Consider the following 45,985-nt stretch of genomic DNA (forward strand, 5'->3'; position numbering starts at 1 on the left):
CAACGGCCAGGACAGTCCGGCCTCTTTCGCGCGATACAGATACTCCCGCAATGTCGTGCCACCTATCGACAGACTAGCAGCGGCCTGACGGGTTGACATACCCTCACAAGACAGGCGGAGAGCTTCTCTAATTTTTCGCATTGGCAATCTCTTCATTGGGCAACCTTCCAGTCCATAAAAACGGAAAGGTAGCCTGCTGCTGATTGCCTCGCAGCATTACATCAGGGGGTGCGCGGATGCCCCGGAATCACTGCGCGGATCCGATCGGAATCGGTGCGCGGATAAAATTGGAATCCATGCGCGGATGTGCCCGGAATGCGCAGAACCCACCCTCGCAGGAACGATGAGATTGCTGTAAGAGATGCCCGTTCCCGGCGCTCCGACAGTTGCGCGGATGCCCTGTCGCCCGATGTTTACGGATGCTCCTGGAATACCAATGCTTGTGCTGATGCCTGCCTTGCTGATATTTATCCGAACACCCGGGAAAAGAGTGAAGGTTTGCCTAAAACGAAGTGCCATGAGATATATTCCGAGATCCACCCGCCTCAACTTAAGCGAGTTTTTTTGTTTTAGCTATCCCTTTTATTAGGAATCTTGGGTTTGGCTCGGAAGCGTTAAGAGTGGCTCATTACGAAAGCCCGCTTTCCCAACCATAATTTGCTTAAAATGCTGCACTTCATTCGAACGGCAGGTATGGGGAAGCACCATTGTGACACTGATCGGCCGGCGAGAGTCCGGTTAGGGCCGCCATTGCGAATAAAGGCCTTAGAAGAGTGCTTTCACATGATGATGCGCTGCATCAGGCTGGTTCGAGCCAATATCGTTGAAAAACTCGCCTTTTCTAGTCGGTTTTCAGGTATTCGAAGAATAGACAAATGAGATTGCCTCACGCCGTTTGCGGCTTTGGTCCGCCTGGGAAGAGCTTTGCAAGTTTTCTGAGGTTCTGGGCGGTTGCTGCGATGAGGAATTCGTCATTGGCTCCATTTGGACCTCGTAACCTGAGCCGCCTGAGACCCAAGATGCGCTTGAGATGGGCAAACAGCATCTCGACCTTCTTTCGCAGCTTGCATGAGATGGCATAATCTTCGGTTTTGGCTATGTCGCGGGCCATCTGGCGCGCTCCTTCATATTTTGAACGCAGAAGCCTGCGCGGAGCTCCCTTTGGACAGCATTGTTGCCTGAGGGCACAGGCTTCACAGTCTGCTTTTGCTGCTCCATATTTGACAAAATCAAGGTCACTTTGATCCGCACGAATGGTCTGGAACTTTCTGCGATTTCTGAGCAGTTGCTTGCCTGCCGGACAGACATAGGAATCCGTCTCTCGCTCATAAGCGAAGTCTTCCCGCGAGAATGTCCCATCATCGCGTTTCGATTTGTCGATCACCGGAATATGCGGTTCAATTCCCCAATCATAGACCAGCCATGCCAGCATCTCTGCCGACCCATAGGCAGTATCAGCTATCAAGCGCTCCGGCCAAAGACCAAACCTCTCATGTGCGCGTTCAATCATGGTCCGCGTGGCATAGGTCTCGCCAGTTCGCACTGAGCGGCTGGCTTGAACATCAACGATAATCGCGTGATCCGTATCGATAAGATAATTGTTTGAATAGGCAAAGAAAGCTGGTCCATGACGGGCCGCTGTCCATTGACTTGATGGATCAGAGTGTGAAGTGAATTTGGGAACGACATCTGTCGCCGCACCGAAAGCTTCGTCATCCAGGGAAAAGAGATAGTCTTTGACCGCGCGGGAGGCGATCTCTGGATTGATCTTGTCAGGATCCCAATCTTCCTTGGCAGTAGAATTCTGTTTGTTGGCATCGGCTTCGATGAGACTGGCATCGCTCGCAAAGTGCTCTCCACCAACGACACCCTCTTCAATGCAACGGGCAACCACTGCCTCGAATACCATCCGTAGCAGATTGCTTTCACGGAAACGACCATGTCGGTTCTTAGAGAAAGTCGAATGGTCTGGCACGGGATCGGTCAGATCCAGTCGACAAAACCACCGATAAGCCAAGTTGAGATGAACCTCTTCGCAAAGGCGCCGCTCGGAGCGGATCCCATTTATATAGCCGACCAGCAGCATCCTGATCATCAGTTCCGGATCAACCGAGGGGCGGCCTGTGTGGCTATAGAATGGTTTGAGATGGTCACGGACAGATGTCAGATCAACGAAGCGATCAATGGACCGCAAAAGATGATCCTGAGGCACATGCCCCTCAAGTGAAAACTCATAAAATAGCTCGGCTTGCTGTTTCTCTCGGTGCCCCATCATCGCTTTCAATCCTCATCCCATGGGAAGATTGAATCAGCATTCTCGCCGCATCGCAACATTAGTTTTTCAACAAAATTAGCCCAATGGTGACATTCATATCGCGGCCCTGCCAGCAATTGCCCAACTCTGGCTACCTTCTCGCCTTGAGCGACTGCGCAATGCCTTCCCCCAATTGAATTTTTCAGTAACCGCGCTGGAGACACCACCTACTCTGTCAAGGGAGATGTTCGATTTGTCTATTTTCTTTGAGGAACCGAATGACAATTCAGATCAGATCGTGTTAGCCCATGACATAATATTTCCCGTCTGCGCACCTAAATTGGCAGAAGGATTCGCGAAGGGTTCAGCTCGATTACTCCATGATCAGGGATGGTCAAGTGGTTGGCGGTTATGGGCCGAGCAGACTGGTGCAGAAATGGACGCTTTAAACGCAGGGGCCCGTTATTCGCTCTATGGCCTTGCGGTAGAGGAAGCGAAAGCAGGGGCCGGTATCTTAATGGGACACGCCTGTCTCATCGACTCTTTGCTCAAAACCGGACAATTGGTTCCAGCCTCACTAAAGCAGGCGAAAACAGGCCGCGCCATGGTACTAAACCTACCGAACAGTCCAACACGCAGACCTGTAGTCGATAATATCGCTGCCCATTTGGTCGGCCAAATAGGGTCGACTAACTAGCCCCACTATTCAGAGCAAACCAACCAGACTAACACCTTGATGGAGGGCTCAGTTTTGGACTTTAGAAATCCTATTAAGCGCTTCCTGCGCCTTCGCGTTGCCAAGGTCTGCAGCTTTCTGATAGAGGCCTTTGGCTTTTTCCAAATCGGTTGGCACGCCTTGCCCCTGCTCATAAAGGGAAGCCAGTCCGACCATACCATCGGATTCAATCAAATCTCCACGCTTTGCTGCCGTTGTGTACCACTTCAATGCGGCTGCGAAATCTTGGGCAACTCCATCTCCGGCCTGATAGGCCCGCCCCAGATAATACTGGCTGGTTATATCGCCCGCCATAGCCCCCTTTTCGAACCAGCTAGCGGCTTCGGCATCCTTACGTCTTTCAAGCGCAATCAGTCCGATGTAGCGAGCAGACTTCATATCCCCAGCTTGGTTCCCCTGACGAAAATATCCCAGCGCCTTGTCTAGATCTTTGCTGACGCCAAGGCCCTCCATCCAGATCTTGCCAAGATACAGCAATCCTCGTGTTTCGCCCGCGTCTGCAGACTTTTGTGCCCATACGCGGGCAGCCACATAGTCAACGGCCACCCCCTTACCGCCATCGAGATAGAGGCGAGCCAATTGCTCAGCAGCATGAGGCTCTTTGTTGGCATAAGCTTTCTTATATAGCTCGACCGCCCTTGCCAGATCCTTTGCATCAGTTGCGGCTTTGGCTTCAGCCATGATTGAACTAGCCGGTGGCATGAGTTGCGCTTCTGCCACGCTAAAAAGCGAAAGCAAAAGGCTAAGGGAAAGAAAAAGACTGCGGATCATTATGCAACTCTCATTATGATTATTAAGGCAGTTAGAAAGGCCGCTTGCCTTAGGTAGCATCGCCGAAAAGCCATGCACGGATCGGCTCAATAGAATAGGCGACACGCCATGTATTGCGATGACCACTTGCCCCTTCCGTGCTTTCGCCCTCGTTGAACACTGAGCCCTTGGCGAATGTCACATAGTTGATGCGGGCTCCCTGCGTATCCAGAGCATCAAAGGCGAAGCGGAATTGCTCGGCGGTCCACTTACCATCCCATTCCGCTCTTGCAATGCGCGCTCCCTCCGCTTCCAAGGCTTCCGTAATGGCGTTCTGGCCGGGAAAGGCCTTGCTATCGTCCTGACTGACCAGAATGAAAAGCCGATTGCCAGCCATGGGAGCAACTAGAGAAGCGTCCCACTGGCAGGCAACCAGGAAAGAGGCCGCAAAGAAATCCGGATATTTGATGTTCATGGCAATCGACATCATGCCTCCGCCAGATTGGCCGGTGGTAAAAAGACGAGAGCTATCGATGGAATATTGTTGTGTCAGCGCTTTGATCAGATTGATGGTTGTATCCAGCATGCTGGAGGTATTGGATTCATCATCTGCAATGATCTCCGCATATTGAGGTGCAAGCACAAAGCAAGGGCGTTCGGCCTGATCCTCGGGGCTCGCCCATACAATTGCTCCAAGACCCTGCTTTAACGTGGTAAGCACATCATTGCTTGTTGCTCCTGCATCATGCATGAAGTTGACAAAAGGATAAGACTTGGAGGGGTCATAATCCTTGGGAACATAGAGATTATAGGCAAGGACATCACCCGTCTCAGGGTCGTGCCATTCAAGTTGGAGAAAGTCATCGACAATCATATTGACGACCGAAGAGGTCTGCACTGAAGCGGTCGCAATGGTGTTTTGGACGTCTAGCTGGATTTCTCTTTGCGACAGGAGACCTTGCGGTTCGGCCCAGGTCGTATCGGAGATACTGGCTTCTCCTGCCTTACCCGGACCGCCCGGCCCACCTGGCCCCTTGCCTTGCTGCTCATCTGGCTCTTTTTCCTCCCTCGGCGCCTTTATCGCAAGGCTGGCGTCGACGTCATCCGCAGACAGGGCAACAATTACAACACGCCCAGTCTCTGATCGATCGTCCGGATCGGGTGATGCTGAAGGATAGACTTCCGTTACTGTTCGCCCAGCAACGCTAAACTGTTCGGCGGATAATACCGACGCTGGAATAGGTGCGGAATAAGTTACAGCAACCGCAACAAACCGGAGGCCGTCGCCATATACCTTCGTAATCGCTTCGGCACTTTCAATCGAAATGGCATTGGCAAAGGAAGGAGCCGAAACTGTCGCCAACGCTCCAGCCATCGTCAGGCCAAGAATAACGGAGCGTCTGTTCATTAGAACGGGTTGGTGTCGAGATGTTGTCATGGTTTGTTTTCCTAGTTCGGCTACACTTCAACCAATATGGTCATGTCCCTAACCAATTTAAAGGTACTAATTCAGTACCCTTATTGTATCAATTCTGAAATTGCTGTTTATACGCGACGCAATGCCCTCATAGAATGCCGCCTTGAGGCTAAGCTCAAAACGGCTCCCATGCTTAAACCTATTGGGCGAAGCGGTATGGCTCAAACAGATCGGATCCTGGCCACTTACGAAGTTTCACAACGACAGCTTTCTTGCCCTTTTCCCAGTTTGACGCATCGGTATAGTTTCCTTCACCCGTGTAACGCGCTGTAAACGGATAAGGATAAACCGGCCGGGTCATGTCTGGCAGCTTTGCAATGCCAAGGTCCAGCTTTTCAGGTCGATGGAATTTGGTGCCACCATCGTCAAAATCAGGCTGGCCGAAAGACGACGTTTCTGAAGTCGTATAGGTCATAACAGCTTCGGGGGCAACACCACTCTCAACCCATTCCACCATTGCGGAAAGCAGATCAATGTTGCTTGGCCCCTGACCTCCCGAGCAATGCCCGACGCCGGGCAACAGATAAAGCCTCTCGAACCCATGAACAGCATCAGCTCCCATGGTCGCAATCATGGCCTCATGCAAAGACAGAGTATTGGCAGGAGAAATATGGGGATCAGTCAAACCATGCCACATAATCAATTTGCCACCAGCCTTTTCAAAGCCATTGAGATCGGCGTTAGTCGCATCAAAAAGCGGATGTTTGGCGCGTAAGGCCTCCAATCGTTCTTCTGTAAAACGCAAATCAGAAAGCTGAATATCGGGATTTGTGTCTTCAAAGGCCAGGTTCCCCCACACAGGTAGCGCCGCGCCAGTGCTCATCAAATCATCATCTTCGGAATCTGCCACATAAACCCCTTGCCATTCCAACTCGGAGCCGTAAAGGGGCTGACCTGCCGTCAATGCCGCCCCGGTATTGGGATCGTGAGGGCCATCATAGAATTTCCGAACAACAGCGGCTTCATCCGCAGTCAGGCAGCTGGCAGTATCTTTCGCTCCCTGCTTACATGTGATGGACGCAACATCAAATGCACACAAGGCAGGTTGGGCAATGAGACCGTCCTTGAGACCGTCTGTTTCATCGCATGCTGCCACGACCGCAGAATGCAAGAGAGGCAGGCGCTTACTAGTTAAGATCACCTTGCCTTCAGCATCAGTGTTCGAAACCGCTTGCCACCCGTGATACAGGGTATTCTGAACCGTAAAAAGCATCGCAGGAGCACCAGCAATTACCCCATCAAAATCGCCAGGAAAGCGTTCTGCCTCCATCAAAGCTTCTCGACCACCATCGGAGCACCCGTTGAAATAGGAAAAAGCCTGTGGTTGACCGTAGAATATGGAGATCAAAGCCTTCACAGCCTGAGCGGTGACATGCTGAGCCCGATAGGCAAAGTCGGCTTGCTTTTGCGGATCAGACGCCCAATCGATGTCGTTGCCAGAATGCCCCATATCTGTCGCGGCCATGACAAACTCTCCGTTGGTCAGCAGTGAGCAGCCAGCAGAAGCGCCAGACCTTAGGGAGATGGTCCCGCACAGGCCGCCACACCCGACCTGCAAATACCGTTGTGTCCATGTTTGCAGCGGTAACAAAGCCTTAAAACCGATTGCAGGCGCTAGGATGCCCTCAACAGAGCAGACGGGAATACCATCGCTGGTGGTTTCAACAGCTTTGGTAATTTTGCTGCCTTCACCTCCAATTGCCGTTATGTCCTCATTTGCCAGATTGGCACAGGCAACGATAGGTTTTACGACCGGAAGAGCACTTTTTGCCTGGCTTCGCTCTGTGATACTCAGCCCTATGCAGATACTCAGGACCAAGACTACCATTACCAAAGGCGTTCGTGAAAACCTTAGGGTCATGCTGATTTATTCCTTTTTGTTGAGCTTTTTCTGCTTTAGGGCACCCCTTGCACCAATAAGGGCGGTAGGCTCCACTATTTCTCTTTTTTCAGTTCTAGCAGTTTGCCGTCATGCCGGAATTCGGCTTTAAACTCGCGGCTATTGGGGCCGTAGCCTTCAATCTCCACCTTGTATCCATCCTTGAAGTCAAGCTTCTGAAAATGGGCTTCCGACGGATATGAGGGGTTCTGCAAAATTTCTGCGGGGATCAACATACGTACAGATTGCTCTGAAAAACCCCGTTTCCGGTGCCCTTCGATTTCATTAATCTGCCCATCGCGATCCAAGTGGACTTCTACCCATGTCCCATCAGGCAAGGCAGCACGGATGTTCTGCCCATAGGAATCGCGATAATCCAGAGACACATCGGTTAACTTGAGCTTTTCGGTCGCAGCGCTGATAGCCTCATCCTGTGTCATCGCCTGGGCAGCAAATGTTGCCAAAGCAAAGCAGGCTCCGGAAAGACACAGGGTTATTTTATTGTTTCTTTTCATTGACACAGAACAGTTTCCTTTGTCTTGTCACAAATAGGAATAGTCGCCCATACATGCGCGTTGACTTTGAACTTTTACGCGCCGGGAATTAATGGTACTAATTTCGTACCATTAATAAGGCCAAATTATGTGCGTAGCAACAATGTTGAGAGATCATGGTAAAATCATCGGGAAACAGGGGCCGTCCTAAGACAATCGATACATCTGTTTTGCGAAATCGAATAATCGACGCAGCCCATGGCTGCTTCGTCCATCACGGCTTTGGGAAAACAACAACTGCCATGATCGCTTCAGAAGCCAAAATTTCGAAACGCGATCTTTATCGGCAGTTTAGCACAAAGACCGAAATCTTTGGCGAAGTCGTTCGCGCGCGCAGGCAAGCTATTCTCGATCTGCCACGGCCTGCTGACGAACAGCTGGCCCCATTGGATGCACTCTGTCGGATATTTCGTCTGGATCTCGATGATCAAGCTGCGGCGGAGCGCGATGCGATGCTCAATTTTGTTGCTAGAGAAAGCCTGCAGTATCCCGAACTCTCAGATCTCATCTACGACACGGGCATTATCCGCTCTCGCGAAGAGCTGATAGAATGGCTCGAGGACCAAAAGCGAGATGGAACCTTACACATCAGCGATACAGTGGATTGTGCAGGCCTGATGATGGATGTGGTCTTTGGAGCCATGCTACCACGGCGCCGTTTAAAGGATCCAGTTGACAGAGAATGGCAAAGCCAGATGATCAGAGGCCGGCTTGCAATCATCCTGAAGGGATTGCAAGCCAAATAATTTGAATCTTTTAGTTCCTTGTCTGCCGAAGCAGCCAATCGCGAGCGGCTTCTATATAGAAAAACTTGCGCGCAGACCCCATATGGTCGATCCCATCAAAAGTCAGGAAAGTAATATTGCCACCCTCCCCGAGATATCCATTCAACATTGATGTCAGCTTTTTCTGATCGCCAGTCGGGAGAAGAAGCGCCTGGCCGCCTGCTTATTGCGGCGCGGCTGAACCAGAATATCGAGAACTTCGCCATCCGCATCAATTGCACGCCAGAGCCAGAATTTCTTAGCCCCAATCGTAATGACGACCTCATCCATGTGCCACTTGTCTTTCGGCTTGGGCCGGTCTCTGCGAATGCAACTGGCAAAATGAACACCAAACCGATTGACCCAGAGCCGGACCGTTTCACGCGAAACGATAACCCCGCGCTCAGCAAGCAGGTCTTCCACATCGGCCGTGCTCAATGCAAACCGATGATAGGCCCACACCGCATAGGCGATAACCTCACGAGGAAAACGAAACCCTTTCAGGCGGGCAAAACTGCTTGGTATTTTCATGCTGCCGGTCTACACAAAACAAAAGCATCAAACAACTTGGCAATGCCCTTCACATCATAAAACCGGTTGGCACCATAACCAAACAGTCTTGGAGCCCATTTCCCGCCAGTATTATGCTTTGCTTGTATCAGCTTTTCCAATTGCCATTAACCAATATCCGCATGCGGTAGAGCCGATCGACAAGCATTATAATCTCCAATCCCGGAGCTCGGGAGGAAAAACCATGCCCAATATTTCTGAGAACTCGATACTACACAGTGTCGACAAGCTATTCGATCATTCATCCTCTTTGTGCCACTTGGAAGATGGCATCAAAGAGCGCATCAAGTCCTGCAACCTGACCGTAACAATCCGCTTCGGTGTCAGACTCCGTGGGCGTGTATACAGCTTTACGGGCTGGCGTTCCGTTCACAGCGAGCATCAGCATCCGGCCAAAGGCGGCATTCGATATGCAATGAACGTTGATCAAGATGAGGTTGAAGGTCTAGCTGCTCTGATGACCTACAAGTGCGCCCTGATCGGTATTCCATTTAGCGGCTCCAAAGGCGCTTTGCAGATCAATCGCAACGACTGGGAACCGCACGAACTGGAGCGCATCACTCGACGCTTCACACAGGAATTAGCCAAACGAAATCTGATCGGCCCTAGCCAGAATGTTCCCGCCCCCGATATGGGTACTAGCGAAGTGGAAATGGCATGGATTGCAGATGAGTACCAACGGCTCAATCGGTTGGACATCAACGCAGCGGCATGCGTGACTGGTAAACCCCTAAGCTCTGGTGGCATTGAAGGACGCATTGAGGCAACCGGGCGCGGCACCCAATACGCCGTTCAAGAGTTCTTCCGCTCTTGGCCAAATCTGAATAAATCAGGCCTGACGCCCGAATTGAAAGGCAAACGCATCATTATTCAGGGATTGGGTAATGTGGGCTACCATGCAGCAAAGTTCCTTTCAGAAGAAGACGGTTGTCTCATTCAGGGTATCATTGAGCGGGACGGAGCAATCTATCGTGAACAAGGGCTTCCTGTCGATGAAGTCCGTGCCCACATGAACCGCACCGGAGGAGTGCGCGGTTTCCCTGATGCCGACTTCATCGAGCACGGTCAGAGCTTGTTGGAAAAGGAATGCGACATCCTTCTGCCAGCAGCTATGGAGAATGTCATCACTTCGGAGAGTGCCCCCCGCATCAAGGCTCCAGTCATCGTGGAAGCCGCCAATGGCCCGACCACCTATGATGCAGACAAGATCCTCAAAGAGCGCGGCGTCGTTATTCTGCCAGACATCTATGTCAACTCCGGCGGCGTCACAGTCAGCTATTTCGAGTGGATTAAGAATCTGGGCCATATGCGTCTGGGGCTTCTCGATCATCAGCGTCAGGAATCCCAAAACCGCCAGATCGCCGAAATGCTCGAATCCATGACAGGCGTCAAGATTCCGGAAGAACAATGGAAAGCTTTTGTTCGCGGAAGTGAAGAAATTGACCTTGTGCGCTCGGGCCTCGAGGAAATGATGCGAAAGGCCTTCGGCCACATGCTGTCCGTTTATCGGGAGCGCAACGGCGTTGATGATCTGCGTACTGCTGCATACGTGCTAGCGATTGAAACTGTTGCCAATGCCTACAAGTCCAGCGGCATCTGAGCAAACTTTGAATATAACCCGAGACGGAAGGAACCCTTTAGCCTCGGGTTAAATGTGTGACCCACCGGGAATCTGAGCGCGCTTAGATTAGCGCTACAGAGGCTAGCAATCCGGCCATTGACGGGGATGAGAAAACCGGCTTTATGTAGAACGAGGATGTCGACCAAATCGCCGTAGATGCCTGAATATGCTCTTCAGAAGAAGCTTACCATCCACACCATTCCCATAACATCAAAATAGTCTGCGTGCGTGTCTTTTCTTGATCAAGTAGAACGGACACGCTCAAGAAAGAGAACTCATGAAATTTTTCGTGGATACCGCTATTGTTAGCGACATCGTTGAGCTGAATGATTATGGTCTGGTAGATGGTGTTACCACTAATCCCAGCCTGATAGCCAAATCAGGACGCGACTTTAAAGAAGTTATTGCAGAAATTTGCAATACTGTTTCTGGCCCGGTTTCAGCAGAGGTCGCTTCCATGGATTTTGATACCATGATGGCGGAAGCAGGTTGCTTGAGCCGAATCGCTCCAAACGTAGTCATCAAACTGCCCCTGACGCTTGATGGTCTAAAAGCTTGCCGAAAACTTAGCGATAAGGGTATCAAGACCAATGTCACCTTGTGCTTTGCAGCCAATCAGGCCCTTCTGGCCGCCAAGGCCGGTGCAACTTACATTTCGCCATTCATCGGTCGTCTGGATGATCTCAATCTGGATGGCATGGATCTTATCCGCGAGATCCGCGCTATCTATGACAGTTACGACTTCAAGACAGAAATTCTTGCCGCGTCCATTCGGACTGCAAACCACGTAAAAGAAGCAGCTAAGGAAGGGGCGGATGTGGCAACCATTCCCCCAGCGGTCATCAAGAGTCTTGCAAACCATACGCTGACAAACAAAGGCCTCGACCAATTTGCAAAAGATTGGGAAGCGACAGGTCAATCCATTCTCTGAAGAGAGCAGCGTCAACTTCGGCTTCTCTTGTCAGCAAAACAGTTCGAGCCACGCCCCCATCCTGAAGACGAAGAGCTTCCAGAAAGAGAAAGCCCCGGACCATATTAGGCCGGGGCTTTGTTGACTTTAACTCAGGGAAGTGTTTTCAGCAACAACCTCAAAGAACCGGAGTTGGCAGAGGTTTCTTGTCAAACTGGGCGGCAAGGTTGTCATAAACAAGCTTACCCATCGCTTTGCGGGTTTCAATTGTGCCGCTGGCGTGATGCGGTTGCAGCAAGACATTATCCAGCGCAAAAAACCGCGGATCGACGTCAGGCTCACTGTCAAACACGTCCAGACAAGCAAAGCCAAGAGCTTTGCTCTCCAGAGCATCCAGTAGAGCCACTTCATCAATATTCGATGCACGGGAAATGTTGATCAACATGCCTTCCGGTCCAAGGGCTTCGATGACTTCCTTGCCCACAATGCCCTTGGTTGCAGGACCACCCGTAAGGGTCACGAAGAGAAAGTCGACTTTCTTGGCCAACTCAACCGGGTTAGCCACAAAGATCCAGTCTTTGGCAAAATCACGCTCTTCAAGGTCGCTATAATGGATTTCCATGTCGAAGGCGGCACAGCGACGCGCAACTTCATAGCCGATGCGCCCCAACCCCAGAACACCAACGTTCTTTCCAAAGACCCTGCTCTTTAATGGATAGAGCCCCTTGTTCTTCCAGCTGCCAGTGCGCACCCACTCTTCAGCTCCGATAACACCTCGTGAAGCCGCCAGCATCATCGCCATTCCAAGATCGGCCACATCTTTTGTCAGCACATCTGGGGTATTGGTGACGCGAACACCGGCAGCTTCGGCTGCCTTCAGATCAACGGCATCATAGCCCACACCATAAACCGAGATGATCTCGAGATTAGGCAAAGCCTCAATCAAGCTCATATCGGCCCCGAGCTCGCCACGTGTTGCAATGCCTCTGATTTGCGGCGCACATTCGGACAGAAATGCGGCTTTGTCTTCCGCTTCGAAATAGCGATGCATGACGAATCGCTGTTCCAGTCGCTCCATGTCCCAGTCCGGATAGGGACCAATTTGCAAAATATGCGGTTTTTCCATGTTTTGTTCCTCCTGAGCCCAGGATTTTCCCTTCACTTTAAAGGTCACAGCCTAAACAGCAGTTCCTTGACCTAACCTACCGTTACACCTCATGGTCAAAGGAAGGGTTGCCTGAGATATGAAATGTCCTGCGAGAAAAAATGGAGCCAGCGACTAGAATAGGGCTGCTAAACTGGCTCCATTTGCAAGTTAGCTATCTCCTAGGACAGCGCGCTACATGCCTTGATAATTCTCTCACACCCGTCACGGATCACGTCTTCGCTGGTGGCAACAGAGATCCGGAAGTAAGGTGACAAGCCGTATGCTGTGCCTGCGATAACAGCGACGCCTTCGCTTTCCAGCAGGTAAAGCACGAAATCTCCATCGTCCTTGATTACCTGACCATCAGGCGTTTTCTTCCCGATAACTCCGGCACAATTTGGATAAACGTAGAATGCCCCATCAGAGCTGCGGCAGCTAAGGCCGGGGGCGGTATTGAGAAGCTCAACAGCCAGTTCGCAACGTTTCCGATAAACCTTCAGCCACTCGCCCACTTCCTTCTGATCACCGGTCAGTGCGGCCACTGCTGCTGCCTGACTTACGGATGACGCACAGGAAGCCATCTGCGACTGCAACGTGTTGATGGCCTTTACAAGTGGGGCAGGACCAACACCGTAACCGATACGCCAGCCAGTCATGGCATAGGTCTTGGACACGCCATTGATCAGGAAGGTGCGATCGATAAGGCCAGGCTCAACAGAAACCGGGCTAGCAATTCTGGCATCAGTGAAGACGATCTCGTCATAGATATCATCGGTCAGAAGCCATACCTGCGGATGACGCATCAGGACGTCGGTTACCGTCTTAAGGTCTTCTGCCGTGTAAACCGCACCGGTCGGATTGCTCGGTGAATTCAGAATGAGCCAGCGTGTGTTGGGCGTAATCGCGGCTTCAAGAGCTTCAGCCGTCAGCTTGAAACCATCCTCCTCAACGCACGGAATGATAATCGGATTACCACCGCAAGCCAGTACCATATCCGGATAGGAAACCCAGAATGGTGCCGGAATAAGCACATCATCACCCTTGCCAACAGTCGCCATCAACGTGTTGAAGATTACCTGTTTGCCCCCATTGCTGACAGTGATCTGGTCCAGTCCATAGTCCACCCCCGTGAACAGCTTCATACGGGCTGCAATAGCTTTGCGCAGCGGCACAGTGCCGGGAACTGCGGTATATTTTGTTTCCCCTGCCATGATGGCAGCACAAGCGGCTTCCTTGATCGACTGTGGGGTGTCGAAATCCGGCTCTCCAACAGTCAGGTTGACGATATCGCGCCCCTCTTCACGCAGCTGACGGGCACGATCTGCTGCGGCCGTGCTGGGGGAGGGTTTAATGCGCTGGATGCGCGCAGCGAGCTTGAGTTCAGACATGATGTCCTCCGATTACTTGGCGTTTCAATCAGCCATACAGGACTGCGGGCAGCCATATGACAAATTCAGGGAAGATGGCGAGAAAGGCGATAAAGGCCAGCATCAAGGCGACGAATGGCAAGGTAACTCGGGTGATATAGCCGATACCATCGCCAGTAACCCCTTGAATAATGAAGAGATTGAATCCAACAGGCGGTGTAATTTGAGCCAGCTCGACTACGATCACGAGGAAAACACCAAACCAGACCTTATCAAACCCTGCAGCTGTTACCAAAGGCAGAACAACCGGCAGCGTGGTTACGATCATGGAGAAGCCCTCAAGAAAACACCCGAGTAGCAGATAGACGCATGTCAGAACAAAGATTAGCATGAAAGGAGAGAGCTGGAGTTCCGACACGAAGCTAGCCATAAAGTTTGGAATGCCCAAGAATGATGTGACATTGCCCAAGATGGTCGCGCCAACGATGATCAGGCCGATCATGCTGCAAGTCTGCATGGAACTGAGCGCAACATCGCGGACAGCTTTCACACTCAAACCGCCCTGGAGTGCTGCGACAAAAACGGCACCGAAGACACCAACAGCAGCAGCCTCGGAAGGGGTAGCCAAGCCACCATACATAGAGCCCAAAACAACCAGAATGAGAAATAGTGCCGGGGCCAATTCCTTCAGAGCGTAGATACGGTCGGCCATGGACACATGACGCAGGCGTTTTTCAGCTTCTGGAATTGCATCCTTATTGATGGTAGTTCTGATCATGATCACAGCCATGAACAACAGCGCAAGCAACATGCCAGGCAGAAAACCTGCGGTGAAAAGCTTCAAAACGGATTCTTCAGCCAACACACCATAAATGATCATCACAGTGCTGGGAGGAATAAGGAAGCCCAGAGTGCCAGCCCCAGCGAGACTACCGATGGCAATGTCACGAGAATATCCGCGGCGTAGTAGTTCCGTTAGGGAGATTCGTCCGACGACTTGGGTTGTCGCTGCAGAAGACCCCGAGATGGCGGCGAAAATTGAACATCCTACAATATTTACATGCAATAATCTTCCGGGAAGCAAGCCCATCCAGGGCGCTAGACCGTTGAAGAGAGAGCGTGACAGCTTCGTGCGAAAGAGGAATTCTCCCATGATGACGAACAGGGGCAGAGCAACCAATTCACTCGTAGTCAGAATGTTGAACACATATTGGGGGAGCAGTTTGTCGATCGGGATATCGCGGAACAGCGAGATTACAGTCACCCCTGTTCCCATCAGGGAAAGGCCCACCCAAATCCCTGAGCCAAGCACGACCAGTAGAGCAAGAAGCAATGTTGTTATGATTACACTCATGTGATCAGTCCTTCGTGATATCAAGATCGTGCGACGAAACCACCTTGAGACCATGGATTTCTAGTTCCAACCCAAAGAGGCAACGGATTAGGCGTTCGATGAGTGCCAACGTCAGGAAAAGGGCGCCTACCGCAATAGCAGTCTGAGGAATCCAGAGCGGTGTGTAGCTGGCAAAGGACACATTTCCGTCTTGGAATGATTTAAACGCTGCAGCTATAAGTGCGTAGGATAGAAAGGCGGAAAATAGCATGCCAATCGTAGTTGTGAAACATTCAACGATGTGCCGCGCCTTTGGCGTCAGAGTTCCGATGAGAGCCGTAACACGCACGTGTCCTCCTGCGCGCATGGTAAGGGACGAGCCCAACATGAAGGCAGCGCCCATCAAATACCCACTATATTCCCAAGCAACCGGAATATCCGCGTGCATAGCCGGAAAAAACTTTGTCCAGGCAGCAAGCAAAACTTCCGTAAAAACTAGGAACGTTAAAATAACAAGACATAGTGTGGCGAGAACCCCACCAACTATGGCGAGCCAATGAACGACCCGCACATAGAAGGTGAATATTCCCGGAATCTTTGTCTCAGTAGAGCAAGTTTCCGGTGCTGACATTCTTAGTCTCTCCCGAGCTCAGCAAGATAGGCATCTACAATCGGCTTTGCAGAAGGAACCCGCTCGAGATATTCGTCCAACAGGGCTTTGGCTTTTGCCTGCATTTCGGCAAACATTTCTGGAGAAATTTCGACTAGATCCATGCCATGCTGCTGCATGGTGACTACACTCTGCATATCTTTGTCACGGGCCACATTCCAAAAATCCGGTTCAAGACTAGTCGCAATATCCTGAACTGTTTTTTGGTCTTCAGGGCTAATCTTATTCCATGCATCCAGATTGATAGAAACGATGTTGCTGCCCCAAGTATGGTTGGTTGGGTAGATGTATTTGAGGAACTCCCAGAATTTGCCATCTACACCTGAAGTTGCGGAAGTAGCAACACCATCGACGCGACCAGAAGCAAGGGCAGGAATCAGCTCTCCCCACGGAATCTGCACTCCAGCCATACCAATTGCTTTCATGGTATCCACTGTAGTTTTGTCAGCACCGCGAATTTTGATACCCTGCAGTTGATCAACCGAAACAGCATCAATTTTCAGATACATATACTGTTTTGGAGACGGTACATAGAAAAGGAATTTCTGATTGTAATTGCTGGCGACCTTTTCGATCTCGGGGCGCCAGAACTTATGCAGCACACGAAGGTCGTCCATAGAAGATACCAGAAACGGAACATTCTCCAAGCCAAACAAGGGCTGATCCCCGATCTGCTGGCTACCAAGAATGTCGGCCATTGGGACTAATCCGTCACGCACTGCACGCAGATGTTCTGGCCCCTTAAAACCTAGTGCACCACCGGCGTGAACCTGAATGTCTACGCGACCATCTGTTGCCTTTTTCACTTCTTCAGCAAACTTTTTGATATTTTGCGTACCAAAATTAGATTCTGGCATCACTTCCGACAAGTCAAACGTCGCGGCATACGATGCCGAAACCGGATTAAACGCGGTAACAGCCAGCATAGCGACTGCACCGTACGCAATATTTCTAAAGGCCTTAAGCATATTTTTTCCCTCGAATTTATGGTGATTGGTTGCGGTTTTGTTTCCCGTCATTGTAGCTCCTCCAGCTTGCTTTCCTCCAAGACCCCGGGACACGATTATCCCGACGTCAACCCGCGTCACTTGGCGGTGTAACGTTCGAATCTCAGGCCTCCTTCAACCTGAAAAGTCGAAAACACTTCGATATAGCTGACGTTCACATGGGATGGCGCATCAACGGCATTTGCTACTGCATCCGAGATGTCCTCCGGCTGCAAAATCTCATATCCATCAACAAAGTCCTTCTGGGTCTGCTCAGGATTGCCATGTACCTTACCGAAGATTTCTGTTGCAACACGTGCAGGGCAAAGCTCCGTTACACGGATACGTTTTCCATAGACATCGTGTCGAAGATTATTCGTCAAAGCGCGCACACCGGCTTTGGTGGCGTGATAAATCGTGTTGCTTGGAAATGAATATGCTGCCGCAATAGATGTGGTATTGATGATATGGCCACGGTCTCGTTCGATCATGCCCGGAAGTGCAGCGGCAATGCCATGAAGCACGGCTCTGAAGTTGATATCAACCTGGGCGTCAATCTGATCAGCACTGAGGGTGTGAATGGTCCCACTGTGGTCGATACCAGCGTTATTGACCATGACATCAACATCCAGAGATGCAATAAGGTCACGATATGCTTGGGTATCTGCAATATCAATTGCGTGAGCAACACAGCCGCAGCGGTCAGCTAGTTCATCGAGCTTCTCTTTGTTGCGGCCGACGGCATGAACTGTCAAACCTTCTTTTGCAAAACGCTCGGCAATAGCCCCTCCGATACCACCCGAAGCTCCGGTAACCAATGCGACCTTGTAATCTGAAAATGCCATTATGACCTCGTATAAAACTAGTGTTTTTTGAGATCGTAGTTCGGACGGCATCATGTGAAAAAGAATATTTCATTCTACCTATAAAAGATTCGGATATATTTCATTTCCAAACAAGCCGTGTATGCTTGCTGCAATTCGACAGTTTGACTAACTTCAAGCCCTGCGCTGGTCCGTATAAGCTTCTCTTTATTGTAAGTTGCATTCACCGACAGAAAGGTATTCCATGGACACCAAAAGGTTGAGCTATTTCATCAAGATTATTGACAAAGGCAGCCTGACCCGCGCGGCCGATGCTCTGAACATTGCTCAGCCCGCACTCAGTCAGCATTTGATCGGCCTTGAAGCGCATTTCAAACAACAGCTTGTTATCCGCAGTCGGCATGGGGTGACGCCAACCGAAGCCGGAAATGCCCTTTACCGGCATGCGCAAATCATCTTGAAGCAGATGGATTTCATGAGCGCAGACGTCTGCGCTGCGGCCAAGATTATTTCTGGTAGTGTTTCTGTCGGTCTGGCTCCCTACAGCACGACATCAACGCTTTCTTTGTCGCTGCTCAAAGAAGTGAAGCGCAAGTATCCCGAGATTACACTGCACATCAATGATAACTTTGGCAGCATATTCAGTGAATTGGTCATGAATGGGCGCATGGATCTTGCCCTCATCTACGATCCGGGCATGATGCGGGGCGTCAATTTTCAGCAGGTGGCCGTGGAAGAGCTGTTCCTGATTTCACGTCGTTCACTCCTGAATGCCAAAGACGGTGCAACGGAGATCTCGTTCAAGTCAATTGAGAATATCCCTCTCTTGCTGCCAAGTAAGATCCATCTGTTACGCGCACTCGTTGATAACGCCTTCGAGAAGGTGCAAGTAACGCCCAATATTGTTGCCGAAATCGAATCCATGGAAACGCTCGGCATGGCGATTTCCGAAGGCATGGGGTCAACCATCCTGCCCTGGTCAGCCGCCAGTCGCATGTCTGACTTCAAGCAACTGATCCTGTTGCCGCTCAAAGAGCCAAAAATCGAGGCTTCTATTTCGATCTGCGTGTCGGATTCCATTCCCCTATCCGAGCCCGCCATGGCCGTTCACGACATCTTGTTCAAACTGGTCCGCGAGTTGATTGCCTCCAATCAATGGCCGGGAGTACGCCCTCCCCAATAGCTTCTATAAGTCGAATTGATCACCCCATTTTCTATTAATGTTGGTCGTGAGGTGATGTTTGGACCTACCCTTTCCGCAAGATTTCTAAAAGGAAAGGACGTCCAAATGGTCCATGTGATTAAGAATATCAAACGCCCTGATGCCGCAGACATTGAGGCAATTTCTCAGTTCACTCCCGCAACTTTGCATGAAGCTCAGGGGCGTAAGGGTGCTTTATCCTCAAAGATCAAACCGATCTACAATGGCATGACTGTTTGCGGTCCGGCTATCACCATTAAATCCCACCCCGGCGACAACATGATGCTTCAGCTAGCGATCAGCATCGCGAAACCAGGGGATGTGTTGGTGTTCGCAACCGACGGCTCCAGTGAACAAGGCTGCTTCGGCGAGGTGCTGGGAACATGGTGTCAGGCTCGCGGTATCGCAGGCCTCGTAACGGACAGCGGTGTGCGCGACGGGCCAGCGCTCAACAACAACGGCTTTTCTGTTTTCAGCCCAGGACTGTGCATCAAAGGCACCGTCAAGGAAACCCTCGGCTATGTAAACCGTCCGGTATCGTTCGGCGGTGAAATCATCAACCCAGGTGACATCATCGTTGGTGACGACGACGGGCTCGTTGTTGTGCGTCCGGAAGATGCTAAGTGGGTGGCAAAGGAATCGCGCGAAAGAGATGACACCGAAGCCAAGTTGATGAAAGACCTCAAAGAGGGTGCAGATCTTCTAGAGGCAGTGGGAATGGATAAGAGAGCGCTCGGCAAAGGCTGCGAGTTCGAAAACTAATCCTCCCCGAAAAGGGCCATACAAGAAAGAAGACTGATGATTAATCTGGATCGACTGAAACGTCTGATTGATTTGGCGTCAGACCCGCGTGTCGCCGAGCTAGAGGTAAACCAGGATGATTTCCGCCTGAAAATCACCATGGACCGAACGGCAAATGCACCTGTCGAAAGCTCATCAAAATCGGCTTCAGCCGACCTTCAACATGACCCGGATTCCGAACGCTTTCCCCTCCATGCGCATTCGGACTCCGATATAGTCATTCAGTCTCCCTTGTATGGCCTTTTTCATGCAACGGCCTCTCCTGGCCAGCCTGCCTTTGTTGAGCTTTCAGCTCATGTCTCTAAAGGCGATACGCTTGGCATGGTTGAGTCGATGAAACTGCTCCATCCAATAGTCGCCCCTCATGACGGCACGATCACCCAGATTCTTGTTCAAGACGAAGCCGATATCGTTGCAAATCAACCTCTTTTCGCTCTGAGGCCGGAATGATGTTCAAGCGCATACTCATTGCAAACAGAGGTGAAATCGCGGTTCGCATCATCAAGGCCTGTCAATCGATGGGAATTTCCGCCGCTGTTGTGCACTCCACTGCAGATGCTGACGCGGACTATGTAAAGATGGCGGATGAAGCAATTTGCATTGGCCCGGCCTCGGCCGCGAAAAGCTATCTGAATATCCCTGCGTTGCTCTTCGCTGCAGAGAGCTGCAAAGCAGATGCCATCCATCCGGGATACGGTTTTCTATCGGAAAGCGCGGACTTTGCACGACAAGTGGAAGAGGCGGGATTTGTTTTCATCGGCCCCTCACCGCGCGCCATCAGCACGATGGGTGACAAGATCAAGGCAAAGCAATCCATGATCGAAGCCGGTATCCCGTGCATTCCGGGTTCTGAGGGCAGATTGCCGGAAGATCCGGGCCAAATTCGCTCCATGGCTGCAGAAATTGGTTATCCGGTCATGGTCAAGGCCGTGTCCGGAGGCGGAGGACGAGGCATGCGCGTTGTGGCCGATCCAAACGCTCTGGACGCAGCGATTACGGTGACCCGAGAAGAAGCACGTAGCGCGTTTGGCAATCCGGCCCTGTACATGGAGCGCTACCTGCAAAAGCCAAGGCATGTGGAGATTCAGGTGTTGTGCGATAGCCATGGCAACGCCTTCTGGGTCGGCGACAGGGACTGTTCCTTGCAGCGCAGGAACCAGAAGGTGATCGAAGAATCGCCCGCGGTGGATATCGCCCGCAGCCAGATCGCTGAGATAGGTAATCTGTGCGTCGCGGCCTGCGAGCGCATCGGCTACAGAGGCGTTGGAACATTCGAATTTCTTTATGAGGATGGCGGCTTTTTCTTTGTTGAAATGAACACGCGCCTTCAGGTCGAGCATCCCGTCACCGAGCTAACCTCGGGCCTTGACCTAGTTAAGGAGCAAATCCGTGTGGCGCAAGGCGAGACCCTGCGGCTCAAACAGAAAAAGGATCCAGTGCAAGGGCATGCCATCGAGTGCCGCTTGAACGCCGAGGATCCGGAAACATTTGCGCCCTGTCCGGGGACGATTTATCTATGGCAAATCCCGGATTACAACTGGCTGCGCATAGATACCCATATTCACACCGGCCACACCGTGCCTCCCTATTACGATTCCCTCATCGCAAAAGTCATCACCTATGGGGCTGACCGAGACCAGGCTCTTGCCCGGATGGAAATGGCCCTTGGCGAGATCACGATTGAAGGCGTGAAAACCAATCTTCCGCTTCTTTTGGCTCTGGTGAAAGATCCTGCGGTTCAAAGAGGCGCTGTGGACATTCACTTTATCCAGAACAGGTCAATTGAAACATGAACACACGCTTCTCTGCTTTCAGCAAGTTGAAAGACCAAGCCAACATCAGCCTCCTGGGCACCACCGCTATGCTGTTTGAGGCGCCAGGGGCCTTCGAGCTCCCCACTCAAAAGCGCATTTGGGCACTGGCCGACGAAGTTCAGGGCTGGGACAACATCAAGGAAGCCATTCCGGGCATGACAAACCTGATGCTCACCTTCAGGTCCCCATGCGAAGACCCCTCCGAACTCCGGAACCGCCTGATCGCAGCCTGGGAAAAAGCCACGGATTGGAAAATCGAAGGTAAGCTCATCGAGATCCCCGTCATCTATGGCGGAGAGCTTGGACCGCATCTTCATGACGCGGCCAAGTTGACCAATATGTCCGTCGATGAGCTAGTAGCCGTGCATGCAAACCGCGACTATTCAGTTTTTGCACTGGGCGCCCATCCGGGACTGGGTTATCTGGGCATCACAGACGAACGCATCTGGGTTCCCAGGCGCGAAGTGCCCGTGCTGAGCATTCCTGCCGGTTCCGTTTCTATAGGTGGCATGCAAACCGCTGTATCCGCATCTCCCGGTGCCAGTGGCTGGCATACTCTGGGGCACACAGATGTGGAATTTTTCTTCCCTCACAAGGAAAACCCTACCCTTCTATCCCCCGGTGACACCGTCCGTTTCAGAGTTGAAAGGATCATCCCATGATCAAAATTTCCTATACCATTGGATTGTCGACCATTCAGGATCTCGGGCGCGATGAAAACTACCGCCATGGTGTCAGTATTGGCGGCGCAATGGATCGTCTTGCCTTGCAAATGGGGAATGCGCTTCTGGGTAATGCCAAAACAGCTGCGGCGATCGAAGTAACCCTTTTTCCGATCAAGTTCGAGATCCTCTCGAGTGTCAACATCGCCGTTACCGGCGCAGATTGCGCCATTGAGCTGGACGGCAAACAAATCAACCCCAATTGGGCGTTTCATGCGGAAAAGGGGCAAACCCTTTCGCTGAGCAAACTAAATTCCGGCTCCTTCGCATATGTCCATCTGGCTGGCGGCATTGACGTTCCAGAGGTGCTCGGGTCTCGCAGCACTTACCTGCGCTGCGCCTTTGGCGGCCTCGACGGACGCATGCTGCAAAATGGTGACGTTATCAAGTCTTTGCCTGAAGCAGACCCCTTCCCGCCAATTGCTCCGGGTGGGTTCGGGGCCATCTCTCCGGCCCTTGCCCTGCCACAACCTTCGCATGCCTCTGTAGGCACAAATGACGCAATAACAATGCTGCGCTATCTTCCCGCCGCCGAGCATGACTATTTTGACAAGGCATCTCTGGACGCGCTTGTTACGGCACCGTGGCAAATCACACCGCAAAGCAGCAGAGCTGGCTACAGATTGGCAGGCCCCAACCTCGCGATGACCGACAAACTGGAAATGCGCTCGCACGGCATCGTGCCAGGCGTCATTCAGGTTCCTCCCGGAGGAGCGCCGATCATTCAGACAGCAGATTCCCAAACTTCTGGTGGGTATCCCAAAATCGGGACCGTCATTGATGCGGATATGTGGCGCCTTGCTCAAACTCGTATCGGCAATCAGATCTGCTTCCAAAAGACTTCCTATGAGGAAGCTCTCGCGGCCTATAGGGAAATGAACAAATTCATCGATAAGGTGCGTGCGCTCTCAAAAGCCTACCGGGACCTGTTGAAATGACAAAAACTGTCTCTGCTAAGGCCGTTTCCGAGGATGATGTCCAGAAGATAATTGCACTTGCAAAAGATGCGCATGTGCAGGAGTTGAGCCTTCACGAAGGAAGTATGCATGTTCGAGTCGTTCTCACTCGGGAGGCTGAAGCGAGCAGAAATGCACCACAAGGGTTTGCAGAGGTAAACAACCTAATGGAAGTCGTGGCCCCACTGGCAGCCCAGTTCCTACCGCATCACCCCTGCCACCCCAATTCTGGCGTCAGGGTTGGCCAGAGTGTGCGCAGGGGCGACCTCATTGGCTTTTTGCTCAGTGGGCCTTTACTCACGCCTCTCGTTTCTCCCTGTAATGGCGTAATTTCACAGCTTCTCGCCGAGCCAAACATGCGGGTCGGTTATGGAACGGCTTTGGTATCAATCGCGAAAAAGATATAGGCAGGCTTGCAGGCCACACAGGCCCTTGAGCCACCCCAATGCGTAAACATAAAGGATATTCCGATGAAGATCGATTTGAACTCGGACCTTGGAGAGGGGTTTGGCCCCTACAAGCTTGGAGATGACAAGGCTCTGCTCAAGATTGTCACCTCAGCCAACATCGCTTGTGGTTACCACGCTGGCGATGCTGTTATCATGGATCAGACGGTCCGGGCCGCAAAGGCAAATAAAGCCGATATCGGTGCTCATGTGGGCTTTCCGGATCGGTTGGGCTTTGGTCGTCACCCGATGCATATGGACCTTGCTGAGCTGGAGAAGCATGTCATTTATCAGTTGGGCGCACTCTATGGCATCGCCACCGCTGCAGGCCACAAGATGACGCACATGAATTTTCATGGTGCTCTTGGCAATATGGCGTTCGTAGACAAGGAACTGGCTGAAATGCTAGTCAATGCCGTCTATTCCTTCGATAAAAATCTTATCCTTCTTTGCCTAGCGAATACCGAATTCTCCAAAGTCGCAGAAAAGAAAGGCTTCAAAACAGCCAATGTGTTTCTCGCGGACCGCGCCTATGACGACAATGGGATACTCGTCAAACGGGGCTTGCCTGGTGCGGTGATCAAGGAACCTGAAGCGGTCACGGAGCGCGTAAGGCAGTTTCTCAACGATGGCTCCATTACCAGTATCAATGGCAAAAAGCTCTCAACGCCCATCCATACCATTCTTGTTCATGGCGACACCCCCGGATCCGTCACACTGGCGCGAAATATCCGCAATCTCATCGCTCACGAAGGCCATGAACTCACGCCGCTGTCTGAAATGCTGGCCTGACCTTAATCCTCTCGTGCGGGCGCTTAATAGCAACCGCACGGGTCTCCAAAAGAGAGCTTCAAGCAGAATTCTTAAGCGAGCGGCGGAACATCAATTCCGGCCTTAGACGAAGATGCTCCGACAGGTCTTGCGTTCCCTGCTCTGCATCATTGCCATTGCGTAGGCGCAAGATAAGCTCGGCAGTCTTTTTACCAACCATGGCAGCATCAACCCCGACCGTACTAATGGGGGGGTGCGTGAAGCGAGAAATCTCAAAATTGCCAAAGCCGCAAAGGCCTATATCGTCGGGTACAGCGATGCCCCTTTCTTGCAGCAGGCTGAGCGCGCCAAAAGCTGCTGGGTCTGAAACACAAAAAATACAATCAATCTCAGGATACTGTTCCAGCAAAACTTCCGTGGCCCGCTTGGCGCCGTCCATACTGATTGGCATGATATCATGTTGAACAACTCGATTGTCATCCAGCCCGGCCTTTTTCATCGCCGCCTGAAAGCCTCTTCGACGGGCTCCCGCACGGGTTCCAGCATCCATGGCCTCGCCCAGAAAGCCAATCTTCCTGTAGCCTCTTTGCACAAGCGCTTCAGTCATGTCGTAGGCAGCTTTGAAATTCGAAAAGCCTACGGTGTGCTGGATGGGATTTTCAGGATCTTCCCACAACTCGATCACCGGAACAGCCACCGTCTTGAGGAGCTCCATCGCTTGATCTGTATGCCCGTCATAGCAGATGACGAGAGCCTCGGGACGGCGTCTCATCATCATTTCAATCAGGGTCTCTTCCTTGCTGGAAAGATAGTCCGTATGCCCTATCAGCAACTGCAGATCTTCCTTACCCAACTCGTCAGTCAAGGCATGAACCATTTCTGCCAAATGCTGGTTATTCAGGGAGGGAAGCAGAAGGGCAATGAAACCAGATCGCTGCGAAGACAAACTCCCCGCAGTCATGTCCGGCACATAGCCAAGCTCCTTAACAGCCTTGAGAATCTTTTTACGCGTTTTCTCGCTGACACGGCCATCTTTTTGCAAAGCACGTGACACAGTCATGGTGGAGCAACCGGCAGCAGCGGCCACATCCCGCATCGTCACTTTTGAAATCGGGGTGAGTTGCTTCATTCAGGTGCTCGTTCTTTTCATGAGGTCGCGTTTCAATTGGTCGTTTGGAGATATCAATATTCTTCAGGACAGTTTCTAATCAAGTAATTTTAGGGTAGCTGCGCGAAATAGCATGGCGCCGCCTCGGTGAAGGCCGCGCCGTGTCACCTTTCTTTATATTACAGTTTGCAACTTTCCGAGCAAGACGAAGACTATTTCCATTCTGTATGGAATATCCCGTCACAGTCAGTTCGGCGATAGGTGTGAGCACCAAAACAATCGCGCAACCCCTGCAGCAGGTTGGCAGATGAGCGTTCTGTGCGATAGCCGTCATAATAGGTCAACGCAGCGGACATGACCGGAGTGGCTACGGCATGTTCAGCGCAGAGCCGAGCGTTTTTGCGCCAGTCTTCCTGATAGTCTGCGAGCAGCCCAACAAAGAAATCGGAAAGAAGCAGGTTAATCAGATCCGGCTCGGCGTCGAAGGTCGTAACAATCGTATCAAGCAACTTGGATCGCACAATGCAACCACTGCGCCAGACCTTGGCAACTTCGGACAACCGAACGCCCCATTCTTCCTGTTCTGTCGCTTCCCGTATCAGGGCAAACCCTTGGGCATAGGCCACAATAACAGAAGCAAAGACGGCATCACGCAAGGCCTTGAGAGACATGCTGTCTACAACTGCCGTTTTGCTATCGGGTCCAGGCAGGATTTTTGACGCCTTGACGCGCTGATTTTTTTGAGAGGCCATGGTCCGTGCAAAGACCGCTTCACTGATCGTTGTTGACGGCATTCCATATTTGAGCGCAGCCTCAACGCTCCAACGCCCTGTGCCCTTTTGCTCGGCAACATCCAGAATTGCTTCAACCAGACTGCCGCTCTTATTCAAATCATCTGGCTGGCTCAAAACCGTACTGGCGATTTCCATCAGGTAAGAGCCAAACGGGCCTTCATTCCAATCGGCAAAGACTCTGCTGCACCATGTGGTATCCAAATGATATACATCGCGCATCACCATATAGGCCTCTGCCACAATTTGCATGATGGCATATTCGATACCATTGTGCACCATTTTGACAAAATGCCCGGCACCGCCCAATCCCACATGCGCGCAACAGGGGACCCCGTCATAGCTGGCTGCAATACTTTCAAAAACCGGCTTCATGAGGGCATAAGCCGCGGGGTCGCCACCAGCCATCATAGACGGGCCATGGCGCGCCCCTTCGTAGCCGCCCGACACTCCAAGACCGATATAGAGCGCTCCCATTTTCTGGAGCTCTTCCTGCCTGCGGATCGTATCTTCATAGTGGGAGTTGCCCCCGTCTACGACAACGTCTCCACTGACTAAAGTCGACTTCAACTTCCCGATCAGTTCGTCAACCGGCTCACCCGCTTTGACCATCAACAAAATCACTCTTGGGGAAGGTAGAGCGCTCAAAAAGGTGTCCAGAGAATCTGCGACCATAATCCGCGACGACAGCTCGGCTTCAGCTTCTTTCTTCAGTGAAGTGCCGAAAGCCGCACGGGCCTCTTCCCAAGGATCGAAGACCGTAACCCCAAACCCCTTTTCCGCGATATTCAACGCCAGGTTCTGCCCCATAACGCCCAACCCTATGATGCCAATTTTCCGTTGTTCCATGGAACTTCTCCATATTGCTGCCCTTTAAGACAGATTAGCGTTTTTGAATGTTATCGATACCATAATATTGTGAAAATATTTGGTGGCATAAGCGATTTTTATGCCACCCAGGCGCTAGAACTGAAGCTGCACCTTCATCGCTTTCTTGCGATCAGAAGCAAGCTCGAATGCTTCCGCAACATCTTCCAGGGGGAAGGACCGTGTAAGCAATGGAGATAGGTCAACACGGCCGGATCCAATCAATTCGACAGCCCAAGCGAAGTCCTCAAAAAATCGGAATGAGCCGCACAATTCGACTTCTTTGGTGACGATTGCGTTTTGTGGAATAGTGATGTCGCCGCCAAGCGCAAGCTGCACGATACGCCCTTTAGGGCGTACAACATCCAGCGCAGAGAGGATTGCCATCTGGCTACCCGAGCACTCGACCACGGCGTCAAAGTAACCCTTATTCTCCCCATAAGCAGCCAGAGGATTTCCGCCGCGCCCGACATTGACAACCTTATCTGCGCCAAGCTCAACGACACGTTCTAGAGCCTCATCAACGATGTCGGTAGCAACAACTTCTAGCGCTCCGTGAAGCTTTGAGGCAACTACAACAAGTGCCCCAATCGGGCCTGCCCCCGTTACCAAGACACGCTTTCCGATGAGAGGCCCCAATCTTCCAACCGCATGTAATGCAACGGAGAATGGCTCTGAAAACGCTGCGGATGATGCCTTGGTTCCAGAAGCAAACGCAAAGCACTGACTGCCCTTAGCAACCAGTTTTTGACTGAAGGCTCCATGCACATGAGGCACGCGCATGGCACTACCATAAAAACGCATGTCGAGGCAGTGGTTATACATAGCCTTCTTGCAATATTCGCATTCACCGCAAGGCACGCTTGGGTTAACCGCAACCAGATCGCCAACTGCCACATTGGATACGCCCTCACCCACTTCCAGGATGCGACCAGACACCTCATGCCCCAACACCATTGGATGCTGGATTTTGACCGCTCCAAAACCGCCGTCGTGATAATAATGCAAATCAGAGCCACAGATCCCGCCAGCCTCAACATCGATCAGGACATCTCCCGCTCCTAAGCTCGGCAGCTCGGTTTCCTCGACCCGAAGATCTAGTGGCCCATGACAAACAATCGACTTCATTTCCGTTCTCCCACGTTTCAAGAATTCACCTAGATCACATCACTTTAGACTTGACATCACCCTTTTGCTGAAGAATGTTATCGATAACACTTAATTCGTCAAGATAATTCTTGAAGTTTCAAACGAGGAAAGGAAACGGCCGTGAAAATTGACAGTCTTTTTGGACTAAAAGGCAAACGCGCCCTTGTTACCGGATCCGGTCAAGGCATTGGTTTTGAATTGGCAAAGGGATTGGCTGAAGCCGGAGCAGAAGTAATCATCAACGATATCGATCCTGACCGGGTGGAAAATGCAGCCAGCAAGCTCGCCTTCATCGGAGCTACCGTCCACAAACTGCCTTTTGACGTGACAAACCCGGAGACCGTTGCCAGCAAGATCGACGCCTTCGAAAAGGAAGCCGGTTCCATTGATATTCTGGTCAATAACGCTGGCATGCAATACCGCGCGCCGCTGGAAGAATTCCCTGCCGACAAATTCGATTTCCTGATGAAACTGAATGTCAATTCTGTCTTTTACGTCAGCAAGGCAGTTGCCCAGCACATGATCAAGCGCGGCAAGGGCAAAATTATCAATATCTGCTCGGTACAAACCGCATTGGCACGCCCATCCATTGCCCCTTACACCGGCTCAAAAGGCGCAGTCGCCAACCTGACTAAGGGTATGGCTACAGACTGGGCGCGTCACGGCTTGCAGATCAACGGCTTGGCTCCTGGCTATTTTAAAACCGAACTCACGTCAGCTCTTGTCGCCGATGAGGACTTCACCAACTGGCTGAGCAACCGCACACCGGCTGGCCGCTGGGGTGATGTTTCCGAGCTGGTTGGCGCCTGCATTTTCCTGAGCTCTGAGGGCTCTTCCTTCGTAAACGGACATATTCTCTATGTTGACGGCGGCATCACAGTCTCAGTCTAGTTCTCTGCCGGTGATCATCGTCATGGGCGTATGTGGATGCGGCAAGTCATCGGTCGGCGAAGCGCTGGCAGAGAAACATGGTTTGCCATTCCTGGATGCGGACGACTATCATCCAAAGGCCAATGTCGACAAAATGTCGAAGAGCGTTGCCTTGCAGGACGAGGATCGATGGCCCTGGTTTGAAATTCTCTCCAAGGCGATCAATGAAAAATCAACGGACACAGGTAGCAGCGTTTGCGGCTGCTCTGCTTTAAAACGCAGCTATCGTCGCTATTTGTCAGAGCACATTGATCGTCCGGTGCTCTACGTTCACTTGCATGGCAGCAAGGAGTTGTTGTTTGAACGCTTGTCTGCCCGCAAGGATCATTACATGCCACCAAGTCTCCTCGAGAGCCAGTTGGCCATCTTGGAACAGCCCCAGAGCGATGAAAACGCCATTGTCGTTTCAATCGATCAAAGCATTGCAAACATCGTATCTCAAATTGAGACCTACTTGACAACTCGCTCTTAGGCACCATTTTAACTAGACGAGAAAATAGATCGCCCCGGCTAAAGCCGGGGCCTTAAGGCTTGCCCCCGCTATCGCGTCTGCTGACAATTCTCTTCGGTGTTATCCTGAAAACTGCTGACCTTGGCACTCCACATAGTGGCGTACCGTTTCTTCGTCCGACCCTTCTCGGCTCACGAAATAGCTCGATAACCAGACAAGATTTTTTCTTCCAATAGACGTTCGAAAACCACGGAAAGGATTTGCGCATAAGAGGTGACAAACTGCTCGACGTCATTCTGTGCAGTAGCGTCTGTATGTTCCCATCAACGCCTATGAGTCCAAATAGAATGATTTGCCAAGAGAGATTTTGTCTCATCGAAACCCCATAGGAGTGGGCATGAGACAGATATCAGACAAAGAGCGCAGCTCATCTGAGAAGATAGTTACAGACATCAAGCGTGCGCCCCGCAAGCAATATTCTGCATTCTGGAGAAGAAAAGATTTGGCACCGGATCCCTAGCGTTATCCAGAGCAAGGTCATCCAACTAGCAGTTGACGAGCCGGAACTGTCGCCTCGAGAATTGGCAGTGATGTTCACCGATTCAGTGCGATATTTCGTCTCGAAAGCCTCGGATTCCCGCATTCTCAAGGCCCACGACATGATCACCAGCCCAGCCTACACAGTAGTCAAGGCTACCAATGAGTCCAAGGACTGTCCATCTTCAAATGCTATGAGACAAACGAGAATTTCAACCATAGAACTCTCGGTATAACGGCCCGTGGTTAAAAGCGGGCCGATAAACACTCTATAGCAATGAGATTCTTATATGTGAGGATTAGATCAAGCGCCTTTGATTTACGCCTAGCCTCCCTCATTCACGACATTTTCCAACTGTGCACCTGTTGCCAGACGGTTGATATTTTCCGCCATCGCTTGACGTCGGCGGTCGATCGTCCCTTGCGTCCAGCCAGACATGTGAGGTGTCATCACCAGATTTGTCAGTTCGTTGAAAGCATATCGGGATGGTTGAGGGCTGTCGTTGTCGGCAGAAGGATAGACATACCAGGTATCAATCGCGGCATTGGCGATTTTTCCTCTCTTTAGGGCTTCGTAGAGCGCCTTCTCATCGACAACGGGACCTCTGCCCACATTACAAAAGAAGGCCGTAGACTTCATAGCTTCAAAGGCTTCCTTATTGAGCAACCCGGAAGTTTGATCTGTAAGCGGTAAAGCAGAAACGACAAAATCCACATCAGACAAAAAGCCCAGTAAGTCATCAATTGGAAAATAATGATCAACCAGATCTCCGCAGGGAACGGGGCTTCTATTGCACACATAGATTTTCATCCCGAATACCTTGGCGCATTTGGCAATGGTTTGCGAGATATGGCCATACCCAACCAAGCCGATGACAGACCCGGAAATTTCGCCGTGCAAGCTTCGTCCGGATTGATAGGCCCAGTCACCCTGACGCAAACGCGCATTGGCATCAATGATGGGAATGCGCGTATTCAGGATTGTTGCCATGACATATTCCGATATCGGCTGGTCATGACCGTAGCAATTGCAAACCGTCGCTCCTTTTGGCAGGCAAGAGGGATCAACCCCATCAGATCCCGCACCAGCAACCTGAAATAGCCGAAGCTTTTTTGGGAACGGCAATTCAGCGCTGTTTGCCGTTCCGATTATGACGTCGGCATCCTCATATGAAGACTGCATTTCAGCATCAGACAAAACATCGGGAAGAATTGTGATGGAATGCTTGTTATCCAGAAGATCCTCAAACCCATCGTGAAAAGTCGATGCATTGCGCCCGTGGAATACGATGCTCAGTTTTGCCATAATGAAATCCTCACTCAAGAACTGACAAATCGATTAAAGGGAAAGCGGCTGGATGTTAATATCCAGCAAGGTTGGATCGATCTTTCGAGCCATAGTGTCAAACATACCTTCTGCAAGATTGATCAAATCTGTTAAATGGCCAACCGCGTCTTCCTGATGCCCCCTTGCGATCGCGTCAAGCATCACTGCGTGGCGTTCAATTGAGCTGACAAATGCCTCACCGTCAGAATCCAGATGCGCAAGATAGATGTAACCTGTGCGTCGAAAAATACTGTGCAGAGGACGGAGCGTCCGCAAAATCAAAGGCTCGTCTGCTGCATCCAGCACGAGCATGTCCAGCATGCGGTCAAGCTCGTTGAATGCATGAATGTTGCGACCATCCAATTCGTTTTTCAGTGCTTGCACTAGTTGGAACATACGGCTTCGGTGCGTCGAATTTGCTCGCTCCGCGGCCAATCTGACCGCGTGTTTTTCAACATCAGCTCGCAATTTTAGAAGACGACGTTCCCGATCAAGCTGTATTGGAGCAACTTGCAATCCGCGCCTTGATTGAACGAGTACCAAAGTGTCATCGGCCAGACGGCGAACAGCATCCAGAACAGGGGTTCGGCCCAACTCAATATCCTGTTGCAAAGCGGAAACCGTCGTAAATTCTCCGGGACGGATTTTCAGATGAACAATGACCTCTTCTATCCGATCATAAGCAATGTCGCTTAGATTTCGCCCCTGTGTCGATTGCTCTGTCGATACCTGTCTACCTGAAATTCCCATGGATTCCGTCATGCTGACCCGCCTCCGTTTTCGCAGCTTGCCTGTGTTATGTGAAAATTGGCTGCGCCTTCATCAATAGCAATATTTTCCTCTGGTACGCCACAATATTATGTGATATATCACAAAATATCAATGCAAAAATGAGGCAAAATTCTTGCTTTATTGTCGAAGAACCAAGGAGGAGAAAATGGTTTCACGGAGAGATGCATTCAAGCTTGTTGGAGGGGTAGCAGCTGCGTCCACGCTCGTAGGCCTGAGCAGCAATGCCAATGCAGGCGACAAAAAATATCGTTTTCGCGCACAAACACACATGAGCGAAAGCTCCCCACAAGGCAAGATGTATGGAGACTGGGCAGAGCTTTGCGAAACCTTGTCCGAAGGACGCCTTAAAATCGATTTGCACTTTTCTTCAGCCATCGTAAAGGACTTCGAAACATTTGGTGCGGCGTCTTCGGGTATTCTTGACATTGACATGACCGGAGCCAGCTATCAGACTGGCAAGGAGCCTGCATTTCAGTTCATTGGCGACGTCATGGGGGGATATGAAAACCCGATGCAGCTGCATGCATGGCTGAATTATGGCGGCGGGCGAGAAGTCGTCGATGAGATCTATGCCGATCACGGCATGTATCTCATCGGCCTTTTCTGCCCTGGTGTTGAATCACTCAGCTCCACCAAGCCGCTGGATGGGATCGCATCCCTCAAGGATTGGAAATTCCGCTCGCCTCCGGGGATGGAGTCAGAGATTTTTGCCAAACTCGGCGCGGCTCCGGTTGTCATGCCATTTGGCGAGGTCTTCACGGCTATGACCACAGGCGTGGTCGATGGATGTGACGCTGGCACCGTTACGCTCAACAAGAATCTCGGTGTCTATGACGTTGCCACCAACTTCACCTATCCTGGCTTCCATTCCATGCCTGCCGACCATGTCGCCATCAATCTGAAGAAATGGAATGCTCTTCCTGATGATCTCAAAGAGGTCATGCAGGTCGTTCAGACCGCGATTGCCTCCAAGCTCTATCAAGAGATCGATACGGAAGATCACAAGATCGTAACGGAACTCGAAGCCAAAGGCATCAAGGCATCCAACTGGAGCAAGGAAGATCGCATGAAATTCCGCGAAACAGCTCAGGAAGTCTGGAAAGATTGGTCAAAACGCAGCGAACTCTGCAAAAAGATTTATGATAGCCATATCAGCTTCATGACGAACCTTGGTCTTCTGACCTGATATCTCCCTGCATTCGCAACGATCCCGGCGGTTCTCAAAGATCGCCGGGATCTCTCCGATTGTCACCACTGGTTAGCCACTCGGCTTTCCGGATGCCCGGGAGGATTCCTTGTCTACCAAAATTCCAAACATCACCGATAGCGATGAAGAGCACAAGCGACATACCAGACTGACGCTGGAAACAGCTCCGGCCTGGCTCTTTGCGTTTGTCGTGATTGCGACCACCTATGAAGTCATTGCACGTTATGTGTTCATGGCTCCAACTGTGTGGGCCAACGAGCTTTCGCTCTATGTCTGCGCCATTGGGTATGTCTATGCGGGCATCTACTCCATGAAGCATGACCGCCATTTGCGCATCACGATTGCCTATGATCTGGCAGGACCGAAACTGCGCCTGTTCTTCGACATCGTGCAATTTGTCTCCATCATCATCTTTTGTGCCGCATTGAGCATCTATGGCTTTGATGAAGCATGGGAAGCATTGACCACTTGGGAACGGTACGGAACAGCCTTTAACGCGCCCATTCCGGCAACCATCAAGCCATTTATCGTGGTTTGTGGTGCGGTGATGGCCTTGTATGCAACCCGCAATTTCATCTTGAAACTAGCCGCATTCAAAGCCGCCATAACAGCAGGAGGCAAGAATGCTGACGCCTGAAATCGTATCACTGATCCTTGTTCTGGGATTGGTTGGCCTGATGATCTGCGCCGTCCCGCTTGGCTTCGCAGCAGGAGCCCTGGCAACCGCCCTCATCTATTTCCAGTTTGGTCCGGGAGCGTTGGGTCTGCCATTGAAGCAGGTTTACGGCATGGCGTCGGATTATTCCTTCGCGGCCGTACCGATGTTCATCCTGATGGCCTCTCTGCTTGAACACAGCACGCTCGCCAGAGACATGTATTCGGGATTGCAGCGCCTGGCGGGTCAAATTACAGGTGGCGTTGCGATCGTGACGCTTCTCATCGCGGTCATTCTGGCAGCCATGAGCGGCATCATCGGAGGAGAGATCGTTCTGCTTGGCCTCATCGCCCTACCGCAGATGCTTCGCCTCAAATATGATCGCAATCTGGCGATCGGCACCATTCTGGCAGGTGGCTCACTGGGCACCATGATCCCGCCCTCCATCGTTCTGATCATATATGGTCTGGTCAGCGGCGTGAGCATCCAGAAGCTCTTCATCGCAACAACAATCCCCGGACTGATGATGGGCAGCCTCTATTTGAGCTATATTCTCATCCGCTGCTGGAAAAATCCGAAACTGGCACCACCGGTTGGCCCTGAAGATCGGGCAAAAATGTCGGTGAAAGAGGCGCTGAAGGCACTGGTTCCGCCCATTCTGCTGATTTTTCTGATCATGTACTGCATCTATGGAGGCATCACATCCATCACTGAAGCAGCGGTTATCGGCGTAACAGGGGCCCTCATCCTGATCACCATCAGGGGCGAAATGAGCTTCGGCTTGCTCAATGATGGTCTTGTTCAAACCTTGCGCGCATGTGGGGTTCTTCTCTGGGTAACGTTCGGTGTGAGCGTTCTTGTGAGCGTCTACAACCTGTCTGGCGGTCGCGACTTCATGTCCGATCTCATTCTGGACGCCAACCTGCCCCCTCTGATGACCATCATCATGATGATGCTGCTGTTTCTTGTGCTTGGTACGATCATGGACTGGATCGGCATTCTCTTGCTGACCATGCCAATCTTCGTGCCAATCATTACGCAGCTTGGTTTTGATCCGGTTTGGTTTGGTGTTCTGTTCTGCATGAACATGCAGGTCGCCTTCCTGTCACCGCCCTTTGGGCCTGCAGGCTTTTACCTGAAGTCGGTTGCTCCGCCGGATATCTCCCTGATGCATATCTACAACTCCGTGTGGCCGTTCATCCTCTTACAGATCTTTGCAATCACCATGCTGATCCTGTTCCCCAATATCGCGCTTTGGCTGCCAGGGGTGCTGATGAACTAAAGCAATTGGAATAGATCGCTCTTCAAGATCAAGAGCGATCTTATCAGAAAACACATTCTCCCATGAAAGGACATCTACCATGCATGGTGTCATCATACACGCGCCCAAAGACCTTCGGATCGAACCCGTTGAGGTCAAAGAACCCGGCCCACATGACGTGCGCGTCCGGATCGAGTATGGGGGCATTTGCGGCTCGGATCTGCATTATTATCACGATGGTGGTTTTGGAACCGTGCGCATCAAGGAGCCCATGGCTCTTGGCCATGAAACGGCAGGGACGATTGACGCCGTCGGATCAGAGGTAACGCATCTCAAAACAGGAATGCGCGTTGCTCTCAATCCCAGCCTGCCCTGTGGCGAATGCAAGTTCTGCCGCGCAGGTCAACAGACCCATTGCCTCAATATGCATTATTTCGGCAGCGCCATGCGCTTCCCTCATGCACAGGGCATGTTCCGGCAAATATTGTTGGTCAGCGAAAGTCAGGTCTTCCCTATCCCCGACAGTATGAGCATGTCGGAAGCGGCCACCGCAGAGCCCCTCAGTGTCGCCCTGCACGCCATTCGTCAGGCCGGATCGCTCGTCGGCCAGAAAGTGCTGATTACGGGCTGCGGTCCGATTGGGGCACTCATTGTCATTGCCGCACGCTATGCTGGAGCGTCGGAAATCGTTGTGACGGATGTCAGCGACTTCCCCCTTGGCATCGCGCGCAAAGCAGGAGCCAGTGCAACAATCAACGTTGCCAACAATCCTGAACAGCTCACCGCTTATTCGGCAGATAAGGGCTATTTCGATGTGCTGTTTGAAGCATCGGGAAATCAGTCAGCCTTCCGGTCTGCCGTCGAGACCATTCGTCCGCACGGGTGCGTCATCCAGCTGGGCCTTGGTGGCGAGATGTCCATCGTCATGAACACGATCGTGTCCAAAGAGCTGCAATTGGTGGGCTCCTTCCGATTTGGCGAGGAATTCGGCTATGCAATTGATCTCATGAGTAAAAAGCTGATTGACATTTCACCGATCATCACAACAGCACTGCCTTTCGAAAAAGCAGTGGAAGCCTTTGATCTTGCGAGTGATCGGGCGCGCGTCATGAAGGTGCAGCTCACTTTTGACTAGTCCCGGTCACAAGGATGATGCGTCCCTCCCCGCATCATCCTCCCTTTTCCAGGCCGTCTTTACGCCCTGCTCTATTTCAAATTGAGGCGAACATGAAAATCACAGCGATAGAAACGCTCAAAGCGGAAGAATTCTCAAACGTTCTATGGGTCCGCGTTCATACAGACGCCGGCATCATCGGATTGGGTGAAACCTTCTATGGAGCCGATGCCGTAGCGGCGCATATCCATGATACCCTTGCCGGGCGCTTGCTGGGTAAGGACCCGCTGCGCATTGAGGCTTTGAATCAGGAGATGCTTAACCTGCCACTGGCCCAGTCTAGCACCGGCGCCGAATACAGAGCGGCATCAGCGGTAGACTTCGCGCTATGGGATATTCTGGGTAAGGTCTGCGATCAGCCGGTTCATCAGATGCTGGGGGGCCTTTGCGCGGACCGCCTTCGGGTTTACAACACCTGTGCCGGTTATCACTATGTTCGGACCCGCAACATCAAGCCGGTGGACACTTGGAACCGGGCAGCCGCTGATGAGGACGAAGGACCATATGAGGATTTGACCGCCTTCATGAACGATGCAGGCGCGCTTGCCGAAAGCCTGCTCGAGCAGGGCATTTCCACCATGAAAATCTGGCCATTTGATCCACCTGCGATTGAAAACAGAGGCCTGTTCATCACCAAGGACCAGTTAAAAACGGCTCTGGATCCATTTGAAAAGATCCGCAAAGCCGTTGGCGACAAGATGGATATTCTGGTGGAATTTCATTCTCTTTGGAATCTCCCCACCGCCAAGAATATTGCCAAAGCGCTGGCCCCTTACAATCCGACCTGGTTTGAAGATCCGATCCGCATGAACTCGCCGCAGGCGTTGGCCGAATATGCCGATGCGACAGACGTCTGGGTCTGCGCCAGTGAAACGCTCGGCTCCCGCTGGCCTTACAAGGATATGTTCGATCAAGGCGCCACAGATCTGGCCATGGTCGATCTTTGTTGGACAGGCGGCCTGACCGAAGGGCGGAAAATTGCATCTCTGGCAGAGATTTATCACAAGCCCTTTGCTGCTCATGACTGCACTGGGCCGGTTGCCTTCGCGGCAGCAATTCATGCCTCCTTCAGCCAGCCCAACACACTCATTCAGGAATCCGTGCGCGCCTTCTATACCGGATGGTACAAGGAACTGGTCACCGAGGTTCCGCGCATCGAAAATGGCTATGTCTACCCCATGGAAGGCCCCGGGCTCGGCACGGAATTGCTGCCAGCTGTTTTCGAACGCTCTGATCTGACCGTAAAACGTAGCGAGGTTTAATAATGTCCCTTTTTGATCTTACCGGGCGTACCGCTCTTGTCACAGGGTCTTCCCGAGGCCTTGGACGCGCCATGCTGGAAGGGCTCGCCGAAGCCGGCGCCACAGTCATTGTCAATGGTGTCAACAAGGAACGCGTGTCTACAACAGCAGCCGAGCTGCGCGCCAAAGGCCATAAGGTGCATGAAGCCGCTTTTGACGTGACCGACGACGCTTCGGTTGTCGCGGCCTTTAACCAGTTTGATGCTGAAGGGATTGATGTCGATATCCTGATCAACAATGCCGGTATCCAGCTGCGCAAGCCCATGGTGGAAATGAGCACGGACGAGTGGAACAAAGTCATCGACACCAACCTGACCAGCGCTTTCGTGACCGGTCGGGAAGCAGCCAAGCGCATGATCCCGCGTGGCTATGGCAAGGTGATCAATATCGGCTCGCTGACCAGTGAAGTGGCACGCGCCACTGTTGCGCCTTACACCGCAGCAAAAGGCGGGATCAAATTGCTGACCCGTTCCATGGCAGCTGAATGGGCCGCCTCTGGCATTCAGGCTAATGCGATCGGGCCAGGCTACATGATCACCGAAATGAACAAGGCCCTTCTGGAAAATGAGGCCTTTGACAGCTGGGTCAAGGGTAGAACCCCCTCAGCACGATGGGGACACCCTAAAGAGCTTGTGGGTACTGCAGTCTACCTTGCCTCTTCTGCTTCGAATTATGTAAACGGTCAGATTATCTATGTCGACGGCGGCATGTTGGCTGTCCTGTAGGCCCGAAGGGCCAAGAGACCGCGCGCTATCGAAGTGGTCCGGATTTCCGTATTCTTAAACCATTGTTGCCTGCCAGAGCTATCTGACAGGCAGTATTGTTTTGTAAAATGCTATTTTGTCTAAGTATCTCTAACTCGGCTCTGTATATCAACAGAGATTGATTACCTGAAATAGTGGGTTTAAATGCGAGAAAACTAGGTCGTAAACTCATAAACGGGCTCACATCCGCCGCTTGATTTGATTCAATGGCCTTCACAAAAGAGGGCTTGATGAGACGTCGCTTTGATCTGACAGATTTCGAATGGTCAGTCATCTTACCGCTTCTACAGCAAAGGAGTCGAGGCGTGCCGCGCGTGGATGACCGACGGGTTATAAATGGTATTCTTTGGCGGTTTCGCACAGTCAGCCCATGGGCCGACATACCGGAAAGGTATGGATCATATACGACCTGCTATAATCGTTTTGTGCGCTGGTGCCGAGCTGGCGTTTGGGATCACCTGCTTGAAGCGATCTCATCAGCTTTCGATGGTGACATCCAGATGATTGACTCATCATGTGTCCAAGTGCACCAGCATGGTGCGACCGGTAAAAAGGGGGATCCAATCGAGGCATGGGACGTTCCAGGGGCGGCCTGACGACAAAGATAAATGCTCTTGTCGATGCTGATGGATTTCCCATCGACCTGCGTCTGTCTGAGGGGCAACATGCTGACTGCCGTTATGCCGAAGATCTGCTGCAAAGACTAAGAACAGCGTTTACGGATCAATCCGGGTAGATGAAACCTATATCAAGGTGCGGGGGAAGTGGAAATATCTGTACCGGGCCATCGACAAACACGGCAATCCCGTGGATTTCTTGCTTACAACCAACCGCGATATTGAGGCAGCAAAACGTTTCTTCAACAAGATGCTCAAGGAAGAGCCGCTCCTGTCGCCGGGCAAGATCGGCACTGATGGCGCCAATACATTCCCGTCAACGATCAAACAATCGGTCGACAAAGGCCACCTGAAGCCGGACCCTGGGCATTATGTCACCAAGCATTTGCAGCACCGCATAGAAAGCGATCATTTCAGGGTCAAGAAGAATATGCCAAAGGTTGGTGGTTTCCAATCATTCCACACAGCCAGACGAACCATCGCTGGTTTCGAAGCAATGCTGTGGCTCAAGAAAGGTTTTGGCTTCGCAGGCCAGTGGACCGTTCGCGAACAGAATGATCTCATTGCTCTCCTCTTCGGACTTCAAAATAGAAAGGAAGAAGCAACTTTCCATTCGGCAATCAGGTCGACATTTGCAATGTCCCGCAGCCACCTCAATTGGACACCATCCATGAGCGAAAGCAGAAGGCGCCCTCGTGCTTGAGGCGCCATGCTGATCTCACTTTTTGCTGAGGCAAAGGTATTGATCACCTGTTGTTCTCGCTTGGCGAAATAGTCATGTACGGGGTGATTGGGCTGCAGCGCTTCGGCGCTCAGCAAAGCATAAAGGCGAACTATTTCGGGTTGTTTGGCGTTTCGTTTGACGATAGCCGCACACACATCTTCAAGCTCGATCTGTGGGATCGCGCTATAGAGATCCTCTCGCTTCACCCCCAGTTCATCTGCAAAGGCTTGGCGATCATCTTCGTCGCGTTTTTCGATGATTGCGAGAAGCATATGCTCTTTCGTACCAAAATGATGCAGGATTGCCGTATCCGTAATGCCGCACTGCAAAGCAATATCACGAATAGAGATACCCCAATAGCCACGCTGTGAAATCAAGAGGGACGCGACATCAATAATTTGCAGCTTTCTGTCTTCAGCTTTAAGCCGCTGCCCAGTTCCCTTGCCCAATGAACCCATGAATTTGCTTGTCCAATTATATTAATAATATTACGCATCTTTTGCGTTTCGCGACAAGTCTAGCACTGCAATCCGAATATTGCACCATTGTCACCCTGCCCCGTACGACGATACACAGATGAGCCTGTGTCAGGGTATTTCTAGAGCTTTGACATTCCGTCAAAAAGGGCAGAGACGGCCCCGACCAGAGATAGCAAAAGGGTCAACTGAGCAGCATGTCTTGCGCTCATCACGCAAGCCAGCTTTGATCCTAAAATCATTCCGATAATCATGACAGCCAAGATTCCGAGCCAAACGAGGCCAGAAAGAACGGGCCATGCATCTGGCGAAGCAACCACGCGCGCGACGACTGTACCTGTCGACAGCGTAATCAAATAGGGTTGAAGCGTTGCGACGAAGGATACCTGATCCCATCGCGTTGCCTGCTTCAGGGACGTTAACGCCACGCCCCCTACCCCGGCCAGAACGGTCATTGCTCCAGCGAGCCCTCCGGCGACAGCAAGGCTCCTCACATCACGCTGATATTCACGCAAACGTCCAGCCAGAACTGACAAGGCCAACATGAAGAGCATGATTACGGCACTGACTATTTCAGCCTCTGCGCTGGGAAACAATGAAACAAGATACGTGCCGACAAGAATCCCGATGGCACTTGCCGGCAACAAGAGAAGATAGGTGGTCCAATGCACATTTTTGAAGACCTGTGTCATAACACAAATCGCCGATGTGACGCCGCAGATTTGCACCAGAACCACGCCCTGAGCCGGTCCTATTGCGATGATCGTGAAAGGGGCAACAACCATGGCAAATCCAATGCCTGAGACCCTCTGCAAGATAGCGCCAACGAAGACCGACATCAGGAGGAGATACATCAGCTTTCTCCGCTCGGTTTAGCGAACACGCTTGATCATCAGGAACAAAATTGCGCCGATGATCGCAGTGCAGCCGGAAACTAAGAAGAGTGCGTGATAGCCGATGGTCGTGATGGCAACTGCTGCGAGCAACGGCCCTGCAATCTGACCACCAGTGGCAGCAAAGTTCAGGATACCCAGATCTTTTGCGGAGGTTTCAGGATCCGGCAACACAGCAATATTCAGAGCCTGATCAACCGCATTGAAGATACCAAGCCCCAACCCGGCAAAGACCGAATAAAGAATGATCATGGTTGGATTCGGAGCAAAATAGGGCAAGAAAACGCCAAGAGCGATGAGGAGAGAGGCAAGCACAACTGGCAACTTGATGCGACCAAGTTTATCGGCGACCGGGCCAGATACAAAGGCCATGGCAATGCCTGCGATCATGATGATCGTGGCCGTGATCGAGATATAATGCCCTGCATCGGATTTATCGAGCAGCAGATAGTCGGTCAGAATGTAGAGGATATAGCCTTGAATCGAGAATTTGGCGACCATGATGAAGAATTTGCCAAACAGCGCCAGATAGTAATCGCGAGCATCGTGACGAGCGAACACGAAGTGATCGAGCACCATCTTCCTAGAGAATGCCTTTTTCGGCATGGCAGTACTAGAAAGCTCTCGGAAGCAGTAGGACGCTGCGGGCGCGCTGATGACTGTCAGAATGCCAAGAACGATGAAACCTATCGAGATATCGCCGATAAACCGGGCGCCAATCACCTGGCCCAAGCCTGCACCAACCCCGATACCAAGTGCGTAGGCCGATGCGGCACTCCCGCGGTAACGAGGCGCAATGCGGTCAGCGATCGTAGCTATTAGCGGCGCAATGATAGCGTTGAGGAAGATCTGGTAGATGGCCCAGGTGGCGATCAGGCCAGCAGCTGTGGTGACCTGCCCTAAATAGTAGAGGCTGACCAGAGAGCCCACAGCACCAACCCAGATTCAGGGGGTACGACGCCCGAAGCGGCTGCGTGTTAGATCAGAGAATGCACCGATAACGAGGTTAGCAAGAGTTGCCACCACCATGGAAATTGTCGAATTGAGTGCAATGATTGCAGCCTTATCAACGGAATCAATCTCTGCAACACGCGCGGGAAGCAGTACGGCGACTGCGCCCAGATAAGCCACGATCCAGCAGAATGACCCAATCGCCAGACCAATTGCGATCCGTGTAGGGAAATGCGGTTGGTCATCGTTTGAGGTCTTGCCTGTCCATCCCTTTGGAGAACCGGCATTTGCGTTTTGTGCTGACATTGTATTTTCCTCCCAATATCAGATTAAATTTTTAGAGTTGTGCAGGCTCCGGCCGGGGCTCCCCAATGTTGGGACGCTTCTATCACGATTTCTCCTGCAGGAGGCACAAATTGAAGCCCCTCCTGATCCCAACAAGATAGAGGCTGAAGACTGGATTGGATTGAAATCTCTGAACGTTCACCGGGCTTTAGATTCGCAAGAGCGAACCCAAGCAATTCTCGTTCGCCAGCTCTTGGACCTTGCGAGCAGGCTCCATAGATTTGGAGATTGATCTGTCCGGTACGTTCGCCGATGTTGGCGACATCAACAGACAGGCGCAGACCGTCCTGGGTTTTCTCCACCACATGCACGCTGTTGATAGAAAACTCTGTATATGAAAGCCCAAAACCAAGCGGGAACAAAGCTTCTTTACCATCGCACGCCAGCTTGCGCTGACCGTACCAGCGGTCATAGACTATTTGCGTTGCAGCTGCGTCGAAGTAAGGAAGATCGTCCTCAGACGCTGCCATGGCATAAGGGAGACGCCCGGCAAAATTCTTACGGCCCAAGAGAAGGTCAGCCAAAGCATGTCCCCCCTCCATACCCGCGTACCATCCAAGAACGAGAGCAGGTACTTCATCATACCAGTCGGTAATCATGACGGCCCCGGCCGTTTGTACCACCACGATGCACCGAGGGTTGGCAGCACGCATTTTGCGGATCAGCTCGACAGCTTCCGGCAATAAGCCGAGTTTCTTTCTGTCTCCACCAATCTCCGGCTTGCCCTTGGCAGCTTCAAGCCGTTCAAGCATGGTGGCGAGAACCGACCGTTCTTCGTCGGTTTTGGGGTCAGGATAAAGCTTCATGAGATCATCTCGCGCATAAATCCGCCCGTTCACCCATTCACCTTCTTCTGCGGCGGTATAGCCTACGACGACGACGGCAACGTCTGCTTCGCCAGCCAGTCTTTCCGCAGCGGCCAGATCGCTTCCATCTGCATGCAAAATTGACGCCTCCGGCAATGCGGCCTTAATGCCTTCGAGCGGAGTAACCACATGGGAAGCATGGACGTTGGAAGAGCCTTTGTCTCCAGTGTTCTCAAGGTCAGACAGGCGCCCCAGCACGGCAATGCTTTTAAGGCTCTTCTCATCCAACGGAAGAACCGGCTGACCATCAACGTCCTCGTTACGCAGAAGCACCATAGATTTTTCAGCAGCCTTGCGAGCCAAAGCTCTGTGCTTTTGCCCGGCGATGATGCTCGGCTCAGGTTCACTTTGAGGTCTCTGCGCATAATGGCACAGCTGTGTAGCGATCAGACGCAGGGCGGATGTCTCGACCTTATCCCATCCAACCTTGCCGCTTTCCAGCTCAGCTGGCAATCGATCAGCTCTCAGCTGAGCAAACGGAGCTTCAAGGTCCATGCCGGCATCCAGCGATTCCGCAGCATCGCGAATGGCCCACACAAAGTCGCTGATAACAAAGCCATCAAAACCCCATTGATCGCGCAAAATCTCGGTAAGCAAGTTTGCGTTGGCACTAGCCCAGTACCCGTTGATTTTGTTATAGGCGCACATAACAGAAGCCGCACCGGCATCCATAGCCTTGCGAAAATGTGGCAAATAGTCTTCCTGCATGGTCTGCTGATCACACAACACATCAACATCAAACCGTGCATTTTCCATCGAGTTGAGAGCATAGTGCTTGATGCAGGGCATTGCGTTGGGTTTGACACCGCGAACCAATGCTGCTCCCATTTCACCAATCAAAACCGATTGATCAGAATAGGTTTCCTGAATGCGTCCCCAAGCCGGATGGCGAGGGAGGTTGATACAGACGCCACCAAAGAAGTTACCACCACTGGCGCGGACTTCCAGGCCAATAGCCTGACCGATCTCTTCTTCAAGCCCCACATCCCATGATGCTCCGCGAGCCATGGAAACCGGGAATGCCGTTGCCTCTCCGACCACAACACCGCGCGGTCCGTCAATAAAGCTGATACCGGGAATGCCTAGCCTTTTGTTAGAGCCCATCACATAGGGAATGTGATTGTAGCCAAACTCCATGATGCCACTCCGCCCCTTCCAAAAAGGGATGTCACCATGCAGCAGCGCCAGACGCTCCTTTGGAGTCAATTGCTCATAGAGCGATACAGCACGTTCTTCTGGCGGCTGTCCGGATTGCACAGCCAAAACAGCTTCTTCAAACGAAGAGACGCTGAATTGTTTCAATGCGCTTTGATGCGCCTCAGATTGCGAATTGCTCAAGAAGATCTCCCTAATTTAGTACTTAGTACGCACTAAGTAAACTCAAGGCTATAACCAACCTGCGCCATTGGTCAAGAGGGTATTCCTTTCTAAATTGCATCTTCGCCTTTAGGCTCATTCAACCAGATGCGTTTGAGGTTTTTCACAAAAAATTCCAGTTGACGACCATTTGGATAAAAGCTAGCGTTTGTTTACTTTGCACATGCAATGCACAAAGTAAATACTGTTTCTTGCCTCAAACCAACATCACAGCCTTCATTGGCGAATGGACGTAAGCATGGGGTAAAAACAACAGGAGTGATCAAATCCACGATCATTCAAGGGAGGGAACATGGCCAAGGGTATCCGCGGCTCAAAGCGTACCGCGCGCAAGCCATATCATCTTATGGCCAAGCCAACAGGCTTCCGATGCAATATCGCCTGTGACTATTGCTTCTATCTGGAGAAGGAACAAGGCACGCTACTTCCTAAAAATGATCAGCGTGTGATGGATGATCAGACTCTGGAAGCCTTTATCCGCACCTATATTCAATCCAATCCGCTTGATGAAATTGAATTTTCCTGGCAAGGGGGAGAACCCTGCGGATTCCGACGTATCCGCGCAGTCATTCCAACAACATCCGCGCACCCATTCCGGGCTATCCGCGCGGCTCTGATGCATTGCCGTGAGGCGGTTGATTTTTGTTATCAGTTTTGGCCGGTTTCGTCACCCATATTGGCGTGAGTTTTTCGGAAGGATTGGCCCTCTAGTTCGATGCGATAGGCGTTGTGAACGAACCTGTCGAGGATGGCATCAGCGAAGGTCGGCTCACCAATGACATCATGCCATGTGCTGATGGGGAGTTGGCTGGTGATGAGCGTCGAGGCATTGCCATATCTTTCTTCGAAGATTTCAAGCAAGTCGCGCC

44 protein-coding genes and 3 pseudogenes are annotated in these 45,985 nt (G+C 51.7%); 23 read left to right on the forward strand and 24 right to left on the reverse strand.

The features are described from left to right. Positions 1 to 216: 216 nt before the first annotated feature. Positions 217 to 519 carry a DUF4236 domain-containing protein gene (locus tag BM258_RS25040; protein WP_090075442.1) on the reverse strand — a complete coding sequence of 101 codons (303 nt, stop codon included), beginning with the start codon at positions 517 to 519 and terminating at the stop codon, positions 217 to 219. A gap of 367 nt (positions 520 to 886) precedes the next feature. Continuing rightward, positions 887 to 2,275, reverse strand: a complete 1,389-nt coding sequence (locus BM258_RS22205) for a transposase (RefSeq protein ID WP_090075443.1) — start codon at positions 2,273 to 2,275, stop codon at positions 887 to 889. A 91-nt stretch (positions 2,276 to 2,366) separates the two neighbouring features. Between BM258_RS22205 and BM258_RS25135 the strand changes: the two genes are divergently transcribed. Next, a complete protein-coding gene (locus BM258_RS25135; RefSeq protein WP_090075444.1) occupies positions 2,367 to 2,951 on the forward strand; it encodes a LysR substrate-binding domain-containing protein in 585 nt (194 codons plus the stop codon). 48 nt (positions 2,952 to 2,999) lie between these two features. Here BM258_RS25135 and BM258_RS22215 read toward each other — a convergent pair whose 3' ends face one another. From BM258_RS22215 to BM258_RS22230, 4 genes are all read right to left on the reverse strand, one after another. Beyond that, entirely contained in the window at positions 3,000 to 3,761 is a 762-nt protein-coding gene (locus BM258_RS22215) for a tetratricopeptide repeat protein (RefSeq protein WP_175528214.1), read from the reverse strand. A 49-nt stretch (positions 3,762 to 3,810) separates the two neighbouring features. Beyond that, positions 3,811 to 5,178, reverse strand: a complete 1,368-nt coding sequence (locus tag BM258_RS22220) for a prolyl oligopeptidase family serine peptidase (RefSeq protein WP_210186851.1) — start codon at positions 5,176 to 5,178, stop codon at positions 3,811 to 3,813. Positions 5,179 to 5,356: 178 nt separating this feature from the next. Further along, positions 5,357 to 7,045, reverse strand: coding sequence for a tannase/feruloyl esterase family alpha/beta hydrolase (locus tag BM258_RS22225; protein ID WP_210186852.1), 1,689 nt, complete (start codon positions 7,043 to 7,045; stop codon positions 5,357 to 5,359). Positions 7,046 to 7,152: 107 nt separating this feature from the next. Next, positions 7,153 to 7,560: a hypothetical protein gene (locus BM258_RS22230; protein ID WP_139229350.1), complete on the reverse strand. Its 408-nt coding sequence runs from the start codon at positions 7,558 to 7,560 to the stop codon at positions 7,153 to 7,155. Positions 7,561 to 7,766: 206 nt separating this feature from the next. Here BM258_RS22230 and BM258_RS22235 point away from each other — a divergent pair, with 206 nt between their 5' ends. Next, complete coding sequence (locus tag BM258_RS22235) at positions 7,767 to 8,396, forward strand: TetR/AcrR family transcriptional regulator (RefSeq protein ID WP_090075449.1); 630 nt, start codon at positions 7,767 to 7,769, stop codon at positions 8,394 to 8,396. Positions 8,397 to 8,567: 171 nt separating this feature from the next. On the opposite strand, the pseudogene BM258_RS22245 reads toward BM258_RS22235, so the two are convergent. Next, positions 8,568 to 8,945 (reverse strand): annotated as a pseudogene (locus tag BM258_RS22245) (IS6 family transposase); the annotation flags it as partial. 223 nt (positions 8,946 to 9,168) lie between these two features. On the opposite strand from BM258_RS22245, the gene BM258_RS22250 reads away from it, so the two are divergent. Further along, positions 9,169 to 10,584 carry a Glu/Leu/Phe/Val family dehydrogenase gene (locus BM258_RS22250; protein ID WP_090075480.1) on the forward strand — a complete coding sequence of 472 codons (1,416 nt, stop codon included), beginning with the start codon at positions 9,169 to 9,171 and terminating at the stop codon, positions 10,582 to 10,584. A 298-nt stretch (positions 10,585 to 10,882) separates the two neighbouring features. Further along, positions 10,883 to 11,536, forward strand: a complete 654-nt coding sequence (gene fsa / locus BM258_RS22255; protein WP_090075450.1) for a fructose-6-phosphate aldolase — start codon at positions 10,883 to 10,885, stop codon at positions 11,534 to 11,536. A gap of 157 nt (positions 11,537 to 11,693) precedes the next feature. On the opposite strand, the gene BM258_RS22260 is transcribed toward fsa, so the two are convergent. From BM258_RS22260 to BM258_RS22285, 6 genes are all read right to left on the reverse strand, one after another. Next, positions 11,694 to 12,641 (reverse strand): 2-hydroxyacid dehydrogenase, encoded by a 948-nt coding sequence (locus BM258_RS22260; RefSeq protein ID WP_090075451.1) that lies wholly within the window; start codon positions 12,639 to 12,641, stop codon positions 11,694 to 11,696. 200 nt (positions 12,642 to 12,841) lie between these two features. Further along, positions 12,842 to 14,050, reverse strand: a complete 1,209-nt coding sequence (locus BM258_RS22265; RefSeq protein WP_090075452.1) for an aspartate transaminase — start codon at positions 14,048 to 14,050, stop codon at positions 12,842 to 12,844. A 28-nt stretch (positions 14,051 to 14,078) separates the two neighbouring features. After that, on the reverse strand, positions 14,079 to 15,383 hold the full coding sequence (locus BM258_RS22270) for a TRAP transporter large permease (RefSeq protein ID WP_090075453.1): 1,305 nt from the start codon (positions 15,381 to 15,383) through the stop codon (positions 14,079 to 14,081). 4 nt (positions 15,384 to 15,387) lie between these two features. After that, complete coding sequence (locus tag BM258_RS22275) at positions 15,388 to 15,993, reverse strand: TRAP transporter small permease subunit (RefSeq protein WP_090075454.1); 606 nt, start codon at positions 15,991 to 15,993, stop codon at positions 15,388 to 15,390. A 2-nt stretch (positions 15,994 to 15,995) separates the two neighbouring features. Then, positions 15,996 to 17,051, reverse strand: coding sequence for a TRAP transporter substrate-binding protein (locus BM258_RS22280; protein WP_090075455.1), 1,056 nt, complete (start codon positions 17,049 to 17,051; stop codon positions 15,996 to 15,998). Positions 17,052 to 17,116: 65 nt separating this feature from the next. Further along, entirely contained in the window at positions 17,117 to 17,863 is a 747-nt protein-coding gene (locus BM258_RS22285) for an SDR family oxidoreductase (protein ID WP_090075456.1), read from the reverse strand. Between the two features lie 223 nt (positions 17,864 to 18,086). Here BM258_RS22285 and nac point away from each other — a divergent pair, with 223 nt between their 5' ends. From nac to BM258_RS22325, 8 genes are all read left to right on the forward strand, one after another. Next, positions 18,087 to 19,025 carry a nitrogen assimilation transcriptional regulator NAC gene (gene nac, locus BM258_RS22290; protein ID WP_090075457.1) on the forward strand — a complete coding sequence of 313 codons (939 nt, stop codon included), beginning with the start codon at positions 18,087 to 18,089 and terminating at the stop codon, positions 19,023 to 19,025. Positions 19,026 to 19,130: 105 nt separating this feature from the next. Further along, positions 19,131 to 19,805 (forward strand): 4-carboxy-4-hydroxy-2-oxoadipate aldolase/oxaloacetate decarboxylase, encoded by a 675-nt coding sequence (locus tag BM258_RS22295; RefSeq protein ID WP_090075458.1) that lies wholly within the window; start codon positions 19,131 to 19,133, stop codon positions 19,803 to 19,805. A gap of 36 nt (positions 19,806 to 19,841) precedes the next feature. Next, entirely contained in the window at positions 19,842 to 20,294 is a 453-nt protein-coding gene (locus BM258_RS22300) for an acetyl-CoA carboxylase biotin carboxyl carrier protein (RefSeq protein WP_090075459.1), read from the forward strand. Continuing rightward, the gene (gene accC, locus BM258_RS22305; RefSeq protein WP_090075460.1) at positions 20,294 to 21,637 is read left to right on the forward strand and encodes an acetyl-CoA carboxylase biotin carboxylase subunit; all 1,344 of its coding nucleotides are present in this window, start codon (positions 20,294 to 20,296) and stop codon (positions 21,635 to 21,637) included. The genes BM258_RS22300 and accC overlap by 1 nt, the downstream gene beginning before the upstream one ends. Further along, positions 21,634 to 22,320: a 5-oxoprolinase subunit PxpB gene (gene pxpB, locus BM258_RS22310; RefSeq protein WP_090075461.1), complete on the forward strand. Its 687-nt coding sequence runs from the start codon at positions 21,634 to 21,636 to the stop codon at positions 22,318 to 22,320. Before accC ends, pxpB begins: the two co-directional genes overlap by 4 nt. Next, positions 22,317 to 23,318, forward strand: coding sequence for a 5-oxoprolinase subunit C family protein (locus BM258_RS22315; protein ID WP_090075462.1), 1,002 nt, complete (start codon positions 22,317 to 22,319; stop codon positions 23,316 to 23,318). Before pxpB ends, BM258_RS22315 begins: the two co-directional genes overlap by 4 nt. Continuing rightward, entirely contained in the window at positions 23,315 to 23,743 is a 429-nt protein-coding gene (locus tag BM258_RS22320) for a hypothetical protein (protein ID WP_090075463.1), read from the forward strand. Before BM258_RS22315 ends, BM258_RS22320 begins: the two co-directional genes overlap by 4 nt. 63 nt (positions 23,744 to 23,806) lie before the next feature. Next, complete coding sequence (locus BM258_RS22325) at positions 23,807 to 24,574, forward strand: LamB/YcsF family protein (protein ID WP_090075464.1); 768 nt, start codon at positions 23,807 to 23,809, stop codon at positions 24,572 to 24,574. A gap of 58 nt (positions 24,575 to 24,632) precedes the next feature. Here BM258_RS22325 and BM258_RS22330 read toward each other — a convergent pair whose 3' ends face one another. The 3 genes from BM258_RS22330 to BM258_RS22340 form a co-directional block, all read right to left on the reverse strand. Beyond that, entirely contained in the window at positions 24,633 to 25,682 is a 1,050-nt protein-coding gene (locus tag BM258_RS22330; RefSeq protein WP_210186853.1) for a LacI family DNA-binding transcriptional regulator, read from the reverse strand. A gap of 191 nt (positions 25,683 to 25,873) precedes the next feature. Then, positions 25,874 to 27,301, reverse strand: coding sequence for an NADP-dependent phosphogluconate dehydrogenase (gene gndA / locus BM258_RS22335; RefSeq protein ID WP_090075465.1), 1,428 nt, complete (start codon positions 27,299 to 27,301; stop codon positions 25,874 to 25,876). 114 nt (positions 27,302 to 27,415) lie between these two features. Then, on the reverse strand, positions 27,416 to 28,447 hold the full coding sequence (locus BM258_RS22340) for an L-idonate 5-dehydrogenase (protein WP_090075466.1): 1,032 nt from the start codon (positions 28,445 to 28,447) through the stop codon (positions 27,416 to 27,418). A 147-nt stretch (positions 28,448 to 28,594) separates the two neighbouring features. Between BM258_RS22340 and BM258_RS22345 the strand changes: the two genes are divergently transcribed. Continuing rightward, positions 28,595 to 29,359, forward strand: coding sequence for an SDR family oxidoreductase (locus BM258_RS22345; RefSeq protein ID WP_090075482.1), 765 nt, complete (start codon positions 28,595 to 28,597; stop codon positions 29,357 to 29,359). Next, on the forward strand, positions 29,328 to 29,870 hold the full coding sequence (locus BM258_RS22350) for a gluconokinase (protein ID WP_210186854.1): 543 nt from the start codon (positions 29,328 to 29,330) through the stop codon (positions 29,868 to 29,870). Before BM258_RS22345 ends, BM258_RS22350 begins: the two co-directional genes overlap by 32 nt. An 841-nt stretch (positions 29,871 to 30,711) precedes the next feature. Here the strand turns inward: BM258_RS22350 and BM258_RS22355 are convergent. Together BM258_RS22355 and BM258_RS22360 are read right to left on the reverse strand one after the other, a co-directional pair. Then, the gene (locus tag BM258_RS22355; RefSeq protein ID WP_090075467.1) at positions 30,712 to 31,692 is read right to left on the reverse strand and encodes a 2-hydroxyacid dehydrogenase; all 981 of its coding nucleotides are present in this window, start codon (positions 31,690 to 31,692) and stop codon (positions 30,712 to 30,714) included. Between the two features lie 33 nt (positions 31,693 to 31,725). After that, positions 31,726 to 32,475 (reverse strand): GntR family transcriptional regulator, encoded by a 750-nt coding sequence (locus tag BM258_RS22360; protein ID WP_090075468.1) that lies wholly within the window; start codon positions 32,473 to 32,475, stop codon positions 31,726 to 31,728. Positions 32,476 to 32,650: 175 nt separating this feature from the next. On the opposite strand from BM258_RS22360, the gene BM258_RS22365 reads away from it, so the two are divergent. The 8 genes and pseudogenes from BM258_RS22365 to BM258_RS22400 form a co-directional block, all read left to right on the forward strand. After that, on the forward strand, positions 32,651 to 33,691 hold the full coding sequence (locus BM258_RS22365) for a TRAP transporter substrate-binding protein (protein WP_090075469.1): 1,041 nt from the start codon (positions 32,651 to 32,653) through the stop codon (positions 33,689 to 33,691). Positions 33,692 to 33,800: 109 nt separating this feature from the next. Continuing rightward, entirely contained in the window at positions 33,801 to 34,349 is a 549-nt protein-coding gene (locus BM258_RS22370; protein WP_244544812.1) for a TRAP transporter small permease subunit, read from the forward strand. After that, positions 34,336 to 35,649: a TRAP transporter large permease gene (locus BM258_RS22375; RefSeq protein ID WP_090075470.1), complete on the forward strand. Its 1,314-nt coding sequence runs from the start codon at positions 34,336 to 34,338 to the stop codon at positions 35,647 to 35,649. The genes BM258_RS22370 and BM258_RS22375 overlap by 14 nt, the downstream gene beginning before the upstream one ends. A gap of 79 nt (positions 35,650 to 35,728) precedes the next feature. Next, a complete protein-coding gene (locus BM258_RS22380) occupies positions 35,729 to 36,763 on the forward strand; it encodes an L-idonate 5-dehydrogenase (RefSeq protein WP_090075471.1) in 1,035 nt (344 codons plus the stop codon). Positions 36,764 to 36,855: 92 nt separating this feature from the next. After that, positions 36,856 to 38,064, forward strand: coding sequence for a mandelate racemase/muconate lactonizing enzyme family protein (locus BM258_RS22385; RefSeq protein ID WP_090075472.1), 1,209 nt, complete (start codon positions 36,856 to 36,858; stop codon positions 38,062 to 38,064). A gap of 2 nt (positions 38,065 to 38,066) precedes the next feature. Beyond that, complete coding sequence (locus BM258_RS22390) at positions 38,067 to 38,828, forward strand: SDR family oxidoreductase (RefSeq protein WP_090075473.1); 762 nt, start codon at positions 38,067 to 38,069, stop codon at positions 38,826 to 38,828. A 266-nt stretch (positions 38,829 to 39,094) separates the two neighbouring features. Continuing rightward, a pseudogene (locus tag BM258_RS22395) lies at positions 39,095 to 39,573 on the forward strand (IS5 family transposase); the annotation flags it as partial. Positions 39,574 to 39,584: 11 nt separating this feature from the next. Next, positions 39,585 to 40,070: pseudogene (locus tag BM258_RS22400) on the forward strand (IS6 family transposase); the annotation flags it as partial. Here the strand turns inward: BM258_RS22400 and BM258_RS22405 are convergent. From BM258_RS22405 to BM258_RS22425, 5 genes are all read right to left on the reverse strand, one after another. Then, entirely contained in the window at positions 40,067 to 40,666 is a 600-nt protein-coding gene (locus tag BM258_RS22405; protein WP_090075474.1) for a TetR/AcrR family transcriptional regulator, read from the reverse strand. The pseudogene BM258_RS22400 and the gene BM258_RS22405 overlap by 4 nt on opposite strands. A 140-nt stretch (positions 40,667 to 40,806) precedes the next feature. Further along, entirely contained in the window at positions 40,807 to 41,538 is a 732-nt protein-coding gene (locus BM258_RS22410; protein ID WP_090075475.1) for a sulfite exporter TauE/SafE family protein, read from the reverse strand. 18 nt (positions 41,539 to 41,556) lie between these two features. Then, a complete protein-coding gene (locus BM258_RS22415; RefSeq protein WP_090075476.1) occupies positions 41,557 to 42,507 on the reverse strand; it encodes an MFS transporter in 951 nt (316 codons plus the stop codon). 15 nt (positions 42,508 to 42,522) lie between these two features. Continuing rightward, a complete protein-coding gene (locus BM258_RS22420) occupies positions 42,523 to 42,834 on the reverse strand; it encodes a hypothetical protein (RefSeq protein ID WP_090075477.1) in 312 nt (103 codons plus the stop codon). A 23-nt stretch (positions 42,835 to 42,857) separates the two neighbouring features. Further along, positions 42,858 to 45,077 carry a glycoside hydrolase family 3 protein gene (locus tag BM258_RS22425; RefSeq protein WP_210186855.1) on the reverse strand — a complete coding sequence of 740 codons (2,220 nt, stop codon included), beginning with the start codon at positions 45,075 to 45,077 and terminating at the stop codon, positions 42,858 to 42,860. A 331-nt stretch (positions 45,078 to 45,408) separates the two neighbouring features. Here BM258_RS22425 and BM258_RS22430 point away from each other — a divergent pair, with 331 nt between their 5' ends. Further along, positions 45,409 to 45,801 (forward strand): hypothetical protein, encoded by a 393-nt coding sequence (locus tag BM258_RS22430; protein WP_090075479.1) that lies wholly within the window; start codon positions 45,409 to 45,411, stop codon positions 45,799 to 45,801. On the opposite strand, the gene BM258_RS22435 is transcribed toward BM258_RS22430, so the two are convergent. Then, on the reverse strand, positions 45,765 to 45,985 hold a 221-nt coding region (locus tag BM258_RS22435; RefSeq protein ID WP_175528216.1), incomplete at its 5' end, for an ATP-binding protein. The two genes, BM258_RS22430 and BM258_RS22435, sit on opposite strands and share 37 nt — an antisense overlap.

It is taken from the genome of Cohaesibacter marisflavi (genome assembly GCF_900115225.1).
Classification (GTDB): domain Bacteria; phylum Pseudomonadota; class Alphaproteobacteria; order Rhizobiales; family Cohaesibacteraceae; genus Cohaesibacter; species Cohaesibacter marisflavi.

What these genes read in the sequence shown, in the direction of transcription:
- BM258_RS25040 (WP_090075442.1), bottom strand. Translation starts at nt 519, where the DNA reads ATGGCACTTCGTTTTAGGCAAACCTTCACTCTTTTCCCGGGTGTTCGG.
- BM258_RS22205 (WP_090075443.1), bottom strand. Translation starts at nt 2,275, where the DNA reads ATGATGGGGCACCGAGAGAAACAGCAAGCCGAGCTATTTTATGAGTTT.
- BM258_RS22215 (WP_175528214.1), bottom strand. Translation starts at nt 3,761, where the DNA reads ATGATCCGCAGTCTTTTTCTTTCCCTTAGCCTTTTGCTTTCGCTTTTT.
- BM258_RS22220 (WP_210186851.1), bottom strand. Translation starts at nt 5,178, where the DNA reads ATGACAACATCTCGACACCAACCCGTTCTAATGAACAGACGCTCCGTT.
- BM258_RS22225 (WP_210186852.1), bottom strand. Translation starts at nt 7,045, where the DNA reads ATGGTAGTCTTGGTCCTGAGTATCTGCATAGGGCTGAGTATCACAGAG.
- BM258_RS22235 (WP_090075449.1), top strand. Translation starts at nt 7,767, where the DNA reads ATGGTAAAATCATCGGGAAACAGGGGCCGTCCTAAGACAATCGATACA.
- BM258_RS22250 (WP_090075480.1), top strand. Translation starts at nt 9,169, where the DNA reads ATGCCCAATATTTCTGAGAACTCGATACTACACAGTGTCGACAAGCTA.
- fsa (WP_090075450.1), top strand. Translation starts at nt 10,883, where the DNA reads ATGAAATTTTTCGTGGATACCGCTATTGTTAGCGACATCGTTGAGCTG.
- BM258_RS22260 (WP_090075451.1), bottom strand. Translation starts at nt 12,641, where the DNA reads ATGGAAAAACCGCATATTTTGCAAATTGGTCCCTATCCGGACTGGGAC.
- BM258_RS22265 (WP_090075452.1), bottom strand. Translation starts at nt 14,050, where the DNA reads ATGTCTGAACTCAAGCTCGCTGCGCGCATCCAGCGCATTAAACCCTCC.
- BM258_RS22270 (WP_090075453.1), bottom strand. Translation starts at nt 15,383, where the DNA reads ATGAGTGTAATCATAACAACATTGCTTCTTGCTCTACTGGTCGTGCTT.
- BM258_RS22275 (WP_090075454.1), bottom strand. Translation starts at nt 15,993, where the DNA reads ATGTCAGCACCGGAAACTTGCTCTACTGAGACAAAGATTCCGGGAATA.
- BM258_RS22280 (WP_090075455.1), bottom strand. Translation starts at nt 17,051, where the DNA reads ATGACGGGAAACAAAACCGCAACCAATCACCATAAATTCGAGGGAAAA.
- BM258_RS22285 (WP_090075456.1), bottom strand. Translation starts at nt 17,863, where the DNA reads ATGGCATTTTCAGATTACAAGGTCGCATTGGTTACCGGAGCTTCGGGT.
- nac (WP_090075457.1), top strand. Translation starts at nt 18,087, where the DNA reads ATGGACACCAAAAGGTTGAGCTATTTCATCAAGATTATTGACAAAGGC.
- BM258_RS22295 (WP_090075458.1), top strand. Translation starts at nt 19,131, where the DNA reads ATGGTCCATGTGATTAAGAATATCAAACGCCCTGATGCCGCAGACATT.
- BM258_RS22300 (WP_090075459.1), top strand. Translation starts at nt 19,842, where the DNA reads ATGATTAATCTGGATCGACTGAAACGTCTGATTGATTTGGCGTCAGAC.
- accC (WP_090075460.1), top strand. Translation starts at nt 20,294, where the DNA reads ATGTTCAAGCGCATACTCATTGCAAACAGAGGTGAAATCGCGGTTCGC.
- pxpB (WP_090075461.1), top strand. Translation starts at nt 21,634, where the DNA reads ATGAACACACGCTTCTCTGCTTTCAGCAAGTTGAAAGACCAAGCCAAC.
- BM258_RS22315 (WP_090075462.1), top strand. Translation starts at nt 22,317, where the DNA reads ATGATCAAAATTTCCTATACCATTGGATTGTCGACCATTCAGGATCTC.
- BM258_RS22320 (WP_090075463.1), top strand. Translation starts at nt 23,315, where the DNA reads ATGACAAAAACTGTCTCTGCTAAGGCCGTTTCCGAGGATGATGTCCAG.
- BM258_RS22325 (WP_090075464.1), top strand. Translation starts at nt 23,807, where the DNA reads ATGAAGATCGATTTGAACTCGGACCTTGGAGAGGGGTTTGGCCCCTAC.
- BM258_RS22330 (WP_210186853.1), bottom strand. Translation starts at nt 25,682, where the DNA reads ATGAAGCAACTCACCCCGATTTCAAAAGTGACGATGCGGGATGTGGCC.
- gndA (WP_090075465.1), bottom strand. Translation starts at nt 27,301, where the DNA reads ATGGAACAACGGAAAATTGGCATCATAGGGTTGGGCGTTATGGGGCAG.
- BM258_RS22340 (WP_090075466.1), bottom strand. Translation starts at nt 28,447, where the DNA reads ATGAAGTCGATTGTTTGTCATGGGCCACTAGATCTTCGGGTCGAGGAA.
- BM258_RS22350 (WP_210186854.1), top strand. Translation starts at nt 29,328, where the DNA reads ATGTTGACGGCGGCATCACAGTCTCAGTCTAGTTCTCTGCCGGTGATC.
- BM258_RS22355 (WP_090075467.1), bottom strand. Translation starts at nt 31,692, where the DNA reads ATGGCAAAACTGAGCATCGTATTCCACGGGCGCAATGCATCGACTTTT.
- BM258_RS22360 (WP_090075468.1), bottom strand. Translation starts at nt 32,475, where the DNA reads ATGACGGAATCCATGGGAATTTCAGGTAGACAGGTATCGACAGAGCAA.
- BM258_RS22365 (WP_090075469.1), top strand. Translation starts at nt 32,651, where the DNA reads ATGGTTTCACGGAGAGATGCATTCAAGCTTGTTGGAGGGGTAGCAGCT.
- BM258_RS22375 (WP_090075470.1), top strand. Translation starts at nt 34,336, where the DNA reads ATGCTGACGCCTGAAATCGTATCACTGATCCTTGTTCTGGGATTGGTT.
- BM258_RS22380 (WP_090075471.1), top strand. Translation starts at nt 35,729, where the DNA reads ATGCATGGTGTCATCATACACGCGCCCAAAGACCTTCGGATCGAACCC.
- BM258_RS22385 (WP_090075472.1), top strand. Translation starts at nt 36,856, where the DNA reads ATGAAAATCACAGCGATAGAAACGCTCAAAGCGGAAGAATTCTCAAAC.
- BM258_RS22390 (WP_090075473.1), top strand. Translation starts at nt 38,067, where the DNA reads ATGTCCCTTTTTGATCTTACCGGGCGTACCGCTCTTGTCACAGGGTCT.
- BM258_RS22405 (WP_090075474.1), bottom strand. Translation starts at nt 40,666, where the DNA reads ATGGGTTCATTGGGCAAGGGAACTGGGCAGCGGCTTAAAGCTGAAGAC.
- BM258_RS22410 (WP_090075475.1), bottom strand. Translation starts at nt 41,538, where the DNA reads ATGTATCTCCTCCTGATGTCGGTCTTCGTTGGCGCTATCTTGCAGAGG.
- BM258_RS22420 (WP_090075477.1), bottom strand. Translation starts at nt 42,834, where the DNA reads ATGTCAGCACAAAACGCAAATGCCGGTTCTCCAAAGGGATGGACAGGC.
- BM258_RS22430 (WP_090075479.1), top strand. Translation starts at nt 45,409, where the DNA reads ATGGCCAAGGGTATCCGCGGCTCAAAGCGTACCGCGCGCAAGCCATAT.